Annotated in this window: 59 protein-coding genes and 2 tRNA genes (1 of these 61 only partly in view); 22 read left to right on the top strand and 39 right to left on the bottom strand. The window is 63.9% G+C overall.

Features of this window, described 5'->3' with window-relative positions; genetic code table 11:
* On the bottom strand, positions 1–450 hold the 5' portion of the coding sequence (locus PNO31109_RS18525) for an IclR family transcriptional regulator (RefSeq protein ID WP_150556926.1). Its footprint begins 378 nt before the window's first position; only the first 450 of its 828 coding nucleotides appear in the window; its start codon is at positions 448–450; its stop codon lies beyond the left edge, outside the window.
* A 289-nt stretch (positions 451–739) separates the two neighbouring features.
* Here PNO31109_RS18525 and PNO31109_RS18520 point away from each other — a divergent pair, with 289 nt between their 5' ends.
* The 3 genes from PNO31109_RS18520 (at position 740) to PNO31109_RS18510 (ending at position 4,453) form a co-directional block, all read left to right on the top strand.
* A complete protein-coding gene (locus PNO31109_RS18520) occupies positions 740–2,134 on the top strand; it encodes a hypothetical protein (protein ID WP_150556925.1) in 1,395 nt (464 codons plus the stop codon).
* 92 nt (positions 2,135–2,226) lie between these two features.
* The gene (locus PNO31109_RS18515; RefSeq protein WP_150556924.1) at positions 2,227–2,952 is read left to right on the top strand and encodes a (Fe-S)-binding protein; all 726 of its coding nucleotides are present in this window, start codon (positions 2,227–2,229) and stop codon (positions 2,950–2,952) included.
* 91 nt (positions 2,953–3,043) lie between these two features.
* Positions 3,044–4,453 carry a lactate utilization protein B gene (locus PNO31109_RS18510; RefSeq protein WP_150556923.1) on the top strand — a complete coding sequence of 470 codons (1,410 nt, stop codon included), beginning with the start codon at positions 3,044–3,046 and terminating at the stop codon, positions 4,451–4,453.
* A gap of 141 nt (positions 4,454–4,594) precedes the next feature.
* On the opposite strand, the gene PNO31109_RS18505 is transcribed toward PNO31109_RS18510, so the two are convergent.
* The 7 genes from PNO31109_RS18505 to PNO31109_RS22005 all read right to left on the bottom strand — a co-directional run bounded on the left by PNO31109_RS18505 (position 4,595) and on the right by PNO31109_RS22005 (position 10,017).
* The gene (locus PNO31109_RS18505; RefSeq protein ID WP_150556922.1) at positions 4,595–5,254 is read right to left on the bottom strand and encodes an amino acid ABC transporter permease; all 660 of its coding nucleotides are present in this window, start codon (positions 5,252–5,254) and stop codon (positions 4,595–4,597) included.
* Between the two features lie 286 nt (positions 5,255–5,540).
* Positions 5,541–6,338 (bottom strand): cystine ABC transporter substrate-binding protein, encoded by a 798-nt coding sequence (locus PNO31109_RS18500; protein ID WP_244958204.1) that lies wholly within the window; start codon positions 6,336–6,338, stop codon positions 5,541–5,543.
* A 47-nt stretch (positions 6,339–6,385) separates the two neighbouring features.
* A complete protein-coding gene (locus PNO31109_RS18495) occupies positions 6,386–7,414 on the bottom strand; it encodes a quinone-dependent dihydroorotate dehydrogenase (RefSeq protein WP_150556920.1) in 1,029 nt (342 codons plus the stop codon).
* 192 nt (positions 7,415–7,606) lie between these two features.
* Positions 7,607–8,383, bottom strand: coding sequence for an arginyltransferase (locus PNO31109_RS18490; RefSeq protein WP_150556919.1), 777 nt, complete (start codon positions 8,381–8,383; stop codon positions 7,607–7,609).
* Complete coding sequence (aat, locus tag PNO31109_RS18485) at positions 8,380–9,144, bottom strand: leucyl/phenylalanyl-tRNA--protein transferase (RefSeq protein ID WP_150556918.1); 765 nt, start codon at positions 9,142–9,144, stop codon at positions 8,380–8,382. The genes PNO31109_RS18490 and aat overlap by 4 nt, the downstream gene beginning before the upstream one ends.
* Before the next feature lie 74 nt (positions 9,145–9,218).
* The gene (locus PNO31109_RS18480; protein ID WP_174966467.1) at positions 9,219–9,836 is read right to left on the bottom strand and encodes an NUDIX hydrolase; all 618 of its coding nucleotides are present in this window, start codon (positions 9,834–9,836) and stop codon (positions 9,219–9,221) included.
* 34 nt (positions 9,837–9,870) lie between these two features.
* A complete protein-coding gene (locus PNO31109_RS22005; protein WP_174966460.1) occupies positions 9,871–10,017 on the bottom strand; it encodes a hypothetical protein in 147 nt (48 codons plus the stop codon).
* A gap of 18 nt (positions 10,018–10,035) precedes the next feature.
* On the opposite strand from PNO31109_RS22005, the gene PNO31109_RS18475 reads away from it, so the two are divergent.
* Positions 10,036–10,112 (top strand) — tRNA-Met (locus tag PNO31109_RS18475).
* Positions 10,113–10,313: 201 nt separating this feature from the next.
* On the opposite strand, the gene PNO31109_RS18470 is transcribed toward PNO31109_RS18475, so the two are convergent.
* Positions 10,314–11,198 carry an EamA family transporter gene (locus tag PNO31109_RS18470; RefSeq protein WP_150556916.1) on the bottom strand — a complete coding sequence of 295 codons (885 nt, stop codon included), beginning with the start codon at positions 11,196–11,198 and terminating at the stop codon, positions 10,314–10,316.
* Positions 11,199–11,530: 332 nt separating this feature from the next.
* Here PNO31109_RS18470 and dusA point away from each other — a divergent pair, with 332 nt between their 5' ends.
* Positions 11,531–12,559 carry a tRNA dihydrouridine(20/20a) synthase DusA gene (gene dusA, locus PNO31109_RS18460; RefSeq protein WP_150556914.1) on the top strand — a complete coding sequence of 343 codons (1,029 nt, stop codon included), beginning with the start codon at positions 11,531–11,533 and terminating at the stop codon, positions 12,557–12,559.
* Between the two features lie 173 nt (positions 12,560–12,732).
* Positions 12,733–12,808 (top strand) — tRNA-His (locus PNO31109_RS18455).
* A gap of 25 nt (positions 12,809–12,833) precedes the next feature.
* Here the strand turns inward: PNO31109_RS18455 and PNO31109_RS18450 are convergent.
* Genes PNO31109_RS18450 through PNO31109_RS18425 form a run of 6 tightly spaced genes read right to left on the bottom strand, consistent with a single transcriptional unit; the run spans position 12,834 to position 16,259 of the window.
* A complete protein-coding gene (locus tag PNO31109_RS18450; protein ID WP_015973963.1) occupies positions 12,834–14,039 on the bottom strand; it encodes a site-specific integrase in 1,206 nt (401 codons plus the stop codon).
* The gene (xisR, locus tag PNO31109_RS18445) at positions 14,015–14,224 is read right to left on the bottom strand and encodes an excisionase family protein (protein ID WP_015973962.1); all 210 of its coding nucleotides are present in this window, start codon (positions 14,222–14,224) and stop codon (positions 14,015–14,017) included. Before xisR ends, PNO31109_RS18450 begins: the two co-directional genes overlap by 25 nt.
* Positions 14,217–14,444, bottom strand: a complete 228-nt coding sequence (locus tag PNO31109_RS18440; RefSeq protein WP_015973961.1) for a DUF3310 domain-containing protein — start codon at positions 14,442–14,444, stop codon at positions 14,217–14,219. Before PNO31109_RS18440 ends, xisR begins: the two co-directional genes overlap by 8 nt.
* The gene (locus PNO31109_RS18435; protein ID WP_150556913.1) at positions 14,441–15,835 is read right to left on the bottom strand and encodes an SNF2-related protein; all 1,395 of its coding nucleotides are present in this window, start codon (positions 15,833–15,835) and stop codon (positions 14,441–14,443) included. Before PNO31109_RS18435 ends, PNO31109_RS18440 begins: the two co-directional genes overlap by 4 nt.
* Entirely contained in the window at positions 15,832–16,038 is a 207-nt protein-coding gene (locus PNO31109_RS18430; RefSeq protein WP_232829762.1) for a hypothetical protein, read from the bottom strand. The genes PNO31109_RS18435 and PNO31109_RS18430 overlap by 4 nt, the downstream gene beginning before the upstream one ends.
* A 14-nt stretch (positions 16,039–16,052) precedes the next feature.
* Positions 16,053–16,259, bottom strand: a complete 207-nt coding sequence (locus PNO31109_RS18425; RefSeq protein WP_150556912.1) for a hypothetical protein — start codon at positions 16,257–16,259, stop codon at positions 16,053–16,055.
* A gap of 211 nt (positions 16,260–16,470) precedes the next feature.
* Between PNO31109_RS18425 and PNO31109_RS18420 the strand changes: the two genes are divergently transcribed.
* From PNO31109_RS18420 to mobV, 8 genes are all read left to right on the top strand, one after another.
* Complete coding sequence (locus PNO31109_RS18420) at positions 16,471–17,457, top strand: RNA-directed DNA polymerase (protein ID WP_150556911.1); 987 nt, start codon at positions 16,471–16,473, stop codon at positions 17,455–17,457.
* Positions 17,438–17,686, top strand: a complete 249-nt coding sequence (locus tag PNO31109_RS18415) for a hypothetical protein (RefSeq protein WP_150556910.1) — start codon at positions 17,438–17,440, stop codon at positions 17,684–17,686. Before PNO31109_RS18420 ends, PNO31109_RS18415 begins: the two co-directional genes overlap by 20 nt.
* Positions 17,687–17,695: 9 nt before the next feature.
* Complete coding sequence (locus PNO31109_RS18410) at positions 17,696–17,947, top strand: hypothetical protein (RefSeq protein WP_015973918.1); 252 nt, start codon at positions 17,696–17,698, stop codon at positions 17,945–17,947.
* Position 17,948: 1 nt separating this feature from the next.
* On the top strand, positions 17,949–18,440 hold the full coding sequence (locus tag PNO31109_RS18405; protein WP_015973917.1) for a glycoside hydrolase family 108 protein: 492 nt from the start codon (positions 17,949–17,951) through the stop codon (positions 18,438–18,440).
* Entirely contained in the window at positions 18,441–19,073 is a 633-nt protein-coding gene (locus PNO31109_RS18400) for a hypothetical protein (protein ID WP_015973916.1), read from the top strand.
* 248 nt (positions 19,074–19,321) lie between these two features.
* Complete coding sequence (locus PNO31109_RS18395; protein WP_150556909.1) at positions 19,322–20,791, top strand: site-specific integrase; 1,470 nt, start codon at positions 19,322–19,324, stop codon at positions 20,789–20,791.
* Positions 20,792–20,977: 186 nt separating this feature from the next.
* Positions 20,978–21,217 carry a hypothetical protein gene (locus PNO31109_RS18390; RefSeq protein WP_148262977.1) on the top strand — a complete coding sequence of 80 codons (240 nt, stop codon included), beginning with the start codon at positions 20,978–20,980 and terminating at the stop codon, positions 21,215–21,217.
* Between the two features lie 350 nt (positions 21,218–21,567).
* Positions 21,568–22,725 (top strand): MobV family relaxase, encoded by a 1,158-nt coding sequence (gene mobV / locus PNO31109_RS18385; protein ID WP_150556908.1) that lies wholly within the window; start codon positions 21,568–21,570, stop codon positions 22,723–22,725.
* Between the two features lie 840 nt (positions 22,726–23,565).
* On the opposite strand, the gene PNO31109_RS22000 is transcribed toward mobV, so the two are convergent.
* The 3 genes from PNO31109_RS22000 to PNO31109_RS18375 all read right to left on the bottom strand — a co-directional run bounded on the left by PNO31109_RS22000 (position 23,566) and on the right by PNO31109_RS18375 (position 25,170).
* Positions 23,566–23,709 (bottom strand): hypothetical protein, encoded by a 144-nt coding sequence (locus PNO31109_RS22000; protein ID WP_174966459.1) that lies wholly within the window; start codon positions 23,707–23,709, stop codon positions 23,566–23,568.
* Positions 23,710–23,721: 12 nt separating this feature from the next.
* Positions 23,722–24,006, bottom strand: coding sequence for a hypothetical protein (locus PNO31109_RS18380; RefSeq protein WP_145863516.1), 285 nt, complete (start codon positions 24,004–24,006; stop codon positions 23,722–23,724).
* A 537-nt stretch (positions 24,007–24,543) separates the two neighbouring features.
* A complete protein-coding gene (locus tag PNO31109_RS18375) occupies positions 24,544–25,170 on the bottom strand; it encodes a BRCT domain-containing protein (RefSeq protein WP_174966458.1) in 627 nt (208 codons plus the stop codon).
* A gap of 843 nt (positions 25,171–26,013) precedes the next feature.
* Here PNO31109_RS18375 and PNO31109_RS18365 point away from each other — a divergent pair.
* Together PNO31109_RS18365 and PNO31109_RS18360 are read left to right on the top strand one after the other, a co-directional pair.
* Complete coding sequence (locus tag PNO31109_RS18365) at positions 26,014–26,274, top strand: DUF1488 family protein (RefSeq protein WP_174966457.1); 261 nt, start codon at positions 26,014–26,016, stop codon at positions 26,272–26,274.
* A 50-nt stretch (positions 26,275–26,324) separates the two neighbouring features.
* Complete coding sequence (locus PNO31109_RS18360) at positions 26,325–26,573, top strand: hypothetical protein (protein WP_150556906.1); 249 nt, start codon at positions 26,325–26,327, stop codon at positions 26,571–26,573.
* A 148-nt stretch (positions 26,574–26,721) separates the two neighbouring features.
* Here PNO31109_RS18360 and PNO31109_RS18355 read toward each other — a convergent pair whose 3' ends face one another.
* The 4 genes from PNO31109_RS18355 to PNO31109_RS18340 all read right to left on the bottom strand — a co-directional run bounded on the left by PNO31109_RS18355 (position 26,722) and on the right by PNO31109_RS18340 (position 32,298).
* Positions 26,722–28,416, bottom strand: a complete 1,695-nt coding sequence (locus tag PNO31109_RS18355) for an MBL fold metallo-hydrolase (protein WP_150556905.1) — start codon at positions 28,414–28,416, stop codon at positions 26,722–26,724.
* A gap of 141 nt (positions 28,417–28,557) precedes the next feature.
* Positions 28,558–29,583 carry an alpha/beta fold hydrolase gene (locus tag PNO31109_RS18350; RefSeq protein WP_150556904.1) on the bottom strand — a complete coding sequence of 342 codons (1,026 nt, stop codon included), beginning with the start codon at positions 29,581–29,583 and terminating at the stop codon, positions 28,558–28,560.
* 179 nt (positions 29,584–29,762) lie between these two features.
* Positions 29,763–31,346: a flavin-containing monooxygenase gene (locus tag PNO31109_RS18345; RefSeq protein WP_150556903.1), complete on the bottom strand. Its 1,584-nt coding sequence runs from the start codon at positions 31,344–31,346 to the stop codon at positions 29,763–29,765.
* Positions 31,347–31,392: 46 nt separating this feature from the next.
* Positions 31,393–32,298, bottom strand: a complete 906-nt coding sequence (locus PNO31109_RS18340; RefSeq protein ID WP_150556902.1) for an SDR family NAD(P)-dependent oxidoreductase — start codon at positions 32,296–32,298, stop codon at positions 31,393–31,395.
* 271 nt (positions 32,299–32,569) lie between these two features.
* On the opposite strand from PNO31109_RS18340, the gene PNO31109_RS18335 reads away from it, so the two are divergent.
* From PNO31109_RS18335 to PNO31109_RS18325, 3 genes are all read left to right on the top strand, one after another.
* Positions 32,570–33,265 carry a TetR/AcrR family transcriptional regulator gene (locus tag PNO31109_RS18335; RefSeq protein ID WP_150556901.1) on the top strand — a complete coding sequence of 232 codons (696 nt, stop codon included), beginning with the start codon at positions 32,570–32,572 and terminating at the stop codon, positions 33,263–33,265.
* A gap of 106 nt (positions 33,266–33,371) precedes the next feature.
* On the top strand, positions 33,372–34,574 hold the full coding sequence (gene purT, locus PNO31109_RS18330; RefSeq protein WP_150556900.1) for a formate-dependent phosphoribosylglycinamide formyltransferase: 1,203 nt from the start codon (positions 33,372–33,374) through the stop codon (positions 34,572–34,574).
* A 161-nt stretch (positions 34,575–34,735) separates the two neighbouring features.
* On the top strand, positions 34,736–35,716 hold the full coding sequence (locus PNO31109_RS18325) for a bifunctional helix-turn-helix transcriptional regulator/GNAT family N-acetyltransferase (RefSeq protein WP_150556899.1): 981 nt from the start codon (positions 34,736–34,738) through the stop codon (positions 35,714–35,716).
* Positions 35,717–35,800: 84 nt separating this feature from the next.
* Here the strand turns inward: PNO31109_RS18325 and PNO31109_RS18320 are convergent, their stop codons facing one another.
* Together PNO31109_RS18320 and PNO31109_RS18315 are read right to left on the bottom strand one after the other, a co-directional pair.
* Positions 35,801–36,796 (bottom strand): glutathione S-transferase family protein, encoded by a 996-nt coding sequence (locus PNO31109_RS18320; protein WP_150556898.1) that lies wholly within the window; start codon positions 36,794–36,796, stop codon positions 35,801–35,803.
* Positions 36,797–36,952: 156 nt separating this feature from the next.
* Positions 36,953–37,156 carry a cold-shock protein gene (locus tag PNO31109_RS18315; RefSeq protein ID WP_150556897.1) on the bottom strand — a complete coding sequence of 68 codons (204 nt, stop codon included), beginning with the start codon at positions 37,154–37,156 and terminating at the stop codon, positions 36,953–36,955.
* Positions 37,157–38,060: 904 nt separating this feature from the next.
* Between PNO31109_RS18315 and PNO31109_RS18310 the strand changes: the two genes are divergently transcribed.
* Positions 38,061–39,143 carry a GGDEF domain-containing protein gene (locus PNO31109_RS18310; RefSeq protein WP_244958203.1) on the top strand — a complete coding sequence of 361 codons (1,083 nt, stop codon included), beginning with the start codon at positions 38,061–38,063 and terminating at the stop codon, positions 39,141–39,143.
* A 20-nt stretch (positions 39,144–39,163) separates the two neighbouring features.
* On the opposite strand, the gene PNO31109_RS18305 is transcribed toward PNO31109_RS18310, so the two are convergent.
* From PNO31109_RS18305 to PNO31109_RS18265, 9 genes are all read right to left on the bottom strand, one after another.
* Positions 39,164–40,111: an AEC family transporter gene (locus PNO31109_RS18305; protein WP_150556896.1), complete on the bottom strand. Its 948-nt coding sequence runs from the start codon at positions 40,109–40,111 to the stop codon at positions 39,164–39,166.
* Position 40,112: 1 nt separating this feature from the next.
* Positions 40,113–40,808, bottom strand: coding sequence for a GntR family transcriptional regulator (locus PNO31109_RS18300; RefSeq protein WP_241013880.1), 696 nt, complete (start codon positions 40,806–40,808; stop codon positions 40,113–40,115).
* Between the two features lie 237 nt (positions 40,809–41,045).
* Positions 41,046–41,339: a hypothetical protein gene (locus PNO31109_RS18295; protein ID WP_150556894.1), complete on the bottom strand. Its 294-nt coding sequence runs from the start codon at positions 41,337–41,339 to the stop codon at positions 41,046–41,048.
* 60 nt (positions 41,340–41,399) lie between these two features.
* A complete protein-coding gene (locus tag PNO31109_RS18290; RefSeq protein ID WP_150556893.1) occupies positions 41,400–41,591 on the bottom strand; it encodes a hypothetical protein in 192 nt (63 codons plus the stop codon).
* Between the two features lie 194 nt (positions 41,592–41,785).
* Positions 41,786–41,974: a hypothetical protein gene (locus PNO31109_RS18285; RefSeq protein ID WP_150556892.1), complete on the bottom strand. Its 189-nt coding sequence runs from the start codon at positions 41,972–41,974 to the stop codon at positions 41,786–41,788.
* Between the two features lie 103 nt (positions 41,975–42,077).
* Positions 42,078–42,284 (bottom strand): hypothetical protein, encoded by a 207-nt coding sequence (locus PNO31109_RS18280; RefSeq protein WP_150556891.1) that lies wholly within the window; start codon positions 42,282–42,284, stop codon positions 42,078–42,080.
* Between the two features lie 484 nt (positions 42,285–42,768).
* A complete protein-coding gene (locus PNO31109_RS18275; protein ID WP_150556890.1) occupies positions 42,769–42,978 on the bottom strand; it encodes a hypothetical protein in 210 nt (69 codons plus the stop codon).
* Positions 42,975–44,615 (bottom strand): glycoside hydrolase family 18 protein, encoded by a 1,641-nt coding sequence (locus PNO31109_RS18270; RefSeq protein ID WP_241013881.1) that lies wholly within the window; start codon positions 44,613–44,615, stop codon positions 42,975–42,977. Before PNO31109_RS18270 ends, PNO31109_RS18275 begins: the two co-directional genes overlap by 4 nt.
* An 84-nt stretch (positions 44,616–44,699) precedes the next feature.
* Positions 44,700–45,698, bottom strand: coding sequence for a winged helix-turn-helix domain-containing protein (locus PNO31109_RS18265; RefSeq protein ID WP_150556889.1), 999 nt, complete (start codon positions 45,696–45,698; stop codon positions 44,700–44,702).
* 295 nt (positions 45,699–45,993) lie between these two features.
* Between PNO31109_RS18265 and fghA the strand changes: the two genes are divergently transcribed.
* Positions 45,994–46,848 carry an S-formylglutathione hydrolase gene (gene fghA / locus PNO31109_RS18260; RefSeq protein ID WP_150556888.1) on the top strand — a complete coding sequence of 285 codons (855 nt, stop codon included), beginning with the start codon at positions 45,994–45,996 and terminating at the stop codon, positions 46,846–46,848.
* 62 nt (positions 46,849–46,910) lie between these two features.
* Here the strand turns inward: fghA and pdxY are convergent, their stop codons facing one another.
* The 5 genes from pdxY to PNO31109_RS18235 all read right to left on the bottom strand — a co-directional run bounded on the left by pdxY (position 46,911) and on the right by PNO31109_RS18235 (position 53,678).
* Entirely contained in the window at positions 46,911–47,768 is an 858-nt protein-coding gene (pdxY, locus tag PNO31109_RS18255) for a pyridoxal kinase PdxY (protein ID WP_150556969.1), read from the bottom strand.
* Between the two features lie 146 nt (positions 47,769–47,914).
* A complete protein-coding gene (gene fusA / locus PNO31109_RS18250; RefSeq protein WP_150556887.1) occupies positions 47,915–50,011 on the bottom strand; it encodes an elongation factor G in 2,097 nt (698 codons plus the stop codon).
* 239 nt (positions 50,012–50,250) lie between these two features.
* Positions 50,251–51,894 (bottom strand): methyl-accepting chemotaxis protein, encoded by a 1,644-nt coding sequence (locus PNO31109_RS18245; protein WP_150556886.1) that lies wholly within the window; start codon positions 51,892–51,894, stop codon positions 50,251–50,253.
* Positions 51,895–52,258: 364 nt separating this feature from the next.
* Complete coding sequence (locus PNO31109_RS18240; protein ID WP_244958202.1) at positions 52,259–53,362, bottom strand: WD40/YVTN/BNR-like repeat-containing protein; 1,104 nt, start codon at positions 53,360–53,362, stop codon at positions 52,259–52,261.
* A 46-nt stretch (positions 53,363–53,408) separates the two neighbouring features.
* Positions 53,409–53,678, bottom strand: coding sequence for a MoaD/ThiS family protein (locus tag PNO31109_RS18235; protein ID WP_150556884.1), 270 nt, complete (start codon positions 53,676–53,678; stop codon positions 53,409–53,411).
* A 444-nt stretch (positions 53,679–54,122) separates the two neighbouring features.
* On the opposite strand from PNO31109_RS18235, the gene PNO31109_RS18230 reads away from it, so the two are divergent.
* Positions 54,123–54,485: a hypothetical protein gene (locus PNO31109_RS18230; RefSeq protein WP_206111178.1), complete on the top strand. Its 363-nt coding sequence runs from the start codon at positions 54,123–54,125 to the stop codon at positions 54,483–54,485.
* A gap of 65 nt (positions 54,486–54,550) precedes the next feature.
* On the opposite strand, the gene PNO31109_RS18225 is transcribed toward PNO31109_RS18230, so the two are convergent.
* Positions 54,551–54,739: a glycine zipper 2TM domain-containing protein gene (locus PNO31109_RS18225; RefSeq protein ID WP_150556882.1), complete on the bottom strand. Its 189-nt coding sequence runs from the start codon at positions 54,737–54,739 to the stop codon at positions 54,551–54,553.
* Positions 54,740–55,056 lie beyond the last annotated feature (317 nt).

Genomic DNA, 55,056 nt, shown 5'->3' with positions numbered 1-55,056 from the left:
GACGGATGTCAGATGCAACGGTGCGTGGCCGCCGATGGCGCGCACGACCTGCATGCCCGAGCGCTCGCTGTAGGCGCGCTCGATATACACGATTTCGTCGCCCTGGCGTACCGACAGATTGACTGTCTGACCGGTGATGCGGTGCAGCCCGCGCATGGGGGTGAGCGCCGCGTCGCGCACCGACAGACGCGCCTTGACGAGGTTGCCGAGCTCTAGCAGGCGCATGCCCAGCCGATACGTGCCGGGATCGCAACGGTCGACGAAGCGGCACGCCACCATGTCGTTCAGGATGCGGTGGGCAGTGGACGGGTGAAGTTCGGTAGCTTGCGCCAGATCCTTGAGGCTGACCGGATCGGCATGCGCGGCGAGGGCATCGAGCAGACGCATCATGCGCTCGATTACCTGAATGGACGTGCGCGACTCCGCGCCTTGACTGCTTTCGTCTTTCATGAGGTAGGGCCGAGTTTCGTATAGGGATGATTCTATATCATATTGTGAAAAATTCGCAGGGCTTGGCGTAGAAGAATCCTGCGAAAAACGCAGTTGCGACGCCCGGTTGCCGCATGCTGCGTGTCCCCATCGCCGACCTCCTGCCCCTGCGTGACGGGTTGCGTCGATGCCGTGACAGGAATCCAAAGTGCGCCGTCGATCGCGTCGTTAGCATGACCCTCTTTTCCGTAACGGTGTCGGGCCCCGTCGGCGTGCGCGGGGCGCCCGGCATCAAAAAGGAGATGGACGGATGCACAACGAATACATGGGATACCTGGGCTACCCGGATTGGCCGATGGACATGAATCCGTGGGTCGCGCCGGCAGGGGTCTATGAGAAGGGCGCTTCCATCGCGGAGAAGCGGGCCGAGATCGCCGCACAGCTCAAGCACCTTCGGAACACGTGCAAGGCGCTGAATCTGAGCACGTACTCCATCGAAAGGCTCACGGCGAGATTCGAAAAGTCGTTCGACAAGGCGACTGCCGGCTACTGGCGCGGCGGCCTTCGCGACCCGTTTTGGCGCTGTCTTGCGACGCCCGGCCGGCCCGGCGTCTTCTGTTCGATGGTCGGCGATCAACTGGACGAGCAATGCGCCGAGTTGCTTACGCCCTCCGCGCGCCGATTCCTGAAAGTACTGACGGCATTCGGCGAAGCGCTGGAGTACGAACGCGAGATGCTGGCGCGCTATGAGACGGTGCTCAAGGGCGCCCGCGCGTTATCGCGCGACGAACCGTATGTGAGTCCGGAAGGAAGATGGCAGACGCTCGATCGGGCCAAGCGCCGATGCATGACGCTGCGCGACGAGACGGCGCCTTTGCTCGAGCAGATGCGGCGAACGATCGATCGGGCGTTCGAGAGCGTCCGGCCGGACAAGAAGCGCCATGGCACGCGCGAGGCGATCACCGGCGGCGTTTATGCAGTCGCCGCGGTGGTGGCTGCCGTTGCGTTGCTGGTAGCGTCGGCGGCGGTGGCGATCGTGGGTTTTGCCGTCACCGTGCTGATTCGGTGCGTAAGCCTGGGAAGTATCCGGGGATTCGACCGAGAAAAGGGGTGGAAGGCCGTAGAGGACCTTCTGAATCACACCAAGGAGTTCATCAACAGCGAGGAGCACAGCATGTACTCGAACATCCACAGCATTGCCACATGGGAGCAGGCCGAGCAGCAGTCGCTGGCCTGGCAGCAGGGGCAGGAGGCCCTGAGGCTGGCTCGGGAGAGCCGCAGTCAGGGCGAGAAAACGCTGGAACTGGTGCACGCGCTCCAGGCCCAGGTGCAGGCGACGGCGGACTCGGTGAGTGCGCTCGATGCGCGTATGTCGGCGCGCATGTCGAACCTGGAGGAGAAGACCGACGACATGGCGGTCGACCTGAAGCGCGTGCTGAACCTGCTGTCGCTCGAGGCCACCTCGCGCACGTGGGCGCGGCCAAGCTCGCGCGGGGCACGGGCCGATGCCGAGGCAGGGGCGGCGGCCGAGAGCGGGGCCGAGGTCAAGGCGGGGGGCCAAGCAGGCAAGCAAGAGGCCAAGCAGGAGGCCGGGGCGGAGGCGGCCGCCGCCGGCGTCCCCGAACAGGCGCGCCGCGCACCCATGGAGCGGGCCGAATCGTTGGAGACTTACCGGCATCCCCGCAGGGGAACGCTGCTGCCGTAACGGATCGTCCACGCGCTCCGGGAATCCACGCTGGGCCAGTACGGCCCAGCGACTTATAATGGCCCATTATTCCCGAAAAGAGGATTTCCCCAATGCGCGTCGGACTCTTTGTCACGTGTCTGATCGACCTGATGCGTCCGGAGATCGGTTTCTCGACGCTCAAGCTGCTGGAGACGGCCGGCTGTGAGGTTGTGATTCCCGATTCACAAACCTGTTGCGGGCAGCCGGGTTACAACTCCGGCGAACGGGCCATTGCCCGCGATCTCGCCCAGAAATTTCTCGATGAATTCGAATCGTTCGACTATGTCGTCGTGCCGTCGGGTTCGTGCGGCGGCATGGTCAAGGCGCACTATGGCGACCTCTTCGCCGACGATCCCGAACTCATGGGCCGCTACGAGCGTTTGCGTCCGCGCGTGTACGAACTCACCGACTTCCTCGTCAACGTGCTGCACGTGCAGGCGGTGCCGGGTGACTACAACGGCGAGGTGACGTACCACGATTCATGCTCAGGCCTGCGCGAGCTTGGCGTCAAGTCGCAGCCGCGAGCGCTGCTCGCGAAGATGCCCGGCGTGAAGCTGACCGAGATGAAGGACTGCCAGGCGTGCTGCGGCTTCGGCGGCACTTTCTCGCTCAAGTACGGCGACATCTCGACGGCCATCGTCGACGAGAAATGCGCCAATATCGGCGCGAGCGGTGCGCCTGCCGTCGTGCTGGGCGACCTGGGCTGCATGCTCAACATCGAAGGGCGTCTGCGCCGCACCGGCGACACGAAAACGCGCGTGCTGCATATCGCGCAGGTGCTCGCCGGCGATGCCTGATCTCGCGGCCATCTTCCCGCTCAACACGTCCGTGCGCGCCACGCCGCCTGCTGCGGCGCGCGCCGGGCGCCATCACCTCACGTGAGTCGCGATGCAAGTTCAATCGATGCAATTCAAGGCGCGCGCCGGGCAGAAGCTTGCCGACCAGCGCCTGCAGGCCAACCTCAAGAAGCTCTCGACCAAGTTCGTGACCGCACGCGCGCTCGCCATGGACGAGATCGATTTCGAGGCGACGCGCGAGGCGCTCAAGGCGCGGCGCAATCGCGGCCTCGAGACCCTCGACGTCTGGCTGGAGATCTTCGAGCGCGAGGCCACGCGTCGCGGCGCGACAGTACTGTTCGCGGAGTCGACGCAGGACGCCGCACGCCTGATCGCGGAGATCGCACGCAAGCACGACGTCAAGAAAGTCATCAAGTCGAAGTCGATGGTCACCGAGGAGCTGCAGCTCAACAAGGTGCTCGCCGACATGGGCGTGCAGTCGGTCGAGACGGATCTGGGCGAGTACATCCTGCAGATCAACGATAACGAGCCGCCCTCGCACATCATTGCGCCGGTCGTGCACAAGGACAAGGACGAGGTCGCCGACCTGTTTGCGCGCGTGCACCAAAAGCCGCGTCTCGACGAGATTCCCGCCATGACGCGCGAGGCGCGCGAGATGCTGCGCCCGCAGTTTCTGTCGGCCGACATGGGCGTGACAGGCGGTAACTTCCTCGTGGCCGAGACCGGTTCGGTGGCGGTGGTGACCAACGAGGGCAACGAAGGCATGTGTACGATCATGCCGCGCGTACACGTGGCGGTGACGGGCATCGAGAAGGTGCTGCCCACGCTGGAGGATCTCGCGACGGCCATGCGCTTGCTGCCGCGCTCGGCGACCGGGCAGGGCACGTCGAACTACTTCTCGCTGCTCACCGGCACGCGTGCCGAGGGCGAGGTGGACGGCCCCGACCACATGTATTTCGTGCTGGTCGACGGCGGGCGCACCGGCCTGATCGGCGGCGCGTTCCAGGAGATGCTGCGCTGCATTCGCTGCGGCGCGTGCATGAATCACTGCCCGGTGTATCAGAAGATCGGTGGCCACGCGTATGGCTGGGTATATCCGGGGCCGATGGGCTCGGTGCTCACGCCGAGCTACGTCGGGCTGGAAAAGACGCTCGATCTGCCCCAGGCGGCCACGATGTGCGGCGAATGCAACCGCGTCTGCCCGGTGGGTATCCCGATTTCGGACCTGCTGCGCAAGCTGCGCGAGCGTCAGGTCGACCGCGGGCTGCGCCCGTGGCAGGAGCGGGCGGCCCTGGCGGCGTGGGCGTTTGCGGCGCGGCGCCCGCGTCTCTACTCGGCGCTCTCCGGGCTTGGCACGCGCGTGCTCAAGTGGATGGGGCGCGAGCGAGGCAGTATCTCGAAGCTGCCTTTCGGCGGCGGTTGGACCGACACGCGCGAGATGCCGGCCCCGAGCGGCAAGACGTTCCGCGCCATGTATCGCGAGCGTCGCGCGCCGCGCTGAGCGTCGGGATCGCGATGGGCGCTCGTCCTGGGCGCGCGCGTATTGCCGGCGTTCCGGCGTTCCGGTGTTCCGGCGTTGTATCGGCAGAAGCCGGCCCGTGACGCGGAGCCGGCTTTTTTCATGGCGGCGCCGCGCCGGCGCTCAACTTCTTGCCGGCAGCGCGAGGCGTTTCTCGATGCGCCGCTGCAGCGCGGACAGGCCCGTGGAGAGCACCCAGTAGATGGCTGCGCACGCGAGATAAAGCGGCAGCGGCTGATACGTCGAAGCAATGACTTCCTGCGCCGAGCGCAGCAGTTCGGTGACGGTGATTACCGACACGAGCGACGTGTCCTTGATCAGGCTGATGAGACTGTTGCCAAGGCTCGGCACGGCAATGCGCAACGCTTGCGGCGCGATGACGTAGCGCAGCGTTTGCCAGTACGACAGCCCGAGACTGTACGAGGCGAGCCATTGGCCGCGCGGCATGCCCTCGAGCGCGCCGCGCATGCTCTCGGACAGATACGCGCCGACGTTCAGGCTCAACGTGAGCACGCCGGCGGGCGTCGGCTCGAGCGAGATGCCGATGCCGGGCAAGCCGTAATACACCACGAAAATCTGCACGAGCAGCGGCGTGCCGCGCATGACGCTCACATAGGCGCGGGCCACGGCGCGCAGCACGCGGATCTTGCCGATGCCCATGATCGCCACGACGATGCCGATCGCCAGGCCGAATACCATCGACATCAAGGCAAACTTGATCGTGAGCACGGTGCCTTGCAGAAGCACCGGCATGGATTGGGCGGCGAGTTCGATTGGATTCATGAGGACTGTCAGTGTTTGGCGATGAGGCAAGGGGCGGCGACCACGCCTGACGGCCTGACGTCGTGCGTCTCGTCAGCCGGCGCCGGCGCAGCCGTCATCGTACGTCATTCGCGGTGAAGCGGACGCGCCGGCAGCTTGTGCAATCTCCCGTTAATGTCCCGTTTGCGAGATGCCGCAAACGCGACGGCCGGCACCCGCGTCGTGCGCCTGGTGCCGGCCGTCGGGCCTGGAGGGATAGCGTTGCGTTGCCGGATCGGCCGAGCCGTGCCGGGTCGTGTCGACTCGATTAGCGGGCAGGCTTCGACGTGTCTTCGCCGAACCACTTCTGCGAGAGCCTGGCGAGCGAGCCGTCCTGCTTCATCTTCGTGAGGGCGTCGTCGATGGCCTTGGCGAATTCGGGGTTGCCCTTGCGGAACGGGATGCCGACCGATTCGTTGGCGCCTTGGAGTACCGCGCCCGGGCGCAGCGGCAGATTCGACGTCTTGATGAGGTAGGCCAGCATCAGGCGATCGTTGAGCGCGGCATCGATCCGTTGCGCGGCCAGGTCGCGCAGATACTCCGGCGCACCGGGATACGTGCGCACGTCGATGCCCGGCACCGACTTGGCGAGCGTGTTGTAGTTGCTGCCGAGACTCACGCCGAGCTTCTTGCCCTTGAGGTCTTCGAGCGATTTGAACTCGCGCGTGTCGTCCTTGCGCTGAATGAGCTGGGCCGCCGAGTAGACGTAGGGCTGGCTGAAGTCCACCGACTTCCTGCGCTCGTCGGTGATCGCCACCTGATTGACGATGACGTCGAACTTGCCGGCCACCAGCCCGCCGATGATGCCGCTCCACTCGGTGGTCACGAACACGGGCTTCACGCCCAGACGTTCGGCGACCGCCTTGGCCACGTCGACGTCGAAGCCGTCGAGCTGGCCGTCGGCGCCGCGATAGTTGAACGGGGGATAGGTGCCTTCGATGCCGATCTTGAGCACGCCCGCGGACTTGACCGTGCTCAGCAGGTCGGCGGCGCGCGCCGGCGAGGTGGTCACGAGCGCGGCGGCAGCCAGCGGGACGAGGCACAACGTCTTGAGCCAGTGTTTCATGGTGAGGGTGTCTCCCTGGGGAATGAGGGGCGCGTGACGTGCGGCGCTCAGGCCGTGCGCAACGCTTGCACGCATTCTCGCACCAGCTCGGGTCCGCGGTAAATCAGGCCGCTGTAGACCTGTACCAGACTGGCGCCGGCGTCGAGCTTGGCCTGGGCTTGCGCGCCGCTCAGGATGCCGCCCACCCCGATGATCGGCAGCGCCCCGCCCAGTTCGGCGGCAAGCGCGCGGATCACGCGATTGGACGCCTCGAACACCGGACGCCCCGACAGACCGCCCGTCTCGTTCGCATAGGGCAGCCCCGCCACCGCCTCGCGAGAGAGCGTCGTGTTGGTGGCGATGACGCCGTCGAAGCCGTGGCGTGTGAGCGTGCCCGCGATGACCTTGATCTGTTCGTCGTCGAGATCCGGGGCGATCTTCAGTGCGATCGGCACATATTTGCCGTGGCGATCGGACAGCGCACGTTGCTTGTCCTTGAGCTTGCCGAGCAGCGCGTCGAGTTCGTCGCCGCCCTGGAGTTGGCGCAGGTTCTTCGTGTTGGGCGACGAGATGTTCACCGTCACGTATGTTGCGTATGGATATACCTTCTCGAGGCAGATGAGGTAATCGTCGACGGCGCGCTCGATCGGAGTGTCGGCGTTCTTGCCGATGTTCAGGCCGAGCGGTCCCTTATAGCGGGCCGACTGCACGTTCTGAAGGAATTGCTCCACGCCGCCGTTGTTGAAGCCCATGCGGTTGATGATCGCTTCGGCCTGCGGCAGACGGAAGATGCGCGGCTTCGGGTTGCCCGGCTGGGGCCGCGGCGTGACGGTGCCCACTTCGACGAAGCCGAAGCCGAGGGCGGCGAGGCCGTCGATGCAACTGCCGTCCTTGTCCAGGCCGGCGGCCAGGCCGACCGGGTTCGGAAAACGAATGCCCATGACCGTGCGCGGATCTTCGGGGAGCGTCTGGCCGGCGAGTCCGGCCAAGCCGAGCGAGGCGGCGCCGCGTAGCGTGGCCAACGTCAGATGGTGAGCCTGTTCGGCGTCGAGACAGAACAGGGCGCGACGGGCCAAAGGATAGAGAGGCGCAAGCACGATGTCAGGTTCGGCGGAATCGGAAAGTCGCCATTTTACCGGGATACGGGTCGCAGAGCGCATCTTTTTCTACGCTCTGCGTACTTCTTTTCCCCATAACTTCAGGCGTGCTATGAACGCGGTGCGCACTGCGGCACTGATGGCACCCATGGCACTGATGGTGCTTGGCGGCCCCGCCCGGCGCGGACGCGGTCAGCCGCCGGCCGCGTCGAGCAGGTGTTCGGGCATGTCCTGCCACTGGCCGTCGACCAGCCCTTGCAGCGGGCGGAAGTTCGCCTTGTAGACCATCTTGCGGCTCGCCTGAATCCAGTAGCCGAGGTAGACGTGCGGCAGCCCGAGGGCGCGCGCCTGTTCGATCTGCCAGAGAATGTTGTACGTGCCGTAGGACGCGCCTTCGACGTCCGGATCGAAGAATGTATACACCGACGACAGCCCGTCGCTCAGGATGTCGACCATGCTGATCATGCGCAGCGTGCCCGCACCCTGGTGGCCGGGCGGCTCGCGGAATTCGACCAGACGCGAGTTCACGCGGCTTTGCAGCAGGAACTGCTCGTATTGCTCGCGACTGTCATGGTCCATGCCGCCGCCGGCATGGCGGCGCGACTGGTAGCGCATGTACAACTGGTAGTGCTCTTCCGTGTAGTGCAGGCCGGAGACGTTGACCGCGAGCGTGGCGTGGCGTCGCCAGATGCGTCGCTGGGTGCGGTTGGCAGCGAAGCGCGCGACCGGCACGCGCACGGGGACGCAGGCGCGGCAGCCGTCGCAATACGGCCGGTAGGTGAAAACGCCGCTACGGCGAAAGCCGGCGCGAACCAGCTCGCTGTAGACGTCGGAGTTGATCAGGTGGCTGGGCGTGGCGACCTGCGAGCGCGCCGTGTGATTGTCGAGATAGCTGCAGGGGTAGGGCGCTGTTGCGTAGAACTGAAGGGCGGACAGCGGGGAGAGCGGCAGTTCGTTCGGATGGGTCACTGCGAAACCTCGTGAGCCTTGTCTGCTGCGTTACCGTAGGCCAGTGCGCCCAGAATCTGTTTGTCCAGACGCCAGACCGGTGCCGGTGCCATGACCGCCGTCTGCACGTGTGCGACAAACGCGTGGCGGGGAATTTCGCCGCCGCCGAGCGACGCCAGATGGGCAGTGCTTTGCTGGCAGTCTATCACCTCTATTGCGTATGTGCGTGCAAACGCGACGAGCGCCGCGAGGGCGATCTTCGAGGCGTCGTTGCGTCTGGCGAACATCGATTCGCCGTAGAACATGCGGCCGAGCGACACGCCGTACAGGCCGCCGACGCGCTCGCCTTCGTAGAACGTCTCCACGCTGTGCGCGAGGCCGGCGTCGTGCAGCGCGCGGTAAGCGCTCATGATGGCCGGGGTGATCCAGGTGCCGTCCTGACCGCGTCGCGGTGCTTCGGCGCACGCGCGCATGACGGCCGCGAAGTCGTCATCGAGACGGACTTCCCAGGCGTCCTCGCGCAGCACGCGGCGCAGCAGCTTGCGAAAGTTGTGGCTGACGACGAAGTTCTCGGGGCGCAGCACCATGCGCGGGTCGGGACTCCACCAGAGCACTGGCTGGCCCTGCGAATACCACGGGAAGATGCCGCGGCGGTAGGCGGCGAGCAGGCGTTGCGGCGAGAGATCGAGCCCCGCGGCGAGCAGGCCCGGGGCGTCGCTCGACGCATCGAGCGCCTCGTCGACCGGAGGGAAGGGATCGTTTGCTTCGAGCCAGACGACCATGACGACGTTAACCTGCGGAGCGAGCGAATCGGTGGACGGCGGCCGGACCTGTGCGCAATGGAGTGGCGGCGCGCTCAGACACGCAGCATCGGCGTGAGGATGTCTTCGGTGTGCGCGGTGTTGACCGGCAGGCCCGGCACCGGTGCACCCGGCAGCGCGGTGTCGTCGGCGACCGGTTCCAGATGCACGCCGAAAGCGCCGGCGCGGCGATCCTCGAAGAAAAAGCGCAGTGTCTTGGCCACGGTCGGGAAGGCGATGTCCTCCCAGGGAATGTCGTCTTCCGAGAACAGGGCGACCTCCAGGCTTTCCTCGCCGGCGGCAAATTGCGGCTCGCGCATTTGTGCCAGATAGAAGATATGGACCTGATTGACGTGCGGGACGTTGAGCAGCGAGAACAGGGCGCCGACTTCCACGACGGCGCCGGCTTCTTCGAGCGTCTCTCGCGCGGCGGCCTGCGCCGTCGTCTCCCCGATTTCCATGAAGCCCGCCGGCAGCGTCCAGTACCCCAGGCGCGGCTCGATCGCGCGCTTGCACAGCAGCACCTGATCGCCCCACACGGGCACCGTGCCGAGCACGTTGCGCGGGTTCTGATAGTGGATGGTGCCGCAATGGGTGCAGACATGCCGCTCGCGGTTGTCGCCGGGCGGAATGCGCAGCTCGACCGGATGGCCGCAGGCGGAGCAGAATTGGATGGGAGGACGTCGGTTCATGGTTGCTGCGAGTGTATCATCGGCGGCGCACGCTGTGCGGCGCGGCGGCCGACGTCGCGGGATAACCCGTGTTGCGGAGCAGCGCGCCGAGCGTGCCGCAGCCTTCGGCGGACGCAGCGGCGATATTCTGCCTTATTTGTTGCACTGCGATGGCAATTGTCATATAATCTCATTCTTCAGACGCGGGGTGGAGCAGTCTGGCAGCTCGTCGGGCTCATAACCCGAAGGTCACAGGTTCAAATCCTGTCCCCGCAACCAAATTCGAAAGCCTGATTTCCGCGCGAAATCAGGCTTTTTGCGTTCTGGCGTCGCCATGTGCCGATGTTGTCCGAACGCCAATCGTATGACGATGCCTGGTCAGACACTGCCATGTCAGGCATTTTGGGCGATGTCGCGCTGCGGGTGGTTCCGAACTCGACGGGCAGGGGAGGCCGTCCCCGCTCCTGCATATGCAGCTCGCTAGCGTGAAGACGGCATCAGACGCTGCTTGATTCTGGCGCCGAAGACGTTCACGGCGAGGCCGGACATGACAAGCACGGCGCCCGCGATCTGGGGCGCCGTGAGCTTTTCGTCGAGCAGCAGCGCGGCCGAAGCGAGGCCGATGATCGGTACGAGCAGCGAGAACGGTGCGACCTGACTGGCCGGATAGCGCGTCATCAGGCTCCCCCAGAGCGAGTAGCCGACGAGCGTGGCGACGAAGGCGAGGTACGCGATCGCAAACACCGAGGCCGCCGAGATGTGCGCGAGCGAATCCGCAATCTGCTGCGGTCCTTCGAACCCGTAGGACAGCAGGGCGAAGGGGATGGGCGGAACCAGGCTCGCCCACACCACGAGGCCGACCAGATCGACGTTGCCGATTTTCTTGGTGACGATGTTGCCGGTTGCCCAGCTCAGCGATGCGCACAGTGTGAGCACGAAGCCGAGCAGCGTCATGGCGCCGCCGCCCTGGGCACCGATGACCGCAAGGCCCGCTGCGGCGATCAGCAAGCCGGCGACGTTCTGCGCGCGAAAGCGCTCGCCGAGGCAGAGCACGGCAAGCCCGAGCGTGAAGAATGCTTGTGCCTGCAGCACGAGCGAAGCGAGGCCGGCGGGCATGCCCACGTACATCGCGGTAAACAACAGAGCGAATTGTCCGAAGGAAATCGTGGCGCCGTAGGCGATCAGCCATTTCCAGGGCACTTGCGGACGCCTGACGAAGAAGACGGCCGGAAAGGCAGCCAGCAGGAAACGCAGCGCGCCGAGCAGCATGGGCGGCACGCCATGCAGGCCGACCTTGATCACGACGAAGTTCACGCCCCAGGCGAGTACGACGACGAGTGCCTGTAACAGATCCTTCGGTGCCATGCGGCCTCTCCTTGCGCTGCGTTGTTCGTCAGCTTGTCGTTTGGGGAAAGGCGAAAGTGTACTCCTGGCGCGTGAACGTGTCGTGCGAAGAATCCACGCGCTCGCCGCATGGGGCCCCGTGCCGCTTCGTGCGCGCTTGGTCGTCCGATCGCCGTACCCGCCATACCCGCCGTACTCACCGTACTCGCCGTACTCGCCGTACTCGCCGTACTCGCCGTACTCGCCGCGCCGGGGCGGTACGGCGGGCGCATGACGTATACTTCGTGTTTCGTTTATCAAGAGACGTCGTCTTGCCGGCGCGGGGCGGCGTTTGCTGTTGCTGAGGAATTTGCATGAACCTGCCTGCCCGCCGCGTGAGCGTGGCGCCGATGATGGATTGGACGGATTCGCACTGCCGCGTTTTCCATCGTCAGATCTCGCGCCATACGTGGCTCTATACCGAGATGGTGACGACGGGAGCGCTGCTGCACGGCGACGTGGCGCGCCATCTCGATTTCGACGCCGTGGAGCATCCCGTGGCGTTGCAGTTGGGCGGCAGCGAACCGCAGGACCTGGCGCGCGCGGCAAAGCTCGGCGAGCAGTGGGGTTATGACGAGATCAACCTGAACTGCGGCTGCCCCTCCGAGCGGGTGCAGCGCGGCGCATTCGGTGCGTGCCTGATGGCCGAGCCGGAGTTGGTGGCCGACTGCGTGAAGGCAATGCGCGACGTGGTGCAGGTGCCAGTGACGGTGAAGCATCGGATCGGTATCGACGACGTGGAGTCGTTCTCGTTCGTGGAAGACTTCGTGGGCAAGATCGCGCAGGCCGGGTGTACCACGTTCATCGTGCACGCGCGCAATGCCATCCTCAAGGGCTTGAGCCCGAAGGAGAACCGCGAGATCCCGCCGCTCAAGTACGACTATGCGTATCGGTTGAAGCAGGCCTTCCCGCAACTGGAGATTCTGATCAACGGCGGCGTGAAGACGCTCGACGAAGTCGAGGCGCACTTGCGGCATGTCGATGGCGTGATGCTCGGTCGGGAGGCATACCACAACCCCTACGTGCTGGCGCAGGTCGATGCCCGTTTCTATGGCGACACGTCGCCGGTGAAGTCGCGCGAAGCCATCGAGGATGCGCTCATCGAATACGCGGCGGCGCAGGTGGAGAAGGGCCAATATCTGGGTGCGATCACGCGTCATGCGCTCGGCCTGTATCGGGGCGTGCCGGGCGCGCGCGGCTGGCGTCGCGTGTTGTCTGACCCGAAGCGGTTGAAGGCGGGGGTAGGCGCGTTCGACGAGGCGCGCGCGCAGTTGCGTGCGGGCGCGTTGTCGGCGCGTGAGGTCGAAGGTCTGACGGAGGCGACGTCGCTGACGGCGGCATGAGTGCACGAGGCGCGGCGAGCGTTCCCCGCGCGAGAAGGACGTGCCGCGCGTCGAACGCGCACCTGAGCCGAGAAATATTTTGAAGACGTGAAAAAAGTGCTTGGCAACGCGATAAAAACGTCGCTATAATCTTGCTTCTGTTCAGCAAGCAAGTCACGTTGCTGATCACGGCGGTGGCCGTAGCTCAGTTGGTAGAGTCCTGGATTGTGATTCCAGTCGTCGTGGGTTCGAGTCCCATCGGTCACCCCAAAGAATTTCCTTAAGGCTCAAGTACTTACGTGCTTGAGCCTTTTGCTTTGGGACGAATTTGGGGCAAATCCGCGCCTAGGGTTGCCTCGAAGCGAGCCATTTCCAGATCGTTCTGCGCGCCGTCCAACCACTTCGCGTAGGTGCGCAGAAACATTTCAATCGAGTGCCCAAGCTGCCGCGCGCAGAATGCCGGCGTCATCCCCGCCATCAGCATCATGGTGGCGTAGGTATGCCGCATGTTGTAGGGCCGGCGGTAGCGAATCCCCAGGCGCTTGAGGCACGGCGTCCAGTAGCTGCGCCGGAAGGCGCGCTCTTCCGTCCAGGGCGTGCCGTACCGGGGGTCGTGCCACACGTGCTCGCCGACCATCCGGGTGTGCTTGGCCTGCCGATTGAGCGCGGCCAGCGCGCGACTGTTGAGCAGCACGTCGCGGGCCACGTTGGTCTTAGTGCTGTCCTTCTGCTCGCCGCGCACCACCGCTTCGACAATCGCCAGTTTCGCGCTGAACAAGTCCACGTTGGGCCATCGCTGGCCGAATACCTCGGACGTGCGCGGGCCGCTGAAAAACCACGCCTCGACCATGTTATAGACCTGCTCGGGGTAGTGCTTCGCCATGTCGGCGATGATGGCCTCAGCCTCGGCGCGGGTGAACGGGTCAGGCGGGGGCTTTTGGTGTTTCTGCCGCGGTACCTCGCTGGCTGGGTTTTCCTTGATGATCTTGTCGGCCACGGCCAAGTCGAGCGCCTGGCGGATGACCGACACGTAGTTGTTCACCGTCTTGCCGGTCAGATCGGGCCGCTGCGCAATCGCCGTCAGCAGGTGGCTGGGCTTGAGCGCGCGCAGAGACAGCGAGCCGACCGTGGCCTGTATGGCTTTCGTTTCCCTATCGACGAGGGCCGCCGCGTTGTTCCAGAAGTTGACCGCGCTTTCGTAGCCTGCCTTGGTCGAATTCTCCACGCTCTGCGTGTCGAGCCACGTGTCGAGCCAGCCCTTCACCGTCAGCCCGCTGCCCGCGCCACTGGCCGGGAAATACTCGGCCATGCTGAACGTGCCGTGGCGTATTCGCTCGCGGATTTCCTGTGCGACCCGGCGCGCGTACTTCATGTTGGCGGCGGTAGGCGGCAAAGGCTTGCCGTCGATCATGAGCAGCGGCCGTTTGCGCTCGCCGTCGATGGTGAAGGACAGCCGTATCGCGCTGCCGTGAATTTCTACGCCGTCGCCTTTTCGACCCATTGCTGATACCCCTTGAGTGATATAAAAATTCCGCCGTCCGGCGAGCGCCGGTATTCCCGGCCCTCGACCCACTTCCCTTCCTCGATCTTGCGTCTGATGGCTTTTTCTGTCAGCCCTGTTATGACGGCCGCCAAAGGGATGGTGACATAGGGCGCCGCGGCCACGCGCACAACGGTTTCACTCATGGCCGCCCCCTTCAAGTTCGATCAGCAGGTCGATATAGTGGCGGGCTTTTTTCAAGTCCTCGACGCCGTTCTTCTTCCGCCACCGGCTCACGTACTTGATGACGTTGCCCTCGAAATAGCCGATGCCGTTCTTGTGGATGAATTCGACCGGCTGGATGGGCATATCCTTGTAGTGGCCGCCGCCTTCCTGATGGTCGAGTGCGTTGGTTTGCGTGGTCACGTTCTTCTCCTTTTCATGGCTTCCAGTAGCAGGTCTTGCACCTCGCGCTTGGACTCGCGGCGAGCCATGACCAATTCGTCCATCGTGTCGGTGGCGACAATGTGGTAGATGAACACCGGGCGGTCATGGCCGGCCTGCGCCTGGCGCGTCGGGCCGATACGTTCGATGATTTGCTGGTACTGTTCCAAGTCCCACCAGTGGCCGAAGAAAGCCAGGATGTTGCCGCCGTCTTGCAGGTTCAGCCCGTGGCCGGCGCTGGCCGGGTGGGCGAACAGCAGCGGGATTTTTCCTGCGTTCCAGTCGCGGATCGTCTGCGGGTTCTGGTCGAGCGCGCGGCCCTGGGGGAAGGCACGCTGTAGGCGCGCGAGGTCGGACTTGAAGTGGTACGCCACCAGCACCGGCATACCGGCCGCCTCGGCGACGATGGATTCAAGGGCCTGTAGCTTGACATCGTGGACATCGGCCCAGGAGGTCGCCGTGTCGTCGGTATAGATCGCGCCATTGGCGAGTTGCAGGCACTTGATGGTTTTGCTGGCGGCGTTGAATGCTTCTATCTCGGTGCCGCAGTCCAGCGCGAGAAACGCTTCGCGCTCCATGTCGCGGTACAGACGCCGGGCCTTGGCCGGCAGTTCGACGCGCACCACGTTGACGATGGGTTCGCTGATGTCGAAATAGTCGCGGGCGTCCAGCGACAGGCACAGATCGCGCAGCCTGTCCTCGATCTGTTGCTGGGCAAACGGCAACGGTTCGAGGCGCACGGCGTGGCGGTCACTGCCCACCTGAATGGACTGGAACCACCGCGACTTGAAGGCGCCGAAGCTGCGGCCTAGGCGCTCGCCCTTGTCCAGGAACCACGCCTGCCCCCACAAGTCCTGCAACCCGTTCGGGCTGGGCGTGCCGGTCAGTTCGATGAAGCGGTCAACCTTGGCATGTGCGACACGGCCCAGCGCGTGCGCGCGCTTGCCGCCCTGCTGCAACCGGAACGACTTTAGCTTCGTCGATTCGTCGGCTACTACCTTACGGAAAGGCCAGCGGTCGCCCAGGTGTTCGATCAACCACGGCAGGTTATCGTAGTTCGTGGTGAACACGTTGGCCGGGCGCTTTAGCGCGGCCCGGCGCTGCTCGGGCGTGCCGACCACTGCCGACACCTCGATGTTGCGCAGGTGCGCCCACTTCGTCGATTCGTCGGGCCATGTGCTCGCGGCCACGCGCAGCGGCGCCAGCACCAGCGAGGGGCCGGGTTCGACCAGTTCTAGGATGTCCAGCGCGGTGAGCGCGGAAACCGTCTTGCCCATGCCCATACCGGCCCACACCGCGTCGCGCGGCACGTCGAGCACGTGGTCGATGACAGGCTGCTGGTACTCGCGGGGGATGAAGGCGCGGCGGGTCATAGCTGCTCGTCCTTCCAGTGCTGCTCCATCCTGGTCAGCAGCACGTCAAGCGCCCGAGCCGCGCCCATGCCTTTCGACACGCGGCAACCACCGAATCGAAACCCCGGTGGGTACTCGACGAAATAGTGCGTTCTATCCTCGTGGAATCTCGCGCACATACAGTGTTCTTGCACACGCACGCGGGCATTTTCAACACGCAGCATATTGTCGCGGACCGTCATACCAACCCCCGCGCTGGATTCATGCGGCGCGCCAGATAGTCGGCCCGTGCCTTTGCGATGCTGAATCCGGCATCGCTCAATTCGTAGGCGCTGTCGCTGGTGGAATGCGTCACGCCAGACACGAAAACCGTGTAGCTATCTGATTTCTTGAGCACCCACACGCGGCCATTTTCGTAGGCGATGTCTTTCTCGCGGTAGGTCATGCCACCACCTCGAAGTCGTCGATAGGGTTGTCCCGTGGCTGCTTCTTGGTGTGGTGCCACTTCTTGCAGTGCGGACACTTATAGACATACAGCCGCACACCGCGCAGTTCCGCCAACCGCGCCGCATAAATTTCAGCGACGCGCCGGGTCACGTACACGGTTCGGCAAAACGTCGATTACTGAAAATGGAAAGACGAGGCCGACTTCTTCTATGGGAAAACGACACCGCAACCTCATCAACCAGATCACCACCTGGGAAAATCTGCTCGATGCGTACCACAAGACCTCGCACGGCAAACGCCGGACGTGGGGCTACTTGGAATTCAAGGAGTACGACTACGCCAACTTGCTGGCCTTGCAGGCAGAACTCAAGGATGGCACTTACGAGCGCGGCGCCTACCGTGAGTTCTTGGTCTATGAGCCGAAACCGCGCCTTATCTCTGCGCTCGACTTCAAGGACAGGCTGGCGCAGCACGCTATTTGCAACATCGTGGCGCCGATCTTCGAGGCCGGCTTGCTTCCGTACACCTATGCCTGCCGCCCTGACAAGGGTACGCACGCGGGCGTCTGCCACGTGCAGGCCGAATTGCGGCGCACGCGCGCCACGCACTTCTTGAAGTCGGATTTTTCCAAGTTCTTCCCCAGCATCGACCGCGCGGCACTGTACGCGATGATCGACAAGAAGATTCATTGCGCGGCCACGCGCCGCCTGCTGCGCGTGGTGCTACCCGACGAGGGCGTCGGCATCCCTATCGGTAGCCTCACCTCGCAACTGTTCGCCAACGTGTACGGCGGCGCGGTTGACCGGCTGCTGCACGATGAATTGAAGCAGCGTCATTGGGCGCGCTACATGGACGACATCGTGGTGCTGGGCGACGACCCCGAGGAATTGCGCGCCGTGTTCTATCGCCTGCGCGACTTCGCCAGCGAGCGCCTGGGCCTCAAGATCAGCCACTGGCAGGTGGCGCCCGTATCGCGGGGCATCAACTTCTTGGGTTATCGGATATGGCCCACCCACAAGCTGCTGCGCAAGTCCTCGGTCAAGCGGGCGAAGCGCAAGGTCGCCAATTTCATCAAGCACGGCGAGGATGAATCTCTGCAGCGGTTTCTCGCCTCGTGGTCGGGTCATGCGCAATGGGCCGACACCCACAACCTTTTCACCTGGATGGAGGAACAATATGGCATCGCCTGTCATTAACACCCGCGAGGACTTGGACGCCCTCGCCGGCACGCCGGCCCACGGCGAATTTCTCGACTACCTGCGCGGCAGCATCACGCGCAAACAGGACGCGCAGACCTACCCCGATGGGTACGGCACGCCCGACTACGAAGGGCCGACCCTCGACCCCGTGTGGCAGGACGTGGAGGACTTGAGCACCATCGAGCGGTTCGGCTTTACCAAGGCCGAACTGCTGGGCGGCGAATAAGGGGGCGCCATGTCCGACCAGCACTGCGATACCCCGGCCTGCCAGGAGGCCGCCGACCGCGCCGTCAAGAAGGTGTTTGCCATCTTGGGCGTGGATGTGGACGTGCCGGAACAGGTCGAAGAATTCCGCGAGGACTTGCGCTTCGGTCGCCGGATGCGCAAGGCCGCCGACCACGGCTTCCTCGCGCTTGTCGGCCTGGTGGCCGTCGCCCTGGGCGCGGCGGTGTGGGCGGGCATCACCTCGAAACTTGGGGGCCACTGACATGGACTTCGACACCGCTTTCGACCGCCTCATCGGCCATGAGGGCGGTTATTCCAACAACCCGGCCGACCCCGGCGGCGAGACTATGTGGGGCGTGACCGCCGCCGTAGCGCGAGCTAACGGTTACACCGGGCCGATGCGCGACATGCCGCGCGACACGGCCAAGGCAATCTACCGCGCGCGTTACTGGACGCCGGTTCGCGGCGACATGCTGCCGCCGGCCGTGGCCTTCCAGGTGTTCGACGCTGCGGTGAACCACGGCACCGGCCAGGCGGCCAAGTGGCTGCAAGCTGCCGTGGGCACCGCGCAGGACGGACAGATCGGCCCCCTGACACTCAATGCCGCGGCCGGGATGAACCCCACCATGCTGGCCCTGCTGTTCAACTCGGCTCGCATGATGTTCTACACCAACCTGCCCACCTGGCCGACGTTCGGCAAGGGCTGGGCGCGGCGCGTCGCCGGAAACCTGAAATACGCTGCGGAGGACATCTAAATGGACTGGAAAGACCTGGCCGGCGTTGTCGGCAAAGCCGCCCCTATCCTGGGCGGTATCTTGGGCGGCCCGGCCGGCGCCGCCGTAGGCGGCCTGGTGGCTACAGCCTTGGGCACCGACTCGACGCCGGACGCCGTGTCCACGGCGCTGCTGGCCGACCCGCAGGCGGCCATCAAACTCAAGGAACTGGAAACCAATTCGCGCGTGCAACTACAACAACTCGCGGTGACGGCCGAACAGAACCGCCTGCAAGCCGCCGCGGCGCAGTATGCTGCCGAGGCATCCGACCGCGACAGCGCCCGCAAGCTGGCCGCGCAGCAGCCCAACGACAAGGTACGGCCGACGATCACCGCCGTGCTGCTGGTGGGCGCCCTGGGCATCGTCTATTTCGTGTTCTCGGGCCTGGCGGACGGCCTGCTGCGCGACGCCACCGCCAGCCTGACGGTAGGGACGGTCATCGGTTACTGGTTCAACGAGTTGAAGCAGACCCTCGCGTTCTGGTTCGGCACCACCGGGGAAACCCAGCGCGCCAATGCCGAGGTGCGCCAGTTCGCCGTGTCGCCCGGCAGCGTGACGGTGCCCAGCGACACCGGGGCGCATCCGCCTGCGGGGAAGCCTGGCGCCACGCCGTAGCTTGGGACAAATCTTGGGACAAATGCGGGGGATGCCGGGGCAGAGGAACACGCAAAACCCTGCAAAATCAAAGGCAAAAGTCCCCGCAATTCCCCTGTAATCCCCTATAGTTTGGGTTCGAGTCCCATCAGCCACCCCAAAGACATTTTCCCCTTTGTAATCAATAGGTTACAAAGGGGTTTTGCTTTGTGGTGTAGCAGTTGGTGTAGCACTTCCTAGGTGCCGCAACCCCAACCTTGGGGTTCGCCATGCTGCAAAACACCTACCAAAACCGACACGGCACGTTCTACCTTCGCCTGTTCGTTCCTGCTGTACTCCACCCTCATGTTAGTTCCCCCAAGCTCGTTCAAAGCCTTCGGACCAAAGACCGAAAGCAGGCATACTTACGCTCGTTACAAGTTGCTCTGGCTTTTGAGAAATGGGTCATGGATACGAAAAAGAAGCTTGAACTGGTTGACCCAAGGGAGCTCACTGTCAGCCTACCCAATGGCGTCAAAATCGACTTCAACATGGAAGTTGAGGCAGAACGAGTTGCCTATGAGGACGCCATTGAGCGAATTGGACGGTTTAAAGAGCCGCTAATCGTCTCCAAGCCTGCGGAGGCTACTACCCCACATGCAGGGGTTCGGTATCGCCTTACGGACCTGTTTGACTCGTACAAGGTAGCCAAGGTCAAGACTTTTTCCCAGTCCACCCAAGACGGTTATTTTCCTCGCATTCAAAAATTCATTCACTACTATCAGGGCCGTGGAGTCATTTACATTGACGAGATCCACAAGCCCCAAGCCAGTGATTACCGTGAACTGGTAATCAAGGAACAAGATAGCCCCCTGACGGTAGACAATTACACCAAAACATTGAAGGGCTATTTTGATTTTGCCATTGGGGCTGGCAAATATCCGTATGAAAATCCATTTGCGAATATGCACTTGGTCAAAAAATCGGAACGAGCCAAACACACCAATTCGTGGATTCCCTACTCAAAGGACGAAATTCAACGGCTGTTCGTTGAAGAATTTGAGGAATATAAACGCCGTTTCAAGAAGCCCGATCTCTTCTTTGCTCCATTGGTGGGTCTGACTATGGGCCTCCGTGAGGACGAAATCACGCAACTCTATATCAACGACGTTTATCAGGAGAATGGAATCTGGCTCATCGACGTCAATGACGACGGCGACGATAAGGAAGTCAAAACGCCTTCCTCTGTCCGAAAAATTCCCATGCCTGCCCAACTACTTCAAACCAATTTTTTGGAATACTACGAACTGGTTAAAGGGAAGTATGGGGAAACCTCTTTGCTATTTCCTTACCTGATCAAGACTGCTTCCAATGGGTATGCCAAGAATGTTTCTTATAACTGGACCCAATACAAGCAGAAGTTGATTAAGGTGGACGAACCCCAAAAATCTTTCCATAGCCTGCGGAAAAATTTTGGTGCGGCAATGGTGGACATGGGCCTCGATCTGCCATTGCGGAAATGGATTTTGGGGCACAGTCAGGAACAGGACGTGACTCAAACAGTCTACGGGGCGGAGTATTCTTTGCAGAATATTCGCTCCGTCTTGGAGAAAATGGATTGGGGTTTTGATTTTTCCAAGTTCCAATTCAAGTTCAAGAATGAGCATATCTTGGGCGGCTTGGTAAACGAGAAGGCCATAAAGCTGCGCAAGAAAGCAGCCAAGCAGGCAGAAGAGGAAAAGAAAAAAGCAAAGGCTTGACTTTTTCTGCTGGTTTCATACCTTGTTCAGAAAAAGGAGCAAGGTATGAGGTGGTTTCGAAAACTAATTGAACTAATTGAGTTATTGAAAATGCGAATTAAACCAATCTCGTGTTCACCTCAAGAATGCATCGATAAAATTGAAAATTCCCTCCAGATTGAGCTTGACCCAATGGAGGAGGACTTCGTGGAAAATCTCTGTGCAGCGGGTTATCACTGCGAGGAGATATGTAAAGTCATTAATTTCAGAAGAAGACGGAATCAACTAAGGCGACGTCTAAAAAAGCATGGCATGTCAGATTCCGATATAAAAGAAGTTCTAAATCAATCATCAGATCTTCTCCATGGAACAAAAAGCGTGGAAAAGATATTCGAAAAAATAAAAAAAGATATTGAGGAAGCCTCGAATCCAAAGCCAAAAAAATGAGTGGAGTAACACCTATTCAAGCAATGTCAACTATCAAATTTGATAGGTGACAGATTAGATAAAATAGGCCGAGTGTCAAATAAAAATGCTACCGATAGGTGGCATTTTTTTTGGCATTCGGAAAGGAGTTTGAGGACAGGTCCTCAAGGTCCGGGTTTTGACTTTGCTTTTGGGAATCCAAAGGGGAACCCTTTGGCCTACGTAAACCCCGGAGCGCAGCGTAGTGGGTTTGCATAGTAGGCGATGTTGCTAACAGCAACGTCCATGGGTTTTGATCTTGCCTTTCGGCATTTCGAGGTTATGATTTATATAGGGCGGGAGATAAAGACAACGACAAAACAGACCCAAATATGGCACAAAAGAAAAACAACGAAGTCAAGCCAATGTATGCCGTGCTCCGCACGAAAAAAATCAAAAGCAGATATCACCTAGCAGGTGCCGTTCGGCACAACCTGCGGTTACGTGTGCAAAAAAATATCGATTCTTCGCGTAGCGAACTGAATCAGATTTTGGTCAATGACTTCGGCATTGACTGTACTTCCGCTGCGGAGTTCACTGCAAAGTTGAACGAGCACTATAAGAGCTTGGGAATCAAGGAAAAGAAAAACAACGTGCTCGCTTTCGAGTACTTTGCGATTGCTTCGCCTGGATTTTTTAAGGGGAAGTCAATCGAAGAGATTGGGAAGTGGGCCGCCGATCAGGTCAAATTCATGCGAAAAGAGTTTGGCGAAAATCTGAAATTCGGCGTACTCCACCTAGACGAAAAGACGCCGCATATCCATTTTTTTGTCACGACTGAACAGAAGTCCATGAAGCGGTACAAAAATCAGAAGGGGGAGTTTTTCAAAGAAACCTGGTCCTTGAACTCGCGTCATATCAACCCCGAATTCCTTGCGGACCTGCAAACAAGGTTTGCGGAAAACAATAGGAAGTGGGGATTGGTACGAGGTCAGAAAGGTTCCAAGGCGAAGCACCAAGACGCCAAGGAATACGAGTACACCATTCAAAAAGTCCAGCAGATTCTGGAAAGCAGTCCTGCCTATGAGAAAAAATTCCGTGAGATCATAGACGGAATTGATTTCACATGGAAGGAACGAATGTCCGAAGAGGCACTCAAGAAAAAATTTTCGGAATACGTTTTCCCGCTAATAAAAGACATAAAGCACGAGGCGGACATTTACCGGCAATTCTCCATGCTCAATTTCCAAAATCTGCAAATGGAGTTTTTCAAGGAAACGAAGGCAATCAAGTTGGAGAGGAAAGCTATTGCTGACGAGCGAAAGGAAATAGAAGCAAGAAAAGAGGTTTATGCGGAAGCAATCAACCAAAAAACTGATGCCAGTCTTATATTCCGAATGCAAGACCAATTGCTTAGAAAAGGTGAGGAGTTGGCGGATGAAAGAAGGAAAAATGTAGAGTTGAGATCCAGACTCAGGCAGAGATTTGAAAAATTCTTTGGAATAGCCAGAAACCTACTTGGAAACCTACCAAAATCTAAGATTGCATAAAAACGTGCATTTAAGGCGCCGCCGTCCGTTTAAAGATACTATCGTATCTTTTACCCTACGGGTACTATTCTCTATGGATGGTTTTCTATATCGTACTCTGTACTGAATTTGTACAGATCTCTGTACTAGTTTGTACTAGTCTTTGCCAGTCGGTATTAGTCTTTCAGACTACTAAGCCTGGCAAAGCCTCACCCTTACCCCAGAAAAAAACTGTGGTGGGTGGCTCTGCCAGGCTTAGTCTACATACCTGGAGGGAGTTAATTTAAGTACTCCGCTTTCTCAGTTCAGGACCTTAAATGTCCCCGCGAACGGTGGTCTGAGATTTCGCCTCTCACCTGTGCTCTGTTCGCTACTCTTCTAGCACTCCTATTGGAATAAATCCCAATGGTTCGCAATCGTCTACCCCCTTATGAAATTTTAGTCGGGGAGCATGCAGTCAGTTTTAATTTTACGAGCCTCTGCTTTGCTACGGGCAATCTTCCGAACAGTGAACGGTAGTCGACAGATAAAAAAATTGCCCCGGCGTTTTCACCGAGGCAATTCTTCATATTCAGGACTTGACTTTTTAGACCAAGTGGTTATATTTGAATTGCGCCTGTCAACGCCTTCTCTAAAATAAACAATTCTCACGAATTGTCAAGAGATGAAAAAATGCCAGCTAAATAGCTGGCATTTTGTTTTCTGCTCCTACATGTTGACAAATTCAGGGGCGGTTGTTATCCATTAAATATCAACAGGAGAATGGAATGACATTCAAAAAATACAATCAAATCATTGACGTGACGATTGCATCGTTGCTCATGGCTGGAGGAATATTGGTTTTTATATTCTCTTTTATCTCTACGAGATAAGGAAAGCCACAAGAGAAATAAGCATTATCCAAAAAAGTGCTTTATTTTTCCTCTCTTCAAACCAGAATCCAAAGCTGGCCACCCCAACGATTGCCGCTGCTATATGAATAATGTGCTTTATCTCTTCGGTCATTTTTGATTCCCCTCACTTCCAATCGCGATAAAAGAGATACCGCCACTTTCCGCCTCTCATTTTTGTTTTCCAGTAAAACCAATTTAATGGAATAAGCGCGAGCAATGCGAATTTGGCAGAAAAGGTTACGTGGGCATTTGTGGATACGTCCCCATTGGCGTGCATCAGGTAAACCGCTGTAAACAGAGCGGCTAGAAGCCACAAGAGGACGTTCAAAAGAGCCAATGTAATCACATTGAACAACGTGCGGCCCACGTCAAAATACAAGGTTGTGTTGTTCTTGTTTGGATCTTGCATACTATTTCCTTTTTGAAAGTCTTTGATAGCTCACTCCAACTTTGCCATTGGCATGAGGACTTGACAAGTCCTCCGCTCACTCAATCGCCGTGGAGGCTCCTTGGAAGGTCTGCCGTTGGCATGTCCTGACGGAGTCGCCCCACTGGAACGAGGGTTGGTGTAGCAGTTGGTGTAGCAGTTTTTCAGGTAAAATGAGTCAACCTATGGATTGTTTTCATAGGAAAATCAATGGGTTGCGTCGCCTTTGGATTTACTCCCATCGGTCACCCCAAAATTCCCCTTGCCTTGTAGTTCAAAGCGTTTCTGCTTGTCCAACCGTTCCACGCAGTGAATTCGGAACGAAGATCCCAATTTCAGAATTTGAGCAGCGTTGACGACCCTCGCATCGCATCGGCCGCCGCGTTGGTGTGGTGCCGGCGGGTTCGCGTTGGGGCATGGCGCCAGGCGGGCTGCCTACGCCCGCTTGCCGAATGGTTCGGCGGCGCGACCGCGAAGTCGGAAGGCCCGCGTCGCGGGCCAAACGATCAGACGTGACCGCTAAATATGATTGGCCCAGTGCTGCTCGGTCACGATGACGAGTGGTGCGCCGGAGGCTGCATATTCGACGGCTTTCTTGATCTTGGTGCCGTATGTCGAATGAAGCCAGTCGCGCGAACCAATCTCGCCGATGACCAAGTAATTCAGCTTCTTCGTGATGCCACCGGCCGGAATGCCACCGCGGGCGGCGACTTGGTCATGGCACCAGTCCCGCGTTCCTGAGTAGAACTTGCCAGTAAAGCAGAAAGAGCGACCTTCGAATTCGATCTCGGGTGCGGGGGTCGTGACGGGAAGCGAAGTGGCATTTGAGCTTTCGCCGTATTCTTGGGCGACGTTGCCTCCAACGGTAGACAGCATAAGGCCAAGAAGCTCGCCTTCTTCCTCGGCATCCAGCCTCCCATCGGCGAGCGCCGTGGCGAGTCTCGGGTATAGAGCACTCGCCGGCCATTGGGAAGCCACGTCTCTATTGCTGTTGAGCCACTTAAGCACGAATTCGGCTTCTGCCTGACAAATCTCCCCGTCGGCGATCACCCCCTTTACAATCCCGATAAGCTCGTCGACTCTTCGCTCGGCGACCGCTTGCGATCTGAACGCTCTGATGAGCGGCTGGCCATCCATGTCGTACATAGACATTGTTCACCCCGTAGCAAGTTGGACAACATCCGATCACGGTTCATGCGTCGGCAGCGCTATCGTCTTGACGCGCATGCAATGTCTGCCCGAGCCTCCCGAGACGGACCCATAGTGACTCAGCGCGATAGTAGGCGAGATAGTAGCCTTCCTTTGTTCCGCGCCGCTGAAGCGCTTGCCATAATACTCGACCACGGCGCGGCATATATCGCTGCCAAAATCGGCGCTTCGCGGGCATGGTCCATGTGGGATTCGCGCATGGCTTGCCGATGTGACCAAACGGGAACAAACAAGGGCGCACCAGGGCGAGGGCCGCTGGCGTGCCGGCTTGCAACCCGTGCCTGCCGCCATGCTCGCCAGGGCCGCGGAGTGGTCGCTGGGCGACGAGATCCGAATCTGCGCTTCGGCCGTCGACGTGCGCTTCGCCGCACCGAAATGAAAGCCCCGGTTTGATCCAGATCTAATTCCGTGCGCGAGAGCGAGGTGCGCTCGGCCATGCGCGGCCCATAATGAAACCGTCATGTTTTCATGACCCTGTCTTCCCGGGGTCGCCATGGTGCCCCATGCATCCCGGATTTGAACCCGCCTGCCTCAGGCGGGCTTTTTTTCGCTTCCTCCGGCGCTCTACCTCTTCGCCTTTCCCCCGCTTCGCGACTTAGCGACTTAGCCCCTTATTCCCTTATTCCCTTAGTCCTTCATCGCGCTCCTCCCCCTCCGTCATCTTGCTGCCCTGCCCCGCGGCGCACCGTCGGCGCCGCGATGTGACTCATCGAATTCGAACGTGCTAGCATTTTTGGCAACACCGGGTGTTTTGACGATCGACACGTCGTGGAGATGGCAATGGATCCCTTTGTGCATGGTGGTCTCGGGCTCGTTGGCAACGATGGCGGGTTCGTGCGCTTTTACCTCAACGTCGACGGCAAGGTCTGGACGTGCCAGATCTCGCGCAACGCGCTCAACCGTCTCGCTGGCGCCGACGCCGCCGGCGATGCGCTCTTCGATCAGTTCATGGAGCACGAGGACGACATCGTCGAGCGTGCCGCCAGGGTTATCGCCGCCGGCGCCGCGAGCGAACCGATCGAGATCGACGACGTTTCGTAGGCCGGTCGGGCGCAACCCGGTTTCCGCACTTTCGCCGAACGGAGTCCGTCATGAGCTACGCATCGCATGAGCAGGTCTATGAGTACCGCGCCGGTTACCAAATCCGTGTCCGCGCGTTTCAGAACGAGTACGCCGGGCCTTGGGACTATCTGGTGCAGGTGATCCGACACGGCAAACCGGAGGGCCCCGAAGTCCGCTCTCCGGACGGACACCGCGACAATCGCGTCGACGCCGAGATGGCAGGGCGCAAGGCCGGCGAGCGTATCGTCGACGAACTGCTCGGCGACGGCAACGCCTGACGCATCGGTCCGGCAGCGCCGGCATAGCCCGACGCGCAGCCGGCCGCATAACACGCCTTGGTGAGCGCCCTGGTGAGCGCCTCGGTGCGCGCCTCGGTGCGCCCCAGCGAGCGCGTCGACCGCTACCGGCGCCCGTTACCGGCGCCCGTTACCGCGTCGCGCTCACGTCTACGGCGCGCCAGCGCCCGTCCTGCGACACGGCGGCGCGACCGTCCTCCACCAGTTTGTCCAGATGCGCGCGCAGCGAGCGACGCGCCACCGCATGCCGCGCCGCCGGCACATCCGCATAGACGGCCGGCGTGAGGGCGTCGAGCGTTGCCGGGCCGAGTTGCCCTAGCGCGTCGAGTGTGCGCGCTTCGCGGGCCAATCGGTGCGTGATCAGTTGCCCGATGCGCTGGGCGGGGCGATCCATCACAAAGCCGTGCCCGGGCGCGAGCCACTCGGGTTCGAGCGAGGCCAGCCTTTGCAGCGACGCCAGGTACGTCGCCATATGGCCGTCGGGCGGATTGATGACCACCGTCGAGCCCTGCATGACGTGGTCGCCGGTGAAGACGAGTCTGGCGTCCTCCAGCGCATAGCAAAGATGGTTCGACGCGTGTCCGGGCGTATGGATGGCGCGCAGCACGCGTCCGTCGGGCAGCACGACGGTGTCGCCGTCAGCGAGTTCGACGTCGGGCGAGAACGCGGTGTCCTGCCCGACGTCATGACGTGCCGCCATGCCGTAGGTGCGCGCGCCCGTGCGGGCCCGGAGCAGCGCCGCGCCCGGCGAATGATCGCGATGCGTGTGCGTTACCAGTATCTGGCGGATCTCGCCCGGCGCGGCTCGCACGATCGCGTCGATGTGCGCCGGGTCGTCAGGACCGGGATCGATCACCGCCCAACCGTTCTGCGGCCCGCCGCCGACGAGATAAGTGTTCGTCCCGGGCCCGGTCATCATGCCGGGATTCGGTGCGGTGAGCCGCAGCACGCCGGGCATCAGTGTCACCACGCGCCCCGGCACGATGTCGTAGCTGCCGCCGCCGCGCTCGTCGGGATCGGTCAGCGTCAGTTCCGCCCACGCCGGCTCGTCGGGCGTGATCGGCCAGCGTCCGCGCCTGCCGTTCGCGAGCCGCGGCTGCACACGCGGCACGTCGACGAGTGCGCCGGCGGCGGCCATTGCCAGCTCGACGGTGTCCATGCCCGTGAGCCACTGGAGCAACTTGCGCGTCGGCGGCAACAGCCGCAACTGATCGGCGTGGGCGAGCGCGTATTGCGGACGCATCCAGCGATGCGCCGCCGTCTCGACATGATCGACTTCGACCTGTTGCGCCTCGGGCAGCGCGGCAAGGAAGAACCGCGTGTCGAAACGCTTCGCCAGGCCGAGTGGCGTGACCCAATGGCTCAGGTAGTGCAGACGGCGGGGCGTGAGGCGAATGCCGAAGGACCGGCACAGCGAGGCGATATCGATTTGCCTGTCATGCAACGCTTCACGCCGGGCGCGTACTTCGGCCAGACGCGCCGCGTCGAGCGGTGCGCCGTGCTCGTCGCTGGCGAAGAACACGCCGGTTTCTTCGAAGCACTCGCGCATGGCCGCCACGTAGTAGTCGAGGCCTGCGCCGAGCAGCCCGAGACGCTCGCTCGCCGTCGCATCGTCCATGCCGAGGCAGACGGCGTGCGCCGCGCGATCGTTGGCGTCGAGCACGCCGCCCGGGAAGACATAGGCATCCGAGCTGAAGTCGTTCGCGCGCACGGCGCGCCGCAGCAGCAAGACCTCCAGACCGCTGGCGCGCTCGCGCAGCACGACGAGACTTGCGGCGAGCCGCAAGGCGGGCAGGGCGGAAGGGGTGTCGGCACGTTCGGACATGGGGCGGTCGCACCCGCGGCGCGAAGTTGGAAAGCCCCTAGTGTGCCATCGGACGGGCGATGCCGCAGGCGCGTGCATGCCATGTGCGGGCGAGAGGCGCGAATGTGCGAGCGCACAACCCGCGGCACCGGCGCAATCGACTCAGGGCGAGTCGTTGGCAGCGTGCGTCGAAACCGTCATGGCGGGAGCGGCATGGCTGGCGTCACGGTAGGACGCCGACGGCATGCGCGCGGCGGCCGCCTGCACCCACGCCATCGTTGCTTCCGGCTGCGTGACGGGCAGCATGTGGCCACCCTCTACGAGCGTCAGGCGCACGCGCGGGCTCGCCTCGGGCATGGTCTGCCCATGCACGCGGGCATCGAGAACGCGATCGCCGCGACCGAACAGAATGTCGACGGGAACCGACAGCGCGCCATAACGCGCCGCGAGACCCGGCATGTCGCGCTCGGCGGCGAGCATGTCGACGCTGGCCGCCTCGAAGTTGTCCGGGCGGTAGGCGAGCACGCCGCCGCCGCGAACGAGAAAGTCCTTTGGCGCCGCTTCCGGCGCGAAGACGTAGCCGAGGGCCGCACGTCCGGTCATCATGCCCACGGGCACGGCAAGCGTGCGCGCGACCCAGCGACGCCACCACGCGCGGCGGATCGCGAGCGAGCGGAACGCAGCCGGCGGCTCGGCCACCGGTTGCGTGAGCGGCGCGATCAGCGCAAGCGCGCCGACCCGCTGCGGGTGATCGAGCGCCAGCGCGAGCGATATCGCGCCGCCGAGCGAATGCCCGACCACGAGCGGCCGGCCCAGGCCGAGCGCATCGATGAGTCCTGCGATGGCGTCGGCCTGCGCGCCGAGGTCGCCGTCGCTTTGTGCCGAGCGCGTCGAATAGCCCGATCCCGGACGATCGACGAGCACGATGCGATGCGTGCGCGAGAGCGCGGCGAGCGGCAGATACGCGAAGTTGCGCAACTGCCCGCACAGGCCATGCACGAACACGATGGCCGGACCGTGCCCGAAGTCGACGTAATGCACACGCTGAGCGCCGATGTCGAGAAACTGCCCGTCGGGCGGTACGGCGGCCTGCGCGCGGCGCGCCACGCGTTGCGTGAAGCGGCGCAGCACGAACCCCATGGCAACGAGCGCGATGACGAGACAGCCGAACAGGTAGGCAATGAGCATGATGTCAAAGGGGGGCGTTCAAGGTTAGGCGTTCAAGGTTAGGCGTTCAAAGGGACGTTCAAAGGGCAACGGCCGGTGTCGATGCAATGCAGTGACGCGTCGCACGGCGCTTCGCCAACACCCGGAGCGCACGGTCTGCGCCGGTGCGCCCGGCCCCCGCGCGTAACCGAACCCGCATGCTAACGCGAAGCGGCGGGGACCTTATCGCCGGCGCCCGATGCGCCAGCGCCTCGCGCTGTCGTCTTCGCTTCGACGCCGCACGCGGCACGTCGTTCAAAACGCATTGCCCCGTCCTCGATACGCCCCCAGCGCATGAGCCGCAGGTCGCGCAGATAGCTCTGATAGAACACCCAGGGCTTGCGCCCGCCCTGCTTGGGCAACACTCCGGCCGCGCGCCGAATGTAGCCCGACGTGAGCCCGATGGCCGGCAACTCGCCATGCTCGCCGTCGCGCAATTGCGGTATGCACGTGTCGAAGCCATGCGCATTCATGTGGTTGATGAGACGACACACATATTGGGCAATCAACTCGGCCTTGAGCGTCCACGACGCGTTCGTGTAGCCGAAGATCGAGGCGAGGTTCGGCACGCCGCTGTACATCATCCCCTTGTAGGCCACGGTATCCGCCAGCGCGACCGGCGCGCCGTCGACCGACAGGCGCGCACCGCCCATCAATTGCACGCGCAGGCCGGTGGCTGTCACGATGATGTCCGCGTCGAGCGACTTGCCGCTCGTTAGCGCAAGCCCCGTCGGCGTGAACGACGCGATCTCGTCGGTCACGATGCTCGCACGGCCGCTGCGCAGCGCCTTGAAGATGTCGCCATTGGGCGCGAGGCACAGACGCTGATCCCACGGGTTGTAGCGCGGCGAGAGGTCGCGCGCGATGTCGGCATGCCCGTGCGCCTGGCGGGCGGCGCGCCGGATCAGCACGCGCCGGATGGCGTTTGGCCAGCGCCGCGCGGCATTGTAGAAGCCGAGCGTGACGAGCACGTTCTTCATGCGCACGACGCGGTGCGCGACGCCCGCCGGCAGCACGGCGCGCAACATCTCCGCGAGACCGTCGCGTTGCGGCATCGACAGGATGTAGGTGGGCGAGCGCTGCAGCATGGTCACGTGTGCGGCAGTGGGGGCCATGCTCGGCAGCAGTGTGACCGCCGTCGCGCCGCTGCCGATGATGACGACCCGCTTGCCGCGATAGTCGAGATCCCGGGGCCAGTGCTGGGGATGCACGACGATGCCGCCGAAACGGTCCATGCCCGGCCAGGTGGGCGCGTGACCGGCATCGTAGGCGTAATACCCGCTGCACATGAACAGGAAGCGGCACGTGAGCGATTGCGTGTCCCGCTGCCCGTCGGCATGGCTGCGTTCGACGTCGAGCGTCCAGCGGGCGAGAGCGGAGTCCCAGCGCGCTTCGCGCACCTTGTGACCGTAGCGAATGCGGGTATCGAGGCCTTCGGCGCGCGCGGCGTCCTTCAGGTAGTCGAGGATCTTGCCGCCGTCCGCGATGGCCTCATCGCTTGCCCAGGGCCGGAAGCTGAAGCCGAGCGTGAACATGTCGGAGTCGGAGCGCACGCCGGGATACCGGAACAGGTCCCATGTGCCGCCGAGCGACTGACGCGCTTCGAGCAGCGCAAACCGTGTGCCGGGGCAGCGTTCGCGCAGATAGTGTGCCGCGGCAATGCCGGAGAGCCCGGCGCCCACGATGATGACGTCGAGGTCGGTCGTGGCGGAGGCAATGTCGGTGACAGCAGCGTTGCCGGTCATGGCGTTCTCCTCGGACGGTCGCTCATTCATTCACTCACTCACTTACTTATCGCTTACCCGGCGATTCGGCGGCGACAGGACGCGCAGCATCGCGGCGTTGGCGCGGCGCACGCGCCATGGCGGTGCGCCGGTACAGCCGGACCACCAGCGCCTGGTAATACGCGCCGAGCAGCCGTGCGAGCTTGTCCACGCGTCGGGCGTCGGCGCCAACGAGCACGCGGCGCGCATTGCGCTCCACCCCCGCCAGGATCTGTCGTGCAGCGGCGTCCGGGCTCGTCACGTCGATGAGCCGGTTCGCCCGCTTGCGATGCGTTTGCGCGTCGAGCCCGGTGAATGCAGCCATGCTCTCGTCGATGCGCGAGGTCTGCACGATGTTGGTGGCCACGCCGCCCGGATGCACGCACGTGCATGAGACGGGCGAGCGCGCCAGATCGAGCTCCATGCGCAGCGCTTCGGTAAAGCCCCGCACGGCGAACTTGCTCGCGTTGTAGGCGGACTGGGTGGGCATGGCGATGATGCCAAACAGGCTGGACGTATTGACGATATGGCCGTCGCCACTCGCCGTGAGCGCGGGAAGGAACGCCTGGGTGCCGTGTACGACGCCCCAGAAATTGATGTTCATCAGCCACTCGAAGTCCTCGTGCCGCGCGGTGGCCACCGGCACCGACAGCGAGACGCCCGCGTTGTTCAAGAGCAGGTTCACCTTGCCGTGGGCGGCGAGCGTGTCGTTTGCCCAGGCGAACACGGCCTGTCGATCGGCGACATCGAGCCGCTGCGACGTGACGCGCGCGCCGAGCGCCCGACACGCCTCGGCGGTGCGGGCGACGCTGGCTTCGTCGATGTCCGAGAGCGCGAGGTGGGCGCCGCGGCGCGCGAGTTCCAGCGCGAGCGAGCGCCCCATGCCCGAACCGGCCCCGGTGATGGCCGCTACCTTGTCCCTGAACGTCTTCATTGTGCGTCTCCCTGGATTCCCGCCGGGCAGAGTCCGGAGTGCGTGCCAGCAGGTCGCTGGCGTGTCCGGCATCGTCGGATGCCGACGAGGCATGATGGCTGACACCGACTTTCGGCAACGTCCGGCAACGTCCGGCAACCGTCGACAACTGATGGCCACGGGCGTGAGCGGTGGTACGTGTCGAGCGGCGAATGTGACGGCGCGTGTTGCCATAAGGGCGTCGCCTATAATTTGGTGTTGTGCGTCACCACTTTAGTTTTCCGCTTCCGTGATGTCAAATAACGAAATGGAACAAGGACTCGAATCGAAGGAAGCCGCCCCGGGTGAAGCGGCGTCTCGTGCGACCGACGGCCCGAGGGCGCGCGGGCGGCGCTATGGCGGCGTGGCGCAGGCCGAGCGCGAGTCGGCGCGTCGCACGGCGCTCATCGACGCGGCAACGCAGGTTTTCGGCACCGTAGGCTTTCGGCGCGCTACCGTGCGCGCGGTGTGCCGTCTGGCAAAGCTCAACGATCGGTATTTCTATGCGGCGTTCGAGAACCTGGAGGCCTTGCTGCAGGCGACCTACGCACACCACGCGCAGGCCCTGCTGCGCCAGTTGCAGACGACCATCGCCTCGAGTCCGCCCACGCTCGACGCGCGCATCGACGCTGGCCTGCACGCCTTCTTTTCGTTCCTGCGCAGTGCGCCCGCGGCGCGCGTGCTGCTGCTCGAAGTCATGGGCGTGAGTCCGCAGACGGATCTCGTCTATCAGCGCTATATCTTCGAATTCTCGAAGCTGATCCTGGGCATGGCCGATGCGCCGCCGCCGGCGCACGAGGAGGCGCAGGCGCAAGCGCGGATCGTCGGCCTGGCGCTCGTTGGTGCGATGACCCACGCCGGCACGGCGTGGGTGCTCGCCGGCTATCAGGACAGCGAAGCCCGCATGGTGGCGAGTTGCCGTCGCGTGCTGCGCGGCGCGCTGACGTGAATTCGCAGACGGCGCGGCTACAATACGTCTTTCGCGTATGACGCGCCGGGCGTGCACCTCGGCAAGCGTCGATGCTTCCCCATTTCTTACTCTCCAAAGGTCACAAATGACCACTATCGGAACCCCGCTGTCGCCGAGCGCGACGAAGGTCATGCTGTTGGGCGCCGGCGAACTCGGCCGCGAAGTGCTGATCGCGCTGCAGCGCCTCGGCGTCGAGACGATTGCCGTCGATCGCTACGAGAACGCGCCCGGCCAGCAACTCGCGCATCACTCGCGCACCATCACGATGACGGACCCCGAGCAGTTGAAGGCCCTTATCGAGGCCGAGAAGCCGGATCTCGTCGTGCCCGAAATCGAGGCGATTGCCACACCGATGCTCGAGGCGCTGGAGGCGGACGGCGTCGTGCGCGTAGTCCCGACAGCGCGTGCGGCGCGCCTGACGATGGACCGCGAAGGCATTCGCCGTCTGGCCGCCGAGACGCTGGGGCTGCCCACGAGTCCGTATCGGTTCTGCGATTCGCTCGAGCAATTGCAGGCGGCGATCGACGGCGGCATCGGCTATCCGTGCATCGTCAAGCCGGTGATGAGCAGTTCAGGCAAGGGACAGAGCAAGATCGACGGCCCCGAGGACGTCAAGGCCGCCTGGGACCATGCGATGGCGGGCGGGCGCGTGAGCCACGGGCGCATCATCGTCGAGGGCTTCATCGACTTCGACTACGAGATCACGCTGCTGACCGTGCGCGCACGCGGTGCCGACGCGCAGATCGAGACACACTTTTGCGCGCCCATCGGCCACAAGCAGGTGAGCGGCGACTATGTCGAGAGCTGGCAGCCGCATCCGATGTCGTCGGTCGCGCTCGAGCGCGCGCGCGTGATTGCGCGCGAGGTCACGAACAACCTCGGGGGGCAGGGCATCTTCGGCGTGGAACTGTTCGTGAAGGGCGACGACGTGTGGTTCAGCGAAGTCAGTCCGCGCCCGCACGACACGGGCATGGTCACGATGATCACGCAGTGGCAGAACGAGTTCGAGCTGCATGCGCGCGCCATCCTCGGCTTGCCGGTCAACACCACGCTCAAGACGCCGGGCGCCAGTGCGGTGATCTACGGCGGCGTGGATGCAACGGGAATCGTGTTCGACGACGTCGAGCGCGCGTTGCAGGTGCCGCGCACGGACCTGCGTCTGTTCGGCAAACCGGAGAGCTTCGTCAAGCGGCGCATGGGCGTGGCGCTCGCGTATGACGACGATCTCGACGTGGCGCGCCGCAACGCGCTCGAGGCCGCCAGTCGCGTGAAGCCGCGCGCGCTGTGAGCACACGCGCCGCGCGCCCCGCACGAGGCGCCGGCCCGGGCGAGTCAGCAGGAAAGGCGCCGCGAGGCATTTGCCCCGCGGCGTTTTTTTTGTTTTCATGGTTGTATGTTGCAACCATTAAGTTGTAATGTGCAACCATGTGAACCGAGGAGCGTATTCCCATGGCTGTCGATCCGTCTCTGGTGGAAGCGCTTCGCGCCGTCTCGCGCGAAATGGTGCGCGAGCTGGGATTCATGGGCGGCGCGTTTGCCGGCACCGACCTGTCGCCGTCCGCGGTGCATGCGTTGATCGAAATCGAGAAGTGCAGCAGGCGAGGCAAGGCGGGAATTTCGGCGCGCGAGCTCGGCGCGTTGTTGCGACTGGAGAAGTCGAGCGTGAGTCGCATGCTGCGTAAGCTCGTGGCCTCCGGCGACGTGAAGGAGACGGCCGCCGCGCACGATGCTCGCGTCAAACTCCTGTCGCTGACGGCGGCCGGCCGCAAGCGTGTGGCGGCGGTCCATGCATACGCGCGGGCGCAGGTCGTCGAGGCGTTGGGACGTCTGAAGCCCAATCAGGGCCGCGCGGTGCTCGAAGGCATGACGCTATACACGCGCGCACTGGCCATCGCCCACGACGGCGACGCGAGCGCGGCGTATGCCGCACCGATCGAACTCGTGCGAGGCTACTGCCCCGGACTCATCGCTCGCATCACGGAAATGCACGCGCGCTACTACGCCCGCGAGGCGGGCTTCGGCCAGCGGTTCGAATCGGTCGTGGCGAGCGGTCTCGCAGCGTTCTGCGATCGTCTCGCGAATCCGCGCAACGCGATCTGGACGGCGCGGCAAGCCGGCGAAATCGTCGGCTCGGTGGCGATCGACGGCGAGGACCTCGGCGAGGATTTCGGCAACGGCGCCGCGCATCTGCGCTGGTTCATCATCGACGACGGCGCGCGCGGCGCGGGGCTGGGGCAGAAGCTGCTGGACGCCGCGATGGCGTTCGTCGACGAGAAGGGGGTTGCGCAGACGCATCTCTGGACGTTCTCCGGTCTGCATGCGGCGCGACATCTCTACGAGACGAGGGGCTTTGTGCTCGTCGAGGAGAAGGCCGGCGAGCAATGGGGCAAGGCGGTGCTGGAACAGCGTTTTGTAAGGCGCCGGCCGTAATTCAGGCGCCATCGCCCGGCGAAGTCGCCGCGTCCGGGCTTGCGAAGGCATGAGCGGTGCTGCCTGCTGGCGCGGCGTCTTGTCTCAGGGCCGCTCCATCGTGATCATCTGCGTGCGGCCATGGGGCGCATCGAAGTCCAGCAACGGTCCGGTGGGCACAATGCCGGTCGGGTTGATCGCGCGATGGCTCTCGTAGTAATGGCGCTTGATGTGCGCGAAATTCACCGTGGCGGCGACGCCGGGTTGTTGATAGATGTCGCGCGTGTAGGCCGAGAGATTCGGGTAGTCCGCGATCCGTCGCAGGTTGCATTTGAAGTGACCGGCGTAGACGGCATCGAAACGGATCAGCGTGGTGAACAAACGGATGTCCGCTTCGGTCATGCGCTCGCCGGTGAGAAAACGTCGCGTGGCGAGGTGCGCCTCGAGCCAGTCGAGCGTCTCGAACAGCGGCGTGACGGCTTCTTCATAGGCGGCCTGCGTCGTCGCAAACCCGGCCTTGTAGACGCCGTTGTTGAGCGCGTCGTAGATGCGTGCATTGAGCCCGTCGATTTCCTCGCGCAAGGCGAGCGGGTAGTAATCGCCCGGAATGGCGCCGAGACCGTCGAATGCGCTGTTGAACATGCGCAGGATCTCGGACGATTCGTTGCTCACGATCGTGCTGCTTCGCATATCCCACAGAACCGGGACGGTCACGCGTCCGGTGAACCTCGCGTCCGCGGTGAGGTAGATGTCGCGCAGGAAACGGGCATGGCGCACCGGATCGCCGGTGACTCCGGGGCCGGGGTCGAACGTCCAGCCGTCGTCGAGCATCAACCAGTTCACGACCGCAATGGGCACCATGTCCTGCAAGCCCTTGAGGGCACGCATGATCAGCGTGCGATGCGCCCAGGGACAGGCGTAACTGACGTAGAGTACGTAGCGATCGCGCTCGGCGGGAAAGCCGAGGTCGCCGCTCGGACCGGGTGCGCCGTCGGGCGTGATCCAGCGTCGGAAGGTGGCGGGGTGGCGCTCGAAGCGCCCGCCGCTCGCGCGCGTGTCGTATCCGTCGGTGTGCCACTGTCCATCGACCAACAAACCCATTGCGTACCTCCGGATGGCTGCACAGAGAGACAAGGCTTCAGCATACCCGTAAACGAAAAAACCCCGCCTGAGCGGGGTTTTCATTTCGGACGCGCCCGAGGCGCTGTCCGTGGTGCATGGGTCGCAAACGCGACCGCTCAGCGAATCATCCGAGGCTTACAGCGGCTGGATGTTGCTGGCCTGGCGGCCCTTCGGTCCCATCTTCACTTCGAAGCTCACCTTCTGGTTTTCCTGAAGCGACTTGAAGCCCTTCACTTGGATTTCCGAGAAGTGTGCGAAGAGGTCTTCACCCCCTTCGTCCGGCGTAATAAAACCAAAACCCTTGGCGTCGTTAAACCACTTGACGGTACCAGTTGCCATTTCTTAAATCCTTAAAGTTTTCAAATGAGCGAGCGAGAAGCTCAGCGAGCGCATGACATTAAAGCTGATCAGGTACAACCGAGGCGACGCAGAGGGCGACATTAGATGAACACAAGACTCGCCATACAACGTTCATGCACCCCCTTTTTTTACGGGAAAGGTGGGAAGGTGTCAAGCAGGGAAACTTTTAAATCCTTGATCCACGCCGGTTTCCGGCCATCTTTCGCTGCAATGCGACATTCAGTTGGTATTGCCGGACGACCGGTCTTGCCGACATCGAGATGTCATGCACGACGTTTAGGCGTTCGCATCGCTTCCGATGTGCCGGAACGGGGCGCCATGTGATGCCGGGCGCCGCAGGCCCATTGTCGGGCAGCATGCCGCCGATCCCGACGACGCGCACAACGACTTGCCGGAGTTCCATCGAGATGTCACGGCGCCACGCGGCCAGTCGCAAATCGGCGGGTGACGTCGCGGCGTGGCGATGGGGCAGCCGTGGTTCACTATGACGCGGCACAACTTCATGCGCGCGCCCGCGCGTCATGACAAGCCGTCGGCCGAGCGCGCGGCAGACGGCGCATCATGGGTGAGCGGGCGGCACGAGATTTGTGCGATGCGGCACCCGTTTCATGCGGCGTACACGCAACGTAGGTATTTTCCCTAGGATTCGGCGCAAACCGCGCCACGACTTGATTTGCGGGCGGCACAATGCTTTCTCGCGACCCTTAAATTCGGTGAGCCAATGCCGTTAACGGCCTCATGGCTTCATCTCGGGCAGGAGTGCACGCGGCGCGTGTCTTCCGGTCCGGTGCATGCGACCCGGGGCATCACCGGGTGCAAAAGCACGATGCCGGGCAAGCACGCGATGCGGCCGCGAAGTGCCGCGCGTCTTCCGAGACCTTCCGTGGCAACCAACCAGGCACCGACGCTCGACTCTCTGCAATCGCTGCTGGCGACGGTTCAGCGCAACGAGCGTTCGCTAAAACGTTTTCAGGACATCGAACTGGCCCTGATGGGCGCGCCGGATTTCGGCCAGTTCCTGGAAGTGGTGCTCAATCGTCTGCGTCACGACTTCGACCTCATGGGCGTATGGCTGATGCTCGCCGAGGTCGACGACACGCTGCGCGACCTCATCGACACGGCCGAGGGCGCCCGCGCCCTCGATGCCGGCCTGTGCATCGCCCAGGACCCCGACACGTTCCAGGCGGTGTGTGGCGACGGGCAACTCTGGATCGGTGCCCCGCGCGAGCGCCACGCGGCCTTGTTCGGCGCGCGCCCGCCCGCGAGCGCCGTGGTCATGCCGCTTGCCCGCAATGGCCGCTGCATGGGCGTGATCGCATTGGGCAGCCGCGATGCGCGACGCTTCGCTCCCGACATGGCCACGGACTTCCTCGAGCGCTTCGGGGCTGTCGTGGCGGTGTGCCTGGAGAACATGTGGAACCGCGAGCGCCTGAAGCGCATCGGGCTCACGGACCCGCTCACCGGCTTGTCGAACCGCCGCTATTTCGATCAGCGTCTGCGTGAGGAAGTGGTGCGCGGCGCGCGCTATGGAGCGCCGCTGGCGTGCCTGCTCATCGACATCGACCATTTCAAGCGAGTCAATGATAGCCACGGCCACGCAACGGGCGACCGTGCGTTGCGCGCCGCGAGCGTGTGCATGCGGGCGCAGTTGCGCGTGACCGATACGCTCGCGAGATACGGCGGAGAGGAGTTCGCCGCGCTGCTCGTGCAGACCGAGCAGAACTGGGCGGGGACGGTGGCAGAGCGCGTGCGCCGCGCGGTCAAGCGTCTCGAAGTGCCGGACGACGAAGGCGCGCTCGTGCCGCTCACCATCTCCATCGGACTGGCGAGCGTGGACCCGCGCGACATCGCCGACCCCGAAAGTCTTCCGATGCGCCTGCTCGGCGCCGCCGACGCGGCCCTGTATGCGGCCAAACGCGGCGGGCGCGACCGCGTCGTCGTCGCATCGGCGGCGAGCTTGCGCTGAGCCGCGCCCCCGGCGCGCCGCTATTGCGTGCTGAGCCAGCCGATCAGCAGCGACACCGTCACTACCGAGAGCACCGTGGACACCAGAATCGCGCGCGATGCGACGGCCGCCTCGCGCCCATACAACTGCGCCAGCATGAAAGGCCCCGTGCCGATGGGCAGCGCCGCGAGCAGCAGCGCGCTATGCGCCCACACCGCCGGCAGATCGAACACGCGAAACGCGAGCAGGGCGGTGATCGCGGGCTGAAACACGAGCTTCAGGCCGACGAGCCGCCCTACGGCCCGTGAGACGCGCGGCTGCCGGGCCGCGCCGCTGCTTTGCGCCAGAAACATGCCGATGGCAACCAGCGCACAGGGGCTGGCCGCGCCGCCGAGCAAGGTCGTGAAATGCACGACTGAATCGGGCAGCGTAATGCCCACGGCCGCCACCGCCATGCCGACGAGCGGCGAGACCACGAGCGGGTTACGCGCCAGGGCGCGCGAGACGAAGCCCGCGGTGCGGCGCCAGTTCGGCGTGGCCTGCAGGTCCGTCTCGATGATTGCGATCGAGATCGCGAAGAGTACGGTGGCGGTGAGCAGCATGGCCACCACGACCGCCGGCACGCTCGCAGGTCCGAACGCCACCAGACACAGCGGCAGTCCCATGAAGCCCGCGTTCGGATAGGCCGCGCCCATGCCTTCGATGCTGGCGTCCGTCAGCCGCCCGCGCACGGCACGGTCGAGCAGGAACGAGAGCGCGAAGGTGGCGGCCATGCCGCCGCCGAACGCACCGAGAAAACCGGGGTTCACGAGCTCGGCCCACGTGATCTGCGCCATCGATTGGAACAGCACGGCGGGCAGCGCGAGATAGACGACGAAACGGTTGAGCGCGTCGAGCGCGGTCTCGCTCAGCCATGCGCGTCTCGCGCATACGTAGCCGAGGAAGATCAACCCGAAAACGGGCAGGGCGGCGGAGATGACGGCTTGCATGTCAGCGTGACTCCGCCAGGCGGGCGAGCCATTCGCGACGTGCGTTGCCGCCGTCGGCCTCGGTGTGCTCGCGTGCCGCGGTCTCGGCGCCTTGCACGTCGCCTGCCGCAATGCGCGCGACGATCTCGCCGTGCTCGTGCCAGACGACCTCCTGCATCGGCATGGCGTCGAGCGTGGCGGCCATGGCCCGCATGATGTGCGGCCATTGCGGCGCGAGCGTCTGCGCGATCAACGGGTTGCCCGAGGCGTCGTGCAGCGCGGTATGGAAAGCCACTTCCACGCGGACCTGACTGGCCATTGGCGTGCCTCGCGTCACGGCCATGCCGGCGGCGACCGCGGCGCGCAGACGGTCCAGTTCCGCCTTGCCGAGCGTGCCGCTCGCCATGCGTGTGGCCGCAAGGCGCGCTGCCAGCCCGTCGAGCGCCGTGCGGACCTGATAGAGCGCGCGCAGATGGTCGGCGTCGATTGGCGCCACTTCGAGGCCCTGGCGACCGCTGTCGCACACGAGGCCGTCGCGCTTGAGCAATTGCAACGCATGGCTGACCGGCTGACGCGAAACGCCCAGCGAGTCGGCCAGCTCGGCCTGTCGGATGCGCTCGCCGGGGGCCAGTGTGAGATCGGCGATGGCGTCGCGCAGGCGCGCGTACACCTGGTCGATCAGGACCGGCGTGCTCGCCAACGGCGCTAGCGGCGTCAAGGGCTCGAGCGGAGATAGCGAAGCGGCAGGAGCATCGACAGGGAGAGGGCCGGCGGGCGCGGGATTTGACATGGGCGGCCGGCAGTCCGCCGGTTGGTGTGATATCTGGAATTCCGAATTCTACGCCGATAGACGAAAAACCGGACGATTTTTTGCGAGAAGGGAAAGACGGCGGGACCGTGGGGGCGGCAGACGAGTCGCGACGCCTCGCTTTGCTGCAATGACTCGCTCGGCGGATTACTCGCTCGGATCGAGCTCCGGCGGCGAAATGGGCGCGGCGCGCGCGGGAACCTGAAGCAAGGCCTGCATGGTCGTGCGGGTGCGTTGCAGCCGGTGCGCGAGCGCCCAGGCGTCGGCCTCGCGCTCGAACAGGCCGACGACCAGATGGCCCTCGCCGGCAAAACCGTCGGAGAACAGGCCGATGTTCTTGGCGATCATCTCGCTTGCGCGCTCGACCGACACGGTGTACTGACGTGGCGAGCGGTACTGATTGATGACGACGGCGAAGGCGCGGGAGAACGCGTCGGACATGCGAAAGCCTCCTCTGACGGCGGTGCGCAATGCCGGCGGCAAGTCGCAAATCGACGGCACTCACATGGCGTTGTACTTCCGGTGATTGTAGGCGATGCGCGCGCGGGGCGTCCGGATAAAACGATGACGGCCACTGGCGGGTTCGTCACGTAAAAAAATGCCGCCGAGCGGGGTCGGCGGCGCAACAGAGAGGGTGACAGCGCAACCGAAGTTGCCGTCGATCAGCTTAGGCCGGGGTGATGACAGCGGCATGACCGTCGGGTCGGGACGCTGCCGTCCGCGCGAAGCCTGTTCGGGGGGAGGGGCTCGGGCGGCCGGGCCGGGGTTCGGCGGGGCCGTTCGCATGCCGCGACATTTTTCGGAAAAAGCACCCAGTGCGCCCAGTGCGCCCGGTGCGCCCGCCAGCAGCCATTCCGTTAGTCGACGTGCGTCCAAGCGTGCGCAGGCTACACGAGCACGGGCAGCGCTTCCACGACCAGCAAGGCCGCGAGAGCCCCGACCATCGCGCCCACCGCCCGCAGGCTGTAGCGCGTTGCACGGGTGGTGGCCGGGATACCGCCGACCAGTAGCGCACCGGCCACTGCCATCGGCAGGAACAACGTCAGGTCGTAAAGATTGAAGTGGAATGTGGGCATCTTTGTTGTCTCCTCGCCTGAATTGCCATTCCACTATAGGACGGCAGCGAGGGATGCCCAAGTTTGGTGCTGTGCAGCATGTTGCGGCGCCGCCAATGACGCGTCAGTCGTCCTGCCGCACGGCGTGCATCTTGCGCCGGGCGTTCCATATGGCCATGTCCTTGCGCGTCGGTACGCGCTCGTTCACGCTCATATCCGCGGGCTGCGCGTGCGCGGACGGGATAGCGGCGCCGGTCGCTTCGCTGCGCGCCTGCACCATCATGACGAGCGTAAACAGCGAGGCGGCAAGCGCCAGCAGAATCAGCTTCATAAAGGCCCCCGGGTGAATCTCTGGTATCTGATCGATGTCATGCATCGCCCTCGTCCTGGCCGCTCTCGAAACGGCGAGCGTGCCGGCGATGGCGCGATGCTTCTGTTTTTGCACGAATGGAACCGCACTACGGGACTGCACTACAGGACTACAGAGCGGCGTGGCCAGGCGAATGCCGGTGCGTCGGCTGCGCGGCGTTCTGCCATGCGCGACGCATCATAGCCGGCGATTATGACAGCGCTGGTGGCGGTAAAAAATTTCATCAACGCTCAGGTCGCCACGGCATCCCGCCCTTTAACGTATAGCGACGCTCGCCGCGAAAAGTTTAGAAATCGTGACAGTTTTTTTTCATTTCACGGCCGCGCGGCGAACGCAGGACGAACGCAAGATGAAAGCCGGGCGAACGCGAGGCGCCAGCGCCGTCGCGAAAGGCGAGGCCGCCCGCCGGGACCTCCCGGAGAGCGGCCCGCCTTACAGCTCAGGGTCAGGGTTGGGGCGAGACGCCATCGGCGCGCGCGCCCGACCCGCGCCGCCGGGCGTTCTCTGGCAGCGCCACGGCGGCCAGCGAGGCGAGCGCCGCGGCGGCCTGCGCGATCTCATGCATCGTGTCAGGCGAAGTGCCGAGCGCGACGGCCAGTCCCGTGATTCCCGCCCAGGTTGACGGCTCGAGCAGCCGCGAGAGAATGAAGCTCATGATCCGTCTCCCGGCGGCGCGTCGAGCGTGGTCCTGCCGCTGAAGTAGAACCTGGACATGTCGATGTTCGAGACGCTCGCGCGCTGGCCCAGACCCTCGTGTGCCGCGTTGGCGAGCACCCCGTTGTCCTGATCGATGGTCCAGGTAAACAGACCGCCCAGCCCGTTGCGGCGAACATATTCTCCCTTGGCTCGCACGGTGCGCGGCGTGTCGAGCGACATGAACAGCCCGCTCGAGGGCTGGTACAGGAAGTCCGCATCGGCGATCGTGTCGGTGTACAGCACGAAGCCGTTGCGCGCGGCCCCCCCTTCGAGATCGAGATAGTTCGTCAGCACGTCGTAGTATTCCGTCGAGCCCGATTCGAAGGTGCCGGTCGTGATGCCGTCCCCGGGCGAGTAGGTCCCGGCCAGCGGCGACACCTGCGCGATCTGCGCCTGGCAGGCGTTGCGCGAGTACGCCGCGTACCCGATGTGCACCTTGGCGAGCGGCACGCCGGCCTGGCGCAGCCAGTTCACCGCGCGGTCGATCGAGAAACGGTCGGCCGCCGTGGGATCGGTGTCGTGCAGATTGGTGTGATGCCCGAGCGCCGGCGCCCAGGGCGTGCCGAAGAAGTCGTAGGTCATCAGGTTGATGCGAGACACGCCTGCGGCCAGCAGGCCCGGCAAGTTCGCTTTCTCCATGTCGGCGACGCTCGCCGAGGCCGCAATCGAGATCTGCACGTCCTTGCGGCCGGCCGCCGTGAGCGCCTTCTTCAGGTCAGCCACGAGCGCGGCGTAGTTTGCGCCGTCCGAGTCGTCGTAGACGTTGCCCGTGTTGCCGGGCGAGCCCGGGTATTCCCAGTCGAGGTTGATCTCGCTGAACATCGGAAAGCGCTTGAGCAGGTCGACCACGCTCGCGCAGAACGTCTTGCGCCGCGAAGCGCTCGCCGCCATGCCGTGGAAGGCCTGGCTCATCGTCCATCCGCCGATGGCCAGCGCCAGCTTGAGCGCCGGGTTCTTCGCGTGCAGCAGCCGCAGCCCGCCCAGCACGCCCTGGGCGCGCGACTGCTGGAACATCGGCATCACGTCGTTGCCGACCCAGCCCGAGAAGCCGCAATTGCGGTAGGCGAGCACGTCGCCCCAACTGTCGACGAACGTCGCCTGATCGGGGCGACGGGAAAAATCCACGGCGGCGCGCGCGATCGTCTGCGCCTTCTCGCCCGCGTCGCCGACAATGCCGGCGAAGCCGACGATCAGCCGGTCGTATGCGAACGGGTCGAGCAGCATGAGGTCGACACCGCGGCCCGCGGCTTCGTTGCTGAAGTCGCCGTCGAGCCGCCCGTCGTATTGCGACCAGTCGGTGTAGTAGCCGGACAGCTCGAAGGCGTTCTTCGAGTAGCGGTTGTAGACGCGGCGCGCCATGCGCGCGGAGGTGTACGAAAGTTGTGTCGTACTCGTCGACGGATCGAAGCCGTTTTGTGCGTAAGTCGTCTGCGTGGCGCCATCGTGAGGATCGGCGGCGTACACGAGTTCGCCGGGCGTTTCGTCGCGCAGCGGGGGCTGCGGGGGGAGCGGTGCGGCGGTGCCGGTGACGTTGTTGGTGACGGTGTCGGCAAGGGTGGCCGCACGCGGGCGGCCCTGCATCGTGGTGTCGGACATGGCATGACTCCTGAGAGTGAGTGGATCGGCGCCGTGGCCGCGGCGCAAGTGTCGCAGCAGCGGCACGATCAGCGTCGCGGCGGTTCAGCGCCCCGGCCAGCGCAAACGGCGTGTCAGGCACGTCAGCCACGCGCTTGCCGAGCGCCGGCAGGTACGCAGCCAGACGAGGCGGCGCGGCTCGCGGGCGCCGGTGACAGGCGCGGCGGTGCAAGCCATGTCGTTGCAGGGCACGAAGCGATAGCCCCGGCGGGGCACCGTCACGATGTGCCGCTGCAGACCGAGCGGGATCAGCCTGCGGCGCAGCCGTGACACGACCTGCATGAGATTGGTGTCGTCCTGGTCGGGGCGGTTGGGCCAGAGCAGCGCGATGAGCGCACGTTTGTCATGCACGACGCCGGGCGGCGAGTGCAGCGCGCACCATAGTCGGTACTCGATCTGCGGAATGCGCACGGCCACGCCGTGACGATGCACTTCGCCGTGACCGTCGCGCGCCACGCAGTGCTGCAGCGCATGGTCAGGCGACGCCGTCGCGAAATGGTCCGCCCGCGGGTCGACCCCCGGGTCGGCCCGCGCGTTGGTCCACTGGTCGAGCCGCCGGTCGGTCCGATGGTCGGTCCGGTGGTCGGTCCGGTGGTCGGTTCGATGATCGGTTCGGTGATCGGTTCGGTGATCGGTTCGGTGATCGGGCCGAGCCGAGCCGTCGTGCAGGGCATCGTGCCGGTCACCGTCTGCGGCGACACCGGAAGCGGGGCATCGCGCCGGCGACGTGTGCGATCGCCCATCCGCGCGGGGCGCGTCGAAGCGGTAGCCCACGCGCGCGACGGTCACGATGGTGCGCTCGAGGCCGAGCGGGGCGAGCGAGCGTCGCAGGCGCGAGACGAGCTGCACGAGCGCGGCGTCTTCCATCCATTGCGCACGGCGACCCCACAGCGCTTCCATCAGCGCACGCTTGCCCCATGCGGTGCCGGCGCGCGCCGAGAGCAGCAAGAGCAGACGCTTTTCCTGCTCGGACAATCGTGCCGCGATGCCGTCGCGTTGCACGAGATTGGTGACTTCGTCGAGATTGAAAGGTGACATCGGCATGGCGCGCTCCTTGTCGGGAATCCGGGAGGCCAACCGTAGCCATGCGCGTTCGCCTGTCGCAAGGCAACAAGCGCGTCAAAGGTACGCGCGACCCGTGCCTTTGACCGCGGCGAACGTGCCGCAGCGGCGATGGCGCGCACGCCTCGCTCGTCGCGTGCCGGGCGGTGTCACGCGCCGCGGTGCGAGGTAAGATAGACGCCATTCGCTGCCATCCGGCGCCATCCACCACCGTCTGCCACGCAGGTTGCGACCAAGGCGCTGAGGCCCCACTTCTCGAACACTCCCGGACTTCGCCATGCTCGAACTCATTTCCGAACACCGCTGTTTCGGTGGCGCGCAACGTTTCTATCGTCACGACTCGACAGCCATCGGCCTGCCAATGCGCTTTTCGGTGTTTGTGCCGCCGCAAGCGCGCGACGACCGCGCGGTGCCGGCGCTGTTCTACCTCGCGGGACTCACATGCACGGAAGAGACGTTCATGATCAAGGGCGGCGCCCAGTGGCTCGCCGCCGAGCATGGCGTGGCGCTGATCGCCCCGGACACCAGTCCGCGAGGTGCGGGTGTTCCCGGCGAGACGGACGCTTGGGATTTCGGTGTCGGCGCGGGCTTTTATCTCGATGCGACCCAGGCGCCGTGGTCGACGCACTACCGCATGTACAGCTATGTCGCCGACGAGCTCTACGCGCTCGTGACGCGCACGCTGCCCATCGATGCACAACGCATTGGCATCTTCGGTCATTCGATGGGCGGCCATGGCGCGCTGACGCTCGCCCTGCGCAATCCTGACAAATTCCGTTCCGTGTCGGCCTTCGCGCCGATTGCCGCGCCGATGCAGTGTCCGTGGGGCGAGAAGGCATTCACGCGTTACCTCGGCGCGGATCGCGAGGCCTGGCGCCAGTACGATGCGAGCGAGTTGATCGCGCAGGCGGGGCGGGCGGTGTTCCCGGGCGGCATTCTGATCGATCAGGGACTCAACGACCAGTTTCTCGAGGCGCAACTGCATCCGCACCTCTTCGAGCGTGCATGCCGCGAGGCGGGGCAACCGCTCAATCTGCGCCGTCACGACGGCTACGACCACGGCTATTACTTCATCCAGACGTTCATGGCCGATCATCTCTCGCATCACGCCGAACATCTGCGCGCGTACTGACCGGCCGGGGCGCGCGCGCCCGGACTTCTGCCCGGAATGCCCCCGGGCAACGCAGCGCCGGTTCAGACCGGCCGCGCCTCGTAGTGGCGCGGCGGCGCGACGATCTGGTCCTGCGCCTGCACGATCTCCAGTTCGTAACGGCCGGCGAGATGCGTGACGTTGAGCACCGCGTCGACGGCCGCGAGCGTGTGCTCGAACGCGGCGCGAATCGAGTCGCCCCTGAGCAGCCGCGCGAGAAAGATACCCGAGGTGAGGTCGCCCACGCCCACCGGCTGGCGCGCGAACGGGTAGAGCGGGCGCGAGCCGTGCCACGCCTCTTCGCGGGTCACGACGAGCATGTCGAAACGATCCGCCGGCTTGCCCGAAAATTCGAGATGCTTGACGAGCACCACCTTCGGCCCGCGCGCGAGCAGCGCGCGGCAGGCCAGCACGGCGTCGTCGAACGTATTGACCGGATGCTGCGCGAGCTTCTCCAGCTCGAGGTGATTCGGCGCCATGATGTCGGCCGCCTCGGGCATGTGGTCGACGAGGTATTGCTCGATGCCCGGCTTCACGCGGCATCCTTTCTCGGGATGCCCCATCACCGGATCGCACAGGTAGATGGCCGCCGGATTGGCCTGCTTGACGCGCTGCACCGCCGCGAGCACAAAGCCGGCCTGCTCGGGGGCGCCCAGGTAGCCCGAGAGTACGGCGTCGCAATTGCCCAGCTCACCGATGTCCGCAATGCCTTGCACGAGGCGCAGGATCTCGTCGCTGGGCAGCGCCTGGCCCGTCCATTTGCCGTATTGCGTGTGATTCGAGAACTGTACGGTGTTGATCGGCCAGACGTTGACGCCGAGACGGCGCATCGGGAACTCGGCGGCACTGTTGCCGGCATGGCCGAACACCACGTGCGACTGGATGCTGAGGATGTTTTTCATCATGACGAGAGCGAGGCAAAGATTGACGCCCGCGAGCGGCGCGTTCCCATCCGAGGACGAGGCCGTGCCGGGCGCGGGCGTCGTGGGGCGCGTCGGCGGGAATGTCCGGCGTGTGCGACGCCGCGACGCTCCCGCCGTTCGGCCGCTTACTTCTTGGCCGAGATGATCGCGTCGGCCACGTTCTTCGGGGCTTCGGCGTAGTGCTTGAACTCCATGGTGTAGGTGGCGCGGCCCTGGGTGAGCGAGCGCAGCGACGTCGAATAGCCGAACATTTCGGACAGCGGGACTTCGGCGCGCACGATCTTGCCGCCGCCCACGATGTCGTCCATGCCCTGCATGATGCCGCGACGCCCGGACAGGTCGCCCATCACGTTGCCCATGAATTCCTCGGGCGTCTCGACTTCCACGGCCATCATCGGCTCGAGCAGCACCGGGTCGGCGCGGCGCATGGCTTCCTTGAACGCCATCGAGCCGGCCATGCGGAACGCGTTTTCGTTCGAGTCCACGTCATGGTAGGAACCGAAGGTGAGCGTGACCTTCACGTTGACGACCGGGTAGCCTGCCACCACGCCGCTGTTGAGCGTGTCGCGAATGCCCTTGTCCACGGCTGGAATGTACTCTCGCGGCACCACGCCGCCCTTGATGGCGTCGACGAACTCGTATGGCTTTTCGGGGTCCGGCTCGAGCGTGATCACCACGTCGCCGTACTGGCCGCGTCCGCCCGACTGCTTGACGAACTTGCCCTGCACGTCCTCGACTTTCTTGCGCACCGTCTCGCGATAGGCCACTTGCGGCTTGCCGACGGTGGCCTCCACGCCGAACTCGCGGCGCATGCGATCGACGAGAATTTCCAGATGCAGCTCGCCCATGCCGGAGATGATGGTCTGTCCCGATTCCTCGTCGGTCTGCACGCGAAACGACGGATCTTCCTGTGCCAGACGATTGAGCGCGAGGCCCATCTTCTCCTGGTCGCCCTTGGTCTTCGGCTCCACGGCCTGCGAGATCACCGGCTCGGGGAACTCCATCTTCTCCAGAATGATGACGTTCGCCGGATCGCACAGCGTGTCGCCGGTCGTGGCTTCCTTCAGGCCCACGGCCGCGGCGATGTCACCCGCGCGCACCTCCTTGATCTCCTGGCGCGTATTCGCGTGCATCTGCAGAATGCGGCCCAGGCGTTCCTTCTTGCCCTTGAGCGGGTTGAGCACGGTGCCGCCCGACTCGATCACGCCGGAATACACGCGGAAGAAGATCAGCTGGCCGACGAACGGGTCGGTCATGATCTTGAAGGCCAGAGCCGAGAACGGCTCGTCGTCGGAGGGATGGCGCTCGACTTCCTTGTCGTCTTCGTCGTGGCCGGCAATGGCGGGCACGTCGACAGGCGAGGGCAGGTAATCGATCACGGCGTCGAGCATGGCCTGCACGCCCTTGTTCTTGAACGCGGTGCCGCACAGCATGGGCACGATTTCGCCCGCCACGGTGCGCTTGCGCAGGCCTTCCTTGATCTCCGCTTCGCTGAGCGTGTCGCCGCCGAGGTATTTCTCGAGCAGCGCCTCATCGGCCTCGGCCGCCGCCTCGATCATCTTCTCGTGCCATTCCTGCGCGGTATCCCTGAGGTTCTCGGGAATGTCGATGTACTCGAACTTCACGCCTTTGGACGCCTCGTCCCAGACGATGCCCTTCATCTTCACGAGATCGACCACGCCCTGGAAGTTGTCCTCGGCGCCGATGGGGATCTGGATCGGCACGGCGTTGCCGCGCAGACGCTCGTGGATCTGCTTGTGCACGCGGAAGAAGTCGGCGCCCACGCGGTCCATCTTGTTGACGAACGCGATGCGCGGCACCTTGTATTTGTTGGCCTGGCGCCAGACGGTTTCCGACTGCGGCTGCACGCCGCCGACCGAGTCGTACACCATGCACGCGCCGTCGAGCACGCGCATCGAGCGCTCGACCTCGATCGTGAAGTCGACGTGGCCCGGCGTGTCGATGATGTTGATGCGATGTTCGGGATAGTTGCCGGCCATGCCGCGCCAGAAGCAGGTGGTCGCGGCCGACGTAATGGTGATGCCGCGCTCCTGTTCCTGCTCCATCCAGTCCATGGTGGCAGCGCCTTCGTGGACTTCGCCGAGCTTATGGTTGACGCCGGTGTAGAACAGGATGCGCTCTGTCGTCGTCGTCTTGCCAGCGTCGATGTGAGCGCTGATGCCGATGTTTCGGTAGCGCTCGATGGGGGTCTTTCGGGCCACAGTACACCTCTTTTCCAGACGGTGGGGAAAAAGCATAGCAGCAGCCATCATACTCCAATGTCGCAATGCCGCGCTGGGCTCGGCATCGCCCCCAAGACCAGCAGCCACGGGGTTTTCGGCGCGTGCTGGCGGCGCCGCGGCGCGTCGGCGTGGTGGCGGCGGCGCCGCACTGGCGTCTGCATGGACCGCCTGCATGCACGCCTGCATGGGCGTGCGTCCGTGCGCGCCGCCGGCCGGTCTCAGGCGGCGTTGCGCGGACGCGCGAAGTCGAGCACGGCGCCGCGCGGACCTCGGGCGGCCTGCGTGTCGCCCTCGTTCGAAGCCGGCGCCTCGTCGTTGCCGGCCAGCCGGAAGACGGCAACCGCCTCGCGCAGCTGACGCGCCTGGTCTTCGAGCGAGCCGGCCGCCGCGGTGGCCTCTTCCACGAGTGCGGCGTTCTGCTGCGTGACCTGATCCATTTGCATGACGGCGGTGTTGACCTGTTCGATGCCGCCCGACTGTTCGGCAGAGGCGGCCGAGATCTCGCCCATGATGTCGGTCACACGCTGCACCGCCTGCACGATATCGGTCATCGTGCGCCCGGCATTGCGCACTTGCGACGATCCGTCCTCGACCTGGCTCACCGACGTCTCGATGAGCGCCTTGATCTCCCGGGCGGCGGCAGCGCTGCGCTGGGCGAGCGTGCGCACTTCGCCGGCGACCACCGCGAAGCCGCGACCCTGCTCGCCGGCGCGTGCGGCTTCCACGGCCGCATTGAGGGCAAGGATGTTCGTCTGGAAGGCGATGCCGTCGATCACGCCGATGATGTCGTTGATCTTCGCGGAGCTGGCCGCGATCTCCTGCATCGACGTCACCGCGCGCTCGACCACACGTCCGCCTTCGCCGGCGATCTCCGAGGCATTGATCGCGAGCTGACTCGCCTGACGCGCGTTCTCGGCGTTCTGGCGCACCGTTGCCGTGAGCTCCTCCATCGACGACGCCGTCTCTTCGAGCGAGGCCGCCTGCTCCTCGGTGCGCGCCGACAGATCCGTGTTGCCCGCAAGCAGTTCTCCGGACGCGGAGGCGATCGCCGCCGTGCCGCTGCGCACGCGCCGCACGATCCGATCGAGGCTTTCATTCATGTGTTTGAGGGCTGCCATCAGTTGACCCGTCTCGTCGCGGCTCGTCACTTCGATGCGGCTCGTGAGGTCGCCTTGCGCCACGCGTTCGGCCACCTGCACGGCGTGGGCGATCGGGCGCGTGATGCTGCGCGTGACCGACCACGCCGCACCGATGCCGACGACAGCCGCCGCGCCGCCAATGGCGGCGAGCAGCCATTTGGCGAACGCGATGTCGGCGCTCGTCGAGGCCCCGGTCGCGTCGACGATCTTTTGCTGCAGCGCCACGAGTTCGACCGATTCCGCCTGCATCGCGTCGAGCGCGGGCAGCGCGTCCTTTTCCGCGGTGGCGAGCGCGGCCTCTCGCTGATCCGCTTTTAGTTGCGAGATGACGGTGTTGCGTGCCTTGAGAAATGTCGTGTTGTGTTGCCGGATGGCCGCGAGCAACTCCTTGCCCTGCGCCGAGCTCACGTACTTGTCGAGCACGCCCTGGGCGCGCCCGATGGCCGCCAGGTTCTCGTCGATGTGCCGATCGAACGCGTCGCGCTGCGCGGCGTGCGTCGCGCTGACCGCCTCGAGCAGACGGCGCGCGTTGCTGCGCACCATGGCGTTGATGGTGTGCGCGGCGTCCGCCTTGGCCCAGGCGCTCGTGATGAGCATTTCGTTCGCACGCTCGATGGCGACGAAGCGCACCAGCGTGATGGCGAGCATGGCAAGCAGAAGGATCAGCAAGGTACCGAATCCGATGGACAGTCGGGTCCGGATTTTCAGGTCGGCGATTCGCATGAGCAAAGACTCCATTGAGTGGTTTGATGCCGGGACGACACGCGAGACGTGACGTCGCCGGCGTTGCGGAGTGGTCGCCGGTTGCCGTGCAACGCGTCGAAACGAGGAGTGACGCACGACGCGCCATTGGCCCACGCGCCGAGTTCGATACGTTGGAGGTGCCCGGCGACGCGTGACGGGGATTCGACAAAGCCTGTCCGTCTACCTTCGTATACGACTTGGAATACGATATCTGAAGGTCTCCGACGGGGCGGCGAGCGGAAGTCCGACGCGACGGACGCGTCGGATTCCTACACAGACAGCGGGCGAATCCGACGCGGCGGGTGTGTCGGACGAGCGAGCCGGCTCAGACGACTCAGGCGACTCAGACGAAGCGGACGGCGTAGATGGGGGGCAAATGTGCGGACACACATTGCCAGCGTTCGCCCGCACTTTCGCTGATCCACAGCGCGCCGGTCGTCGACCCCATGGCGAGCCGGCGGCCTGTGGCGTCGATGTCGAGGCCGTGGCGATAGACGAGGTCGTAGGACGGCACTTCGGGCAGTCCCTGTGAGAGCGACGTGAACGATTCGCCGCCATCGCGCGTGCGCGTGACGACCAGACGTGCGTCGACCGGAATGCGGCAGGCGTCGCGCTGCGCCGGCACGAACCAGGCGACGTCGGGGTCGTGCGGATCCACGGCGACCGCAAAGCCGAAGCTCGACGGCGACGCATGAATGCGCCGCCACGACGCGCCGTAATCGAGCGAGCGGAAGATGCCGTTGTGGTGCTGCGCCCACAAGGCATTCGGGGCGTCGCGACATTGCACGAGCCGATGCACGTCCTGCGCGTTGGGGTCGAGCCGGCGCTCCGGCGGCATGTAGTCCGCCTCCATGCCCAAGGCCGCGAGCGTCCACGTCCGGCCGTCGTCGCGCGTGCGCCAGACACCGCCGGTCGACACCGCGACCATCACCTGGCGGCTATCGTGCGGGTCGATGCAGATGGAATGAATGCCGGCGTGGTCGTAGCCGCCGCCCATCCATTCGGCGCGCTCGGGACGATCCCACAGACTGCGCACGAGTTGCCAGCTGCGACCATGATCGCCGGAGCGAAAGAGTCCGCCCGGGATCGTGCCTGCCCACAACACGCCGGGTGCGTCGGGGCCGGCTGCTTCGAGCGACCACAGCAGGTCGACGGACGGGGCGGGCGTGTCGGGTTGGACTGGCGTCTGCGGATCGAATGCGGGCGGCGCGAGCTCTGTCCAGGTGTTCGCCTCGCGCCCGCGGCACCACAGCTTGACGCCGAAGTGCCCGAGGTTGAGCGCGGCGTAGTCGGTGCCGTCGCGCGCATCGTGCAGCACCATGCTCACCGGTTCGCCCGGAAAGTCCGGCGTGCTCGACGCCATGTGCCACGCATCACCTTCGCGCCGCCAGGTGAACAATCCCTTGCGAGTGGCGACCAGCAGGGTCGCGCCGTTGACATGCTCCACGGTCTTTCTCCTTGGCTCGCTCGCGTCTGCTTCGAGACCCGCGCGGTCATCCCCCCGAGAGCGCCTGCGCCACGTAGACGTGGCTTGCATCGCCCAGTGCGTCGCTCAATGCCCGGCGATCGCGAATCAGCCTGCCGTCGACGAAGACGGCGACGTGCGGGCGCAGCCGGCCCTGGTCGTTGAACAGATATCCGCGCAACGCCGGGGCGCGCGAGATGCATCGCGCGAGCGCGTCGTGCACCGTGGCGCCGTCGACGCGTTGTTCGTCGATCGGCACGTGTCGTTGGATCGCGGGTGCAAACGTGACGGTGGCCATGCCCTTGCGTTGCGATTGCCATGAAGGCAACCGGGTCTGTGCGTTCCGATGAGCGTAAGGCTTCCAGTGTAGACAATGAGGAGCATTCGTACACTGGGCGTTGCACCACTGTTGCGCGCTTGCTGCGCTATGTCGCGGCGGGGATAACGCCCGTGCGGCCTCCGGCATGTTCCGCACGACAGCGCGCGCCGTGAGGCATGGTGCGGTGCATCGAAGATGCGCCGGGGCGCTTGGCTCCCCACGCCGTTGGCGGATCTCCCGATGCGCAAGACGCGATTCGGCGCCCTTTGCATGACGAGCTGCGAGTCTCGGCGCCCGTGGAGCGTCGTCGCGGGGTGGGGTATCGCATATCGGACACTCCCCAATCCCATTCACCTCGTTATTGTTCACCATTATCGGAGTGCCCGCGCGCGCAGTGCCGCAGGCGATCACTCGGAGGAGACCATGGCGAAGGGCAAGGGGCGAGACATTGGCATGGGGAGTTGGTCTGACGCGGCGATCCGGCGGCAGATGCAGCTGCACAAGGCGGGCGAGCCGTCGCAGACGGACGACCCAAAGGTGGCGCGTCCGCCGGAGCGGGCGAAGTGCGAAGGGCACTTCGTGTGGACGTTGCGGCAGGCAGCGTTCATCGGCCGCGACGACGGCACGCTCAGAGGCGGGCTACGGCACTACGTGACCTGTACCTCGCAGGCCAAACGCTACGACAGCGTGGCGCAGGCCCGCGCAGCGGCCGAGGCGATTCCGGGCGACGTGCTGATCATGTACGGATATGGCCCGAACTGGCCGCTTTATATCGTGGGGAAGTGACGGCGCGAACGAGGTGTTCGCGCCGGATACCGTGGGGGAGGGCAGACCAGGGATTGACTTGCGGCTTACTTGCCCAGTTCGTGGCCGATCACGCCGCCCACGACGGCGCCGCCGATAGTGCCGGCCGTGCTGCCGCCGGTCGCTTCGTGGCCGAGGTAGCCGCCGGCCGCGGCGCCGCCGAGTGTGCAGCCGAAGATGGACGAACCCATGACGAGCGCGGTAATGACAACGAGAATCGACTTCGTCGCTTTCATGATGAGTCTCCTGTTGCGAGGACCGACGTGGGACGCACGCCGGCATGAGTCCAGCTTAGCGGGCGCACCGGAGGCGCAATATCGGCCACGACTGAATCGGGTGTAGGAATTGGACGACAGTTTGCGGCGCGCCGCCGCGCACCATGGGGGGCGGCGTCCGTGCGTGGTGACGGGGGAGGAAGATGCACGAGTGCGGGCGGAAACAACAAGGGCCGCACGTCGTGCGGCCCTTGCGCTACCTCTGGTGGGGCGTGAGTGACTCGAACACTCGACCTACGGATTAAGAGTCCGCTGCTCTACCAACTGAGCTAACGCCC

It is taken from the genome of Pandoraea nosoerga (assembly GCF_902459585.1).
In the GTDB taxonomy this organism is placed as follows: Bacteria; Pseudomonadota; Gammaproteobacteria; order Burkholderiales; family Burkholderiaceae; genus Pandoraea; species Pandoraea nosoerga.
This window is presented reverse-complemented; position numbering and strand designations above follow the sequence as displayed.

Coding starts and splice junctions, on each gene's coding strand:
- PNO31109_RS18265 (WP_150556889.1), bottom strand. CDS start 45,698: ATGCCGATGTCACCTTTCAATCTCGACGAAGTCACCAATCTCGTGCAA.
- PNO31109_RS18360 (WP_150556906.1), top strand. CDS start 26,325: ATGAGCTACGCATCGCATGAGCAGGTCTATGAGTACCGCGCCGGTTAC.
- PNO31109_RS18225 (WP_150556882.1), bottom strand. CDS start 54,739: ATGAAAGCGACGAAGTCGATTCTCGTTGTCATTACCGCGCTCGTCATG.
- PNO31109_RS18435 (WP_150556913.1), bottom strand. CDS start 15,835: ATGACCCGCCGCGCCTTCATCCCCCGCGAGTACCAGCAGCCTGTCATC.
- PNO31109_RS18400 (WP_015973916.1), top strand. CDS start 18,441: ATGGACTGGAAAGACCTGGCCGGCGTTGTCGGCAAAGCCGCCCCTATC.
- PNO31109_RS22000 (WP_174966459.1), bottom strand. CDS start 23,709: ATGACCGAAGAGATAAAGCACATTATTCATATAGCAGCGGCAATCGTT.
- PNO31109_RS18280 (WP_150556891.1), bottom strand. CDS start 42,284: ATGAAGCTGATTCTGCTGGCGCTTGCCGCCTCGCTGTTTACGCTCGTC.
- PNO31109_RS18345 (WP_150556903.1), bottom strand. CDS start 31,346: ATGACCGGCAACGCTGCTGTCACCGACATTGCCTCCGCCACGACCGAC.
- PNO31109_RS18365 (WP_174966457.1), top strand. CDS start 26,014: ATGGATCCCTTTGTGCATGGTGGTCTCGGGCTCGTTGGCAACGATGGC.
- PNO31109_RS18520 (WP_150556925.1), top strand. CDS start 740: ATGCACAACGAATACATGGGATACCTGGGCTACCCGGATTGGCCGATG.
- PNO31109_RS18335 (WP_150556901.1), top strand. CDS start 32,570: ATGTCAAATAACGAAATGGAACAAGGACTCGAATCGAAGGAAGCCGCC.
- PNO31109_RS22005 (WP_174966460.1), bottom strand. CDS start 10,017: ATGACAATTGCCATCGCAGTGCAACAAATAAGGCAGAATATCGCCGCT.
- PNO31109_RS18395 (WP_150556909.1), top strand. CDS start 19,322: ATGCTGCAAAACACCTACCAAAACCGACACGGCACGTTCTACCTTCGC.
- PNO31109_RS18270 (WP_241013881.1), bottom strand. CDS start 44,615: ATGTCCGACACCACGATGCAGGGCCGCCCGCGTGCGGCCACCCTTGCC.
- PNO31109_RS18315 (WP_150556897.1), bottom strand. CDS start 37,156: ATGGCAACTGGTACCGTCAAGTGGTTTAACGACGCCAAGGGTTTTGGT.
- PNO31109_RS18230 (WP_206111178.1), top strand. CDS start 54,123: ATGGCGAAGGGCAAGGGGCGAGACATTGGCATGGGGAGTTGGTCTGAC.
- pdxY (WP_150556969.1), bottom strand. CDS start 47,768: ATGAAAAACATCCTCAGCATCCAGTCGCACGTGGTGTTCGGCCATGCC.
- PNO31109_RS18505 (WP_150556922.1), bottom strand. CDS start 5,254: ATGAATCCAATCGAACTCGCCGCCCAATCCATGCCGGTGCTTCTGCAA.
- PNO31109_RS18275 (WP_150556890.1), bottom strand. CDS start 42,978: ATGAGCTTCATTCTCTCGCGGCTGCTCGAGCCGTCAACCTGGGCGGGA.
- PNO31109_RS18450 (WP_015973963.1), bottom strand. CDS start 14,039: ATGGGTCGAAAAGGCGACGGCGTAGAAATTCACGGCAGCGCGATACGG.
- PNO31109_RS18470 (WP_150556916.1), bottom strand. CDS start 11,198: ATGGCACCGAAGGATCTGTTACAGGCACTCGTCGTCGTACTCGCCTGG.
- purT (WP_150556900.1), top strand. CDS start 33,372: ATGACCACTATCGGAACCCCGCTGTCGCCGAGCGCGACGAAGGTCATG.
- dusA (WP_150556914.1), top strand. CDS start 11,531: ATGAACCTGCCTGCCCGCCGCGTGAGCGTGGCGCCGATGATGGATTGG.
- aat (WP_150556918.1), bottom strand. CDS start 9,144: ATGGTCGTCTGGCTCGAAGCAAACGATCCCTTCCCTCCGGTCGACGAG.
- fghA (WP_150556888.1), top strand. CDS start 45,994: ATGCTCGAACTCATTTCCGAACACCGCTGTTTCGGTGGCGCGCAACGT.
- xisR (WP_015973962.1), bottom strand. CDS start 14,224: ATGAGTGAAACCGTTGTGCGCGTGGCCGCGGCGCCCTATGTCACCATC.
- mobV (WP_150556908.1), top strand. CDS start 21,568: ATGGCACAAAAGAAAAACAACGAAGTCAAGCCAATGTATGCCGTGCTC.
- PNO31109_RS18430 (WP_232829762.1), bottom strand. CDS start 16,038: ATGCTGCGTGTTGAAAATGCCCGCGTGCGTGTGCAAGAACACTGTATG.
- PNO31109_RS18355 (WP_150556905.1), bottom strand. CDS start 28,416: ATGTCCGAACGTGCCGACACCCCTTCCGCCCTGCCCGCCTTGCGGCTC.
- PNO31109_RS18235 (WP_150556884.1), bottom strand. CDS start 53,678: ATGGCCACCGTCACGTTTGCACCCGCGATCCAACGACACGTGCCGATC.
- PNO31109_RS18350 (WP_150556904.1), bottom strand. CDS start 29,583: ATGCTCATTGCCTACCTGTTCGGCTGTCTCGTCATCGCGCTCGTTGCC.
- PNO31109_RS18425 (WP_150556912.1), bottom strand. CDS start 16,259: ATGACCTACCGCGAGAAAGACATCGCCTACGAAAATGGCCGCGTGTGG.
- PNO31109_RS18415 (WP_150556910.1), top strand. CDS start 17,438: ATGGCATCGCCTGTCATTAACACCCGCGAGGACTTGGACGCCCTCGCC.
- PNO31109_RS18515 (WP_150556924.1), top strand. CDS start 2,227: ATGCGCGTCGGACTCTTTGTCACGTGTCTGATCGACCTGATGCGTCCG.
- PNO31109_RS18500 (WP_244958204.1), bottom strand. CDS start 6,338: ATGAAACACTGGCTCAAGACGTTGTGCCTCGTCCCGCTGGCTGCCGCC.
- PNO31109_RS18420 (WP_150556911.1), top strand. CDS start 16,471: ATGGGAAAACGACACCGCAACCTCATCAACCAGATCACCACCTGGGAA.
- PNO31109_RS18320 (WP_150556898.1), bottom strand. CDS start 36,796: ATGGGTTTGTTGGTCGATGGACAGTGGCACACCGACGGATACGACACG.
- PNO31109_RS18380 (WP_145863516.1), bottom strand. CDS start 24,006: ATGCAAGATCCAAACAAGAACAACACAACCTTGTATTTTGACGTGGGC.
- PNO31109_RS18410 (WP_015973918.1), top strand. CDS start 17,696: ATGTCCGACCAGCACTGCGATACCCCGGCCTGCCAGGAGGCCGCCGAC.
- PNO31109_RS18375 (WP_174966458.1), bottom strand. CDS start 25,170: ATGTACGACATGGATGGCCAGCCGCTCATCAGAGCGTTCAGATCGCAA.
- PNO31109_RS18510 (WP_150556923.1), top strand. CDS start 3,044: ATGCAAGTTCAATCGATGCAATTCAAGGCGCGCGCCGGGCAGAAGCTT.
- PNO31109_RS18405 (WP_015973917.1), top strand. CDS start 17,949: ATGGACTTCGACACCGCTTTCGACCGCCTCATCGGCCATGAGGGCGGT.
- PNO31109_RS18295 (WP_150556894.1), bottom strand. CDS start 41,339: ATGTCCGACGCGTTCTCCCGCGCCTTCGCCGTCGTCATCAATCAGTAC.
- PNO31109_RS18305 (WP_150556896.1), bottom strand. CDS start 40,111: ATGCAAGCCGTCATCTCCGCCGCCCTGCCCGTTTTCGGGTTGATCTTC.
- PNO31109_RS18340 (WP_150556902.1), bottom strand. CDS start 32,298: ATGAAGACGTTCAGGGACAAGGTAGCGGCCATCACCGGGGCCGGTTCG.
- PNO31109_RS18285 (WP_150556892.1), bottom strand. CDS start 41,974: ATGCCCACATTCCACTTCAATCTTTACGACCTGACGTTGTTCCTGCCG.
- PNO31109_RS18245 (WP_150556886.1), bottom strand. CDS start 51,894: ATGCGAATCGCCGACCTGAAAATCCGGACCCGACTGTCCATCGGATTC.
- PNO31109_RS18325 (WP_150556899.1), top strand. CDS start 34,736: ATGGCTGTCGATCCGTCTCTGGTGGAAGCGCTTCGCGCCGTCTCGCGC.
- PNO31109_RS18290 (WP_150556893.1), bottom strand. CDS start 41,591: ATGCCGCTGTCATCACCCCGGCCTAAGCTGATCGACGGCAACTTCGGT.